Here is a 57,193-nt window from a genome sequence, read left to right as displayed (position 1 = left end):
CAGAGTCAGCGCCAGCCAGCCAGGCCTGAGGAGGAACTTGAAGCGCACAACTTCACGGTAGATGCGTGACCTGGACCTCGTGGAACTGGGTCACGAACCCCTCACCTTCCGGCGACGCGGCCATGACCCCGACCTTGGTCTCGATCTGCGGCGGGAAGTAGGCCTTCCGCAGCACGTTGACCGGCTCCTCGCCATCAACGCCGTACCGCACCCACACCGCGTCACCTTTGCGCTCGGCGACGACGGTGAACCGCTCGAACTCGTCGACAAGCGCCAGGTTCCAGTCCGAGAAACCCCTGGTCACGACCGTGCTGGCCTGCAACTTCCCGTCGAACACCTCGACCCCGGCCTTGATCCAGTTCTCGCCGTCGATCACCAGCCCGACCCCGGCGTGGTCGTACTGGGCCGCGTACTCGCCGCTGAACGTCGCGGTGATCGTGAAGTCACCGGCCAGCGTCACGCCGTAGAGGTGGCCGTTGTCCCGGATCACGCCGTTGCCGGTCAGGCGCCAGAAGTCCGACGACGGGTCGGCGTGCACGGTCAGGGGATCGGTCGACCACTTCCGCGGCTCGTTCAGCCACGTCCACCCAGTCAGGTCCATGACCTCATCCTCGCAAAACCGAGCGTGCCGCAGCCAAGGCTTCCAACCGGTATCCGCCACCGAACAGCACGGCGTGCACGAGCAGCGGGAACAGCTGGTGCAGCTTGACGCGCTCACGCCAGCCGTCGGCCAGCGGAGCCACCTCCTGGTAGGCGCCCAGCACGTGGTCGAGGAACGGGCAGCCGAAGAGCTGGAGCATCGCGAGGTCGCTCTCTCGGTGCCCGCCATGGGCCGCGGGGTCGATCAGCCACACCTGGCCGTCGGCGCCCCACAGCACGTTGCCGCTCCACACGTCGCCGTGCAGCCGTGCGGGAGGCTCCGGCGGACCGGCCAACGACGTGATGCGCGCGCAGACCTCGCTCATGTCGATGCCGGCCATCTCGGCATACGGCTGGATGCGTTGTGACGCGAACCACTCGGGCCACGACGGTGCGGGCTCGTTGACCATCGGGGCCATCCCGATCGTCGCGTCGCGCGGGCCGCCGGGTGGTGGGGCGCCGAACGCGGGGGCGCCGGCGAGGTGGAGGGTCGCCAGACGGCGTCCGAAGGTCACGGCTGCCTGAAGATTTGGCGAGCCGTGCGGGACCTCGTCGATCACCAGACGGCCGCCGTCGTGGGAGTGCACGAGCGGAACCGGCGGGCCGCCCTCGACGCGCAGCCACCGCAGGCCGGCCGCCTCGGCAGCGGTGACCTGCGGTGACTGGTGCTTCGTCCTCACAGCTGCTCGCGGACCCACGCGATCATCCCCGGCATGGCTGCCTCGATCATGACCAGCACTTCTTCGAACCCCGACCGATCCCCGTAGTACGGATCCGGCACGTCCACGCCGTCCGCGTCCGGGTCGAACGAGCGCAGCAGCCTGATCCGGTCCGGACCGGCCATCCGACGCAGCGCCCGCAGGTGACCGGTGTCGAGCGCGACCAGCAGGTCGGCGTCCAAGTGCAGGTCAGAGACCTGGGCGGCCACGTGGTCGGTCGGATATCCGTTGTCCGCCAACGTCTTCAACGCTCGGGGGTCGGCCGGGTCGCCGACGTGCCACCCACCGGTGCCCGCGCTGGACACGGTGACCAAAGACGACAATCCTTCGCGGGACAGCCATTCTCGGAAGACGAGCGCAGCCATGGGGGACCGGCAGATGTTGCCGGTGCAGACAAAGGCGACCTTCACCGCCACACGGTAACGCTCAACCGCTGTCGCAAGATGTACGGACAAACGACATGGAGGCCGCCCATGCAGACTGGTACCGACGTGCCCCCGCAACGGGAGATCATCGGGTGCACCGACGCCCTCGGGCGCCGTCGTGCGTTCGAGGTGTACCTCAACGAGAAGGGTCGCGTCTGCTTCCGCACCCCGCCCGGTGAGTCCGCGCAGCTCGACGCGTTCCAGCTGGACGAGCTGATCAGCCACCTCACCGAGCTCCGCCGCTACATGCAGTGACGCGGTCCTCTGAGCTGGTCGCCTAGAATTCCGGCGATGACCAGCCCGGACCTGCGCCACCACGGTGACGTCGACGCCGCACCTGGCCTCGCCGACTTCGCCGTCAACGTGCGGGTGCCGCACCCGCCCGCTTGGCTGCGCGAACGGCTGGCCGCGGCGCTCGGCGATCTCGGCCGTTATCCCTCGAAGCTCGCCGAGGAGCGCGCCCGTGCGGCCGTCGCACGCCGCCACGGGCGCTCTCCCGACGAGGTTCTGCTGCTCAACGGTGCCGCAGAGGGCTTCGCGCTGCTGCCGAAGCTCTCGCCGCGCCGGGTCGCGATCGTCCACCCCGGTTTCACCGAGCCCGAAGTGGCGTTCCGCGACGCCGGAATTCCGGTCGAGCACGTCTTGCTCGACGGCGACTTCACGCTGTCCCCGACGCGAGTGGACGTCGATCTGACCGTCATCGGCAATCCGACGAATCCCACGTCGGTGCTGCACTCGCGCGAAGACATTAAGGCCCTGCCCGGCAAGCTCGTCGTGGACGAGGCGTTCATGGACGCCGTGCCCGGCGAACCGGAGTCGCTCGCGCACGACCCGGACGTGCTGGTGCTGCGCAGCCTCACCAAGACCTGGGGCCTCGCCGGGCTGCGGGCCGGCTACTTCCTCGGCGACCCGGAGACGCTCGCGAAACTGGCCCACGGGCGCCCGCACTGGCCCGTCGGCAGCCTGACGCTCGAAGCGATCACCGCGTGCTGTGAGCCGGAGGCGCTGGAGGCCTCGCGCCGGTTCGCGCTGGAGGCCGCCGAGCACGCCGCGTACGCCTTGGAGCAGCTCCAAGACGTGGTCGTCGTGCCGCCGAAAGCGCCGTTCATGCTGATCAGGGTGCCGAGGGGCACGCGCGAGGCGTTGCGGGACAAGGGGATCGCGGCACGCCGTTGCGACACGTTCCCCGGTCTCGACGACACGTACCTGCGTGTGGCGATCCGGCCGCCGGAGGAGTTCGCGGTGTTCGTGGACGCGTTGCGGGTAGTGATGGAGGAACTGGCGTGAAGCTCGCCGACGTGATCGCGGTGCTGGAGTCCGCGTATCCGCCGAAGGCAGCCGAGAAGTGGGACGCGGTCGGGCTGGTGTGCGGTGATCCGGCCGAGGCGGTCACGCGCGTCCTGGTCTGCGTCGACCCGACCTCGTCCACTGTGGACGAGGCGGTCGAGCGCGGCGCGCAGCTCGTGCTGGCGCACCACCCGCTGCTTCTGCGCGGCGTCAACGGAGTTCCAGCCGACGACCCCAAGGGTGCGTTGGTGCACAAGCTGATCCGGAACCGCGCCGCCTTGTATTGCGCGCACACCAACGCGGACAGCGCTCTGCCCGGTGTCTCGGACGCGCTGGCGAAAGCCATCGGGCTCACGGTCGCCGGACCGCTCGAACCCGCTCCCGCCGACCTGCCGGAGGACACCGGTTCGGGTCGCATCGGCGAGCTGCCAGAGGCCGAGCCGCTGCGGGTCTTCGCCCAGCGCGTGGCCGACGCGCTGCCCGCCACGGTGCAGGGCGTGCGTGCCGCCGGCGACCCGGAACGCCTGATCAAGCGGGTCGCGGTGTGCGGAGGCGCGGGCGACAGCTTCCTGGGCACCGTGCAGCGTGCCGGTGTCGACGCCTACGTGACGGCCGACCTGCGCCACCACCCCGCGAGCGAGCACGTCGAGTCCGGCGGCCCCGCGTTGGTCGACGTCGCGCACTGGGCCAGCGAGTGGCCGTGGTGCGAGCAGGCGGCGGAGATCCTGAGAGAGGCGTTCGGCGGTAGGGTCGACGTACTCGTCTCCACCCGCCGGACCGATCCGTGGACAGTCGGTGCGACGAGATCAGCAGCAGGAGGACATGCGTGAAAGCCGATCCCGCAGTGCAGCGCAGGCTGCTCGACCTCGCCGAGGTCGATGCCGAACTGGCGCGTGTCACCCACCGTCGCCGCACGCTGCCGGAGATCGCGGAGATCGCCGACGCCGAGCAGCTGGTCCGCACGAAGCAGGACGCGCTGGTGGCCGTCGAGACGACGCTGGGCGACCTCGACCGCGACGTGAAGCGCCAGGAGACCGAGATCGACCAGGTGCGCGCCCGTGAGGAGCGCGACCGCAAGCTGATGCAGTCCGGCTCGGTCGGCGCGAAGCAGCTCACCGACCTGGAGCACGAGCTCGCCACCCTGCAGCGCCGTCAGGGCGTCCTCGAGGACGACCTGCTCGAGCTGATGGAACGCCGTGAGGCCGTCGAGGCGGACGTGTCCTTCGCCCGCGTGGAGCTCGACAAGGCCCGCGAGGCGCTGGAGGCCGCCACGAGCCGCCGCGACGCCGCCCTCGCCGACCTGGAGTCGACCGAGACCAGGCGCACCGCGGATCGCTCGGTGATGGCCAAGGGCTTCCCGGACGACCTGTTGAAGCTCTACGACCGCCAGCGTGAGCAGCGAGGCATCGGCGCGGCGCCGTTCCAGTCCCGCCGCTGCGGCGCGTGCCGGATCGAGCTCGACCGCAGCGCGCTCTCGAAGGTGAAGGAAGCGGCCGCAGACGAGGTCGTGCGCTGCGAGGAGTGCGGCGCGATCCTGGTCCGCGTCGGAGAGCCCCGCCAGTGACGTGCGGGGCCCGGCGCCGGTCGGGCCCTCCCGCGGCTTGATGTCGCTCATCATGCCCCTGACCTCGAGCGTCTTGCCCTGCGTCTTGCCCAGCGCCTCGACCAGCCGGTTGAAGATGCCGACCATGTGCGTCAGCGTCTTGTCGACGAGCGATCCCACGAGGTCGGCGACGTCGGAGACCGCGAACGCGCCACCTCCGCCCCCGGTTCGCCGCTGGTCATCGCCGTCGCCATGGCCGTGGAACTCCCCTCTTCGCGGCGGTCCGCGCGTGGTCGGCGTTCGGATCAGGCAGGGCAACGGCGTCCGGCCTCGGGCACCGTCACGTTGACGAGGTAGTCGTCGACGACCCGGTCGACGCACGGCGAGCGCAGGTAGGCGGTGTGCCCCTCGCCCTCCCAGGTGAGGAGCACGCCGGTGCCGAGAGCGGCGGTGAGGTCGACGGCACCCTGGTACGGCGTCGCCGGGTCGTGGAGGGTCCCGATCACCAGCACGGGCGGTGCGCCCGGCGCGTCCGGCCGCACCAGCGGATGCCGCGGCACGTCCCAGAACCGGCAGCCGTACAGGCCATGGGCCAGATATCCACCGAACAACGGGAACTCCCCAGACCACCGCACGGCCGTGCTCGCGACCTCGTCGTCGTTGCGCACCACAGCCCCGTCGTTGCAGCCGATCACGAACGACGCGTCGAAGGTGTTGGGGAACGTGCCGTCGCGCCGGCGTCCGGTCCCCGCGTCGGCCAGGTCGAAGAAGGTGGTGCCGTCTCCCTGCCTCGCCAGCCGCAGCGCGTCCTCGAGCGGGCGCCACCGCGCGTTGTCGTAGAGGGCGGACATGACGCCGAACATCATCGTTCCGCCGGACGTGCGGCGCCGGTCGTCCGGGTTCTCGTGGGTGAGAGGCCTGGTTTTAGCCTGCGCGATCAGGTCGGTGAGCAGGGCCCGCAGGTCACCGAGCTCGGCGCACGACGGCCGGGTCGCGCAGTCCCGCGCGAACTGGTCGAAGGCGTCCTCGAACCCGCGTAGCTGCCGCTCGGCCGTGGAGTTGTCGTCGACGAGCGGAAAAGACGGTGCATCGAGCACCAGCGCGCGCACCGTGCCGGGGAACAGGTGCGCGTACGTCGCGCCCAGCTTGGCGCCGTAGGAGAAGCCCGCGTAGGTCAGCTTCGCGTCGCCGACCGCGCTCCGGATGAGGTCCATGTCGCGCGCGGTGGCCTCGGTGTTGAAGAACTGGGCGGAGTCGCCCAGCCGCGCCTTGCACGACGCCGTCACCCGCCGCAACTCGTTCTCGATCACGGCACGGGTCGCGGGCGCGCGCATGTCCTCGTTGAAGTCGAGTGCGCGGTCGAGGTCCACGTCGTCGTTGCACCGGACGGGCGCTGACTCACCGACGCCACGAGGGTCGAAGCCGATGACGTCGAACCTCTTCAGCAGATCTTCGGAAGCCCTCGTCACGAAGCCGCCGGCGAACTCGACCCCGCTCGCTCCCGGTCCGCCGGGGTTGATCAGCAGCGACCCGATCCGGTCGGTCTGCTGCCGGTGACGGATGCGGATCAGCTTGAGCGAGATGGTTTTCCCCGCGGCGTTGTGGTCGAGCGGCACGGCCAGGGTGGTGCAGCCGACGTCGAACTTGTCGCCGCCGTCCGGGACCAGCTGGCCGCAGTCCGTCCACGCGAGGGCGGGAGGTGCCGACTCGCAACCGAGCAGCGGGAGCGCCACGACGAGCCCCGCGATCACCACGCGCCAGGAGCGGGTCCGGCACATGGAGCGAGGATGACAGATCCTCCCCCGGCTCACCTCAGGAGGCGTTGGCCTCCAGCCAGGGGACGATCGCGGCGACGAAGCCGTCGGGGCTGGTCATGGGCCGGCCGTTCATGGTGGCGACCAGGTGACCGACGCCGAACAGGGCGTCCCACGTGCGGGCACGGCGGTAGGTGTCGGCGGAGACGGCGCGACGGACGTTGTCCCAGCCGTGCCCAGGCCATCTGGGCGGCATCGATGGCGGAGTCGGCGGGCACGGCCATGTCCCAGTCGAGGATGCCGAGCAGCTTCCCGTCCGCCGACCAGTGCACGTCGGACCCGCCGAGATCGCCGTGCACCAGGGCATCCGGCACGGGCTCCAGCAAAACCCCACGAAGCTGATGTCTCCGTCAACCCCGTGGGGTGAATAACGCTGATGTCCGAGGCGCGCGTCAGGCAGGTTTGATGTTGATGTTGCGGTGGAAGACGTTGCCGGGGTCGTAGGCAGCCTTGAGCCGAGCCAGCCGGTCGTGCTTTGCCGGACCGTACGCGGCACGCACGCGGTCCTCCTCGTACTCGGCCATGAAGTTGACGTAGACGCCGGTGTCGCGCGCGCACGGAATCAGCGCGTCGTAGCACTGACGCACCCACGCCCGGTCCAGCTCCAGAAGGTCGGGTGTCGGTGCGACAGCGGCCACGTTGACGACGTACATCGGGTTACGACGGCCTCCGAACGCCGTGTCGTCCTCGCCGGGATCGCAGTACCCGCCGTTCAGGTGGAACATCGGCATGATCGACATCGGCGAGTTCTTCAGCGGAACCATCTCGGTGATCACCGAGATGACGTCGTCGGTGAGGTCGGGCACGTTCAGCGCCTTCTCGTAGGCGTTGATCCCCCACGGCGCACTGTCGTCGATCATGGACTGCAACGCCACGTACGGCATCGGCGTGACGAACTCGAACAGCGGCCCCGCGTCCCGCAGCGGCGCGACCAGCCGCGCGTGCTCCTCCGCACTGCCGAACCCCGCGATCATGCACGCGTAGCCGGGAGCGAAGTGGTGCTGCTCCGGCACGAACGGCGCGGGCGGCGCGTTCAGCGCGGCGACCAGCGAACCGGCCGAACGCGGCAACGAGGGCGCGATCTCCCGCACCAGCCGCAGCATGTCGCCGCCGTGGTCGAGGTCCCAGAAGAACATCCCGAGGTTGACCATCGGCCCCACCTCGTGCAGGCGGTACTCGAACGACGTCACGACTCCGAAGTTGCCGCCGCCACCACGAATCGCCCAGAACAGGTCCGGGTTCTCCTCCGCCGACGCACGCACCAGGCGCCCGTCGGCCAGCACCACGTCCGCGCCGACGAGGTTGTCCAGCGTGAGCCCGTGCCCGTTGGTCAGCCAGCCGAAGCCACCGCCGAGCGTGAGCCCGGCGATCCCGGTGTGGCTGACCGTCCCGCCGGGTACCGCGAGCCCGTGCTCCTGAGTGGCGGCGTCGACGTCGGCCAATGTGCAGCCAGGCCCGCAGACGGCCGTCTTCGCCACCGGGTCGACGGCGACCGAGTTCATCCGGCTGAGGTCGATCATCAGCCCGTTTTCGACACAGGACGCGCCGCTGAAACTGTGCCCACCGCCCCTGATCGCGAGCTCGAGGCCGCTGTCGATCCCAAAACGGACGGCCGCTGCGACGTCCGCCGCCGACTCGCAGCGGGCGATGAGCCGTGGGCGGAGATCGATCATGCCGTTCCACAGTGATCTTGCGTCGTCGTAGTCGTTGTCACCCGGTGTGCTGACGTTCCCCATGAACCCTGCACGCAGCGTGGCGAGATCGGTGTCGATGGTCATCTGGACCTCCCGGAAGGTGAGGAGAGGACCGGACCGTAGCCACCGTCCTCACCAGGGATGTAGGGCCCAGGGGCCCGAGTGTTAGCCCATCCGACCCATTTTGTTCCGTCTAAGGGACGTCTCGGCTTTGGGCTTACCGGCCGTGAGCACACCACCACTGGCCGGGGATCGGCGCGCGTGTCGCGTCTGTGGTGAGGCCGGCACGCGTACGCGACGGGCACCCAGCTCGAACGGAACTCGTGCGCAGACCCGCACTGTGCGGTCACGAAGGTCAGAAGCGGTAGCGCAGGACCCTGGTCTTGCGGATCGCCTTCTCGCTGCGCCGGCTCATCTTGATGACCGTGCGCATCATCAGGGGCAGCATGTCGACCTCGGGCGTGAGCATGGTGCTGGCCTCCTCGGCCAGCTTCAGCCGGGCGTCCCACCTTTCGGGCAGGTGCGGGTCGTCGAATCCGACGTAGGGCGTCTCGCGGAGTGCTGCCCGCATCATCGGCGGCCCGTAGTGCTCGCCGATCCACCGGTTGAGCCGCCCCTGCTGGCGGCCGTAGTCGTTGAAGGCGATCTCGCCGGCGTGGAAGTGCGCGACGAGCCGCTTGAGCAGGGCCTCGATCTCGCCGTTGGACAACCAGGCCACGAGGCCGTCGCCGACGATCATGGCCGGCCGTTCCGTCGGGATCCGGTCCAGCCAGCTCACGCCGCGCACGTCGGCGTCGACCGGATGCACCCGTGGGTGTTCGCCGAACACCTCGGTCCGCGCCTCGATGATCTCGGGAAAGTCCACGTCATACCAGTCCACAGTGGGCGGAGTCTCGACTCGGTGCTTCCGGTGGTCCAGGCCCACGCCCAGATCCACCACGATCGCGTCGGGATGCGCGGCCACGAATCGGCGTGTCATGTCGTCCACGATCTTGGCGCGCACGGCACCTGCCCAGACCAGTGAGTTGATCCTGACCGCGGTGAAGTCGTAGTCGATCTTGCCGATCACCTCGTCGGCCAACGTGTCGTGCAGCACCGACTTCGGCCGGCGGCTGTCCAGCGCTCTGGCGTACAGCGTCATGAGCGCCGTCCACTGCACCGGGCTGAACCCGTGAACATCAATTCCCATCGCCACTTCCCCCTTCGTTTCCTGCACCGGAAAGCTACTTTGCGTTTCTCGAACCAGCAAAGCTCGCGGGGTCGAACTCCGCTGAGAAATAAGGGTGATCAGCGTGATTGCAATGGGCCTGATTGGAAACGCAACCGGGGTCGACGTTGCAATGAACTGCGCGGCAACACACACTTGTGTATCCGTGACGCGGGAAAGGACCACGCATGCCCGGAGGCCGCCTGACCCAACGGGACCGCGAGGACATCGCCGAGGGGCTGGCCGAGGGACTCGGGTACACCGAGATCGCGCGGCGGCTCGGTCGGCCGACGTCGACGGTCAGCCGGGAAGTTGCCCGGAACGGCGGCCCCGAGCGCTACCGCGCGGATCGAGCCCAGCGGGCCACCGGCCAACGCGCCCGTCGCTGCCGGCCGACCCCACCGGCGCCGCGGCCCGGTGACCTCGACGACGGACGTGATGCACAGGTGGTACGCGCGCTCGAGGAGCGGTTCACCGAGCAGATGGTCCAGACCGGGTTTCCCCGCATGATGGCCCGCGTGTTGGTCAGCCTGTTCACCAGCGACACGAAGGGCCGAACCGCCGCAGAACTGGCACAGCGGCTGCAGGTCAGCCCCGGCTCGATATCCAAGGCGATCCAGCCGCTGGAGCACATCGGTCTGCTCAGGCGGGAACGCGCTGCGCGCGGCCGGCGCGACCGGTATCTGCTGGACCGGCACCTCGGCGTGCACGCGTGGACCACCAACGCGCAATCCATCCTGCTCTGGGCGCAGGAGGCCAGGCACGGTGCCGAGGTACTCGGAGTCGACACGCCGGCGGGCGCCCGGATGGCGGAGATGGCGCAGTTCCTCGACCTCGCTCATCGCGGCATGATGACCACCGTCGAGCACTGGCTGCGCCGTCACCCGCGGCGCTGAGCACAACCTGGATCTGAGGGTTCCCGAACTCTCGGCAGCAGTGAGCGTTGTCGGTGCGGGCAAGCCTCGGTTCGGCACTCGCCGCCGCGTGCTGTTCCTCCGCCCAAGTCCAAGCGCGGCTCGACGGGCTCGAGGATGTGACGACGATCATCACGGAAGGAAAGGCCGGAAAGGCTCGCGAGACTTTACGAGGATCTCGGAGTTGAACTCAGGCACGACATAGCAGAGAGGTCGTCTATTGGACGACCTCTCTGCGTGTGTTCAACGTACGTGTCCGAGGGGGGACTTGCTCGCTAAGCACACGCCTTACGCCGCGTTAAGGGTGCCAGTTCGATTCGTCCCCGCCGGCCCCGCGTCTGCACGTGTGCGGACGGCTCGGCAGGACGGTTTGGGCTGGACTGGCCTATACCGGCACTTTCACGTGCGGCTTGGGGCGCGACGAGTCATAAGCTGCACCGCCGTAGCCGCAGCAGTCGGCAACGGGACCTAGCTCTCAAGGTATGCACGGAGCTTCGCGGGTGCTTTCGCTCTGGCTTCTTCTTCGAAGCCCAACGAGACCAAAGACGCGATTGCTGCCTTCGCCACCGTGGGTGACTGGTCATCGAGGAGTATGAGGAGTGTCGATGCCGACTCGTCCCTGTCCTGGAGGAAGCGGATCTGGCGGGCTAGCTGGTAGCGGACCCAATCGTCCCAGGTTGTCGCCAGTCGCCGCACGAGGCGTCCGCGCCGTGCAGAGCTCACCGGGGCGCCGATGAGCAGGCGCATGAGAAAGCGGTCGTTCCAGGTGGTTTCGGCGTGGGCGTGCAGCGTTTCGCGTTGCTCGGCCGGTAGGTGGTGGCTCTCAGATATGACGTGAAGACGTGTCACTTCCCGTAGGTACGGATTCGGTCTATCCAACAGCCCGCTGAAGAACCTGGGGCCCCATGTCGTCAGCCAATAACGATCGCTGTAGTGCACAAAGCAGCGGAGCGCCGCTATCGCTACCGACTGTTCACTCGAACTCGCGGCACGAACGAGTAGCAGCCGTACCAACTCAAGCAGCTGCGGGTCGGCTCGGACTCGCTGGTCGAACGCTTCCTCGATCGACGGATGGCGTAGGGAAACGAAAGTGTGAGAAAAGGTATCCCTGACCTCGACGTAATCGGCCAGCTCAAGTACGGCACGATCCCACGACACCAGCTCGGGTCGGCCGAAGTCTCCCTCCGCCAGGGCGTCCTCGAAGAGCCTGCGAGTGATGTCGATGTTGACGTCGAAACTCGAGAAGAAGTACGATGTGCACAGAAATCCGTGCTGCCACAGCGGAAAATCGCGCAACGTCAGGGCGAATTGCTCCACGATGTCATGGTACGAAGGCAGCTCGGTGAGCGCCTCCTTGATCTTCTTGACATTCCTAGTGGCTGTGATGAACAGTGCGATGTTGTGTGGTGCGCGCAATTCTGCGGCCACGGCCGTCATTATGTCTGGTGTCGCCTGGTGGCGCCAGGCAACTCGGTACTCGCGAAGGTAGCGCTCAATCAACTCGAATAGATCTTCCTGATCATACGACTTGTCGAGCACCAGTTGCTGGCTCAATGTTACGACGTAGTCGGCTAGCAGATTGGGGATCGCCTGGTTGAACACGTGTGAGCGTGACGTGATCACCACGCGTACGTCGGAGTTCTTGACGATCCGGAAGAACGATTTGAGGTTGTCCACGAAGTCTCGCATATCGAGTGGGACGGTCGTGCCGAACGGGTCCTCGAGGTAGACTGCGCTTCCTTTTGGGAATAGTTGTTTGATCTGGGTCTCGAAGTTGCCTTCCGGTGACTGAAGCGCGGTGGCCAGCCGATTGGAGTTGATCCATCGAGGTGGGCGTCCTTCATCTCGATACAACTCCCACAACAGTCGCACCGCGCTGTAGGTCTTCCCCATGTGCGGATCGCCGAGGATCACCACGGCGTGCTGTTTCGCCAGCACCTGGCGGATGCGGTCGTACTGCTTGGGTGGAACGAATAGCCGGTCGATTGCCCGGTATGGGCTCAGCCCTGTGGAGTCGGAAGCGTCGAGGGCCAAGGCATCGGCGAAATCCTCCGGAGTTGCTCGTCCCGGCTGTGTTATGGCATCGGCCAGATCGATGAGTTCGGCTCGCAATTCCTCACCGGCAATGGCCGCTGTTCCGTGCAGCACCCGGATAATCGGCGGTCCGTCGATGGTATCCGCTGCGTACTCGCCGCAGCGGTGCACGAGATCGGCTATGAACTCGGAGGTCGAGCCCTGATAGCGCACTTCGTTCAAGAGGCCAGCAGGAAGCCCTGCATTCGTCAGCATCGCCCATCGCGCACCAGGCACGTGCATCTCGGGCACGCGTTTCAGTAGCTCGCTGGCTCGGCGGCGGTGGCTGGCCCTCAGCATGGTCGTGCTCAGCTTTCGGTGTCGGTGCCGCCAGCAATGCCTCGCGCGGCCAGCTCAGCTTGTCTCATCGCGATGTCAGCGACCCACTTCTGACCTTCGTTGCTGCGGGCCAGCGTCTCGGCCTTGACGAACCATGACCTGGCTTCGTCGAACGCGCCGCTGCGGCGATGCAGCTCACCTATGAGATAGATGATCGCAATGGTGTTGTCACCACACTCATCGTTGTCGATGGCGCGTTCGAAATGCTCAATGGCCTTGTTGCGGTAGTAGGTGCCCTGGTCGTCGCGGACTTCGCCGAAACTCTCTCGGCAGCACCAAGAGGCACGCAGGTAGTAGTCCGCCACGGCTCTGTCACCCTGCCTGCGCCATTCTGCGATCCATGCGGCGTACTCGTAGCGACGCGAAGCAGTGCTCCGTTCGTCGCGGACCAGCGGGGTGAGGCGTTCATTGATCAATCGAGCTGCTTCGCGGGATATCTCGCCGGAAAAGTGTGTGTCGTGACCGCTGAACCCGCAACTCGCGCAGGTGTGAATGAGGTATTCCAGGATGTCGGCGCCAGCCGTACGCGGTCGGAAGTCGGTGTCCGTACCCATTCTGGTGTAACTGGTGAGGGCGTCGACCGTAAAATTGTTTCCGCAGTTGGGGCACTGGAGTTTCAGGGGGTGATGCGTGGTCATCCGGGATTCTGCTCCAATCGGACGTCGGTATCGGGTAACGCAGCGCGCACGTGATCTGGAAGGTCGTGAAGAATTTCACTGATCAGGATTCCCTCGTTGCGAAAGAATCTACGCTGCGTGGTTGGCTCGATAATCATTCCGCCTGCGTGGTGTACAGCGCAAACCGTCCAATCATCCGTGAGCACGGGTGCTCCAGACGAACCCGGCAAAGTGGAAGTCACATACTGCACCACGCCGCCCCCGATGTACTCGACGAGGTTGTCCCGCATGGCGATTTGCTTTGGCTGCCCTCCCGGATGCTGGATGACGTTGACGCGATCACCCACCGCCACTTGACACGCCCGCAGGGGCAAGTACCCCCAATTGTCGCCAGGGCGTCCGTCGAGTTGAACGAGTGCATAGTCGAGGCTCTCGCTGGTGTGAAAAATTCCATCTGGCCGTGCCTGGAAGTCGTGATGAATCTCGGGCCTGCCGTCGACGTCGTCTTGGTAGTTGAAACGGTACGTGGTGCGTGCGGCACATTCGGCGTCCGGAAGGACGTGGTTGTTTGTGAGCAGCAGGTCTGGTCCGACCAGGAAGCCGGAGCCTGACCAGCTGAGCTTCGCGGTGTTGAGTTCCAGGTAGGCGACAGAGCGCGACACCGCCACCGCGGCCGAGAGGAACGCGATCGGCCGCAACGTGTTAGAGCGGATGATCTTCTCGGCGACGTCGGCGATGGATCCACGCCACGAGGCGATATCAGGCGACAGTGCAATCGGGGTCATCAGGTCGTAGCGGTCGAGCAAGTCGGCGAGGAAAACCTGGCCTTCCTGACCGGCGAATCCCTTGAGTAGATTCAGGAACAGGCCCAGCGCATGTGGGCCCCCAGGCAGGCGGCCGTAAGCCAGCAGGTGGTTGACGATGGTGTTGACAGCCTCGAACGGTGAACCGGACACGTCGATGTTGGGCGCTACATCGGAGAGGCCTGAGAGTTCGAGCATGTCTCGCCGGGACTGCTCAGTCGCCAGCACAGGCATTGAACGCAGCATCGATACCAGTTGCTGCCGATGGGCGAGTGCCAGTTCTGCCATACCATCCTCCCCGTCGGTACTACTTCATCGCGATGGCGGCACCCTGAGTTACAGGGGGTGACCGGTTCGTGCCACCGGCCCTTCCCGGGAAGGGGTGGCGATCTATCTGGCCACCTCGATCTGGTGACGCGGACGTCATACTGGTCGGTGCAGGCACGGCCGTGGTCGTGGTCGCATCCGGTCTGGCCTTATGTGGGCTCGGCAAGGTCGCCAGGCTGAAGTGCGCCTGGTAGCGGAGGCCGAGTTTCGGTCGGCAATCCGATGGGTTGTGGTTCGGCACCACACCGGTATTACGAGAACCAGGTTGAGCCGAGCGTGACGCTAGAGGTGTCGTTGGGCATCGGGGAGAACCTGACACTGATGTCGATCACGTCCGCAGTGTGCTCCATGGCCGTCCTGCTTGAGGTAGTCCAACAACGCCGAAGCGCGGACGCTGGAAGCGTCCGCCCTTCGGCGTTGTTGTCCGAGAGGGGACTTGCTCGCTAAGCACACGCCTCGACCTAGCCTGAGCCTGGTCGTTGCCTCCTCCCGGTCGTCCTACGGCCCAGCGGCTGGGACGGCCTCCAAGGACGGGTTGCATCGCACATCTACCTGTGCGGACACCTTGATCCACTGAGGTGGGACGGGGACGGCAAGCCTGTCCCACCCTCACGTGCATCGACCTGAAGCGGCCTATCCGTCGTAGTCTCGTTGGATAGGACGGGGCAAGGTTGGGCGCGGCTTGGCTGCCGCGACGGATGCGCGGTGACCACTCGCTCTAAGTCTCATTGCGGGCCGTCGGCGACGGAGGGGTGAGTCCTGCATTTCGCCGTTTCTGAATCAATGTGCGGCAGGCGCTGATAACGCCGGCGATCCCAGCAAGGGTGCCACCGGCAGCGGGCGAGTGAGTGATGAGAACGGCGAAGGCCAGGAGGATGACCGCAACTGGCCACAGCAGGGTGCGTGCGCGTCGAGTGCGCTCGTCATCGTCCAGCATGTATCCGATCAGCCCGGGCGGTGAGGGTTTCGAAGTGTTCACAGCGCGCGCTCCCCGGTTGCCTTGGTGGCCATGCGAAGTGGAATCGACCTCGTCAGTAGCCGAACCGCATGAACCGCCTGCCGCCAGCGCGAGATCCCATCGGCGGCGAGGTAGTACAACTCGCTGTTGAATTCTTCTTCGTACCTCGCGCGGGTGTCGTCCGGCAGCAACCTGGTGGCCCATCCCGTCATCTGACTTGCGACACGACCGATCGGCACCAGGTTGGTGCGCCGCACGGTTTCGCTCTCGAGTTTCGGGGCTTCCTCATCGGAAACCTCCTCTACAGTCTCGGGCTTGAGCTCCGTGTCCTCGGGTTCGGCCTTCGACGGATGTGGAACTGTTGAACGGCCTTGTTGGTTCTTGATGGCTGCAATCAGGTCGGCCTTGCGCATTCCTGCGACACCGGTGATGCCGAGTTTAGTGGCCAGCTCGCGAAGCTCTGCCAGTACCATGCCGGACAGTCCCGCACGGCGTCGCGGAGTATTGCTGCCGGCGTACGTGAGATCAGATCTCTTAGAGGCTGTAGCAGCGTTGATCCGGCTGGTGCGATCGATCGGAGTGGCGGGCTGACTTATGCGGCGCCGCCGAGTTCTCCGAGTGGTGCTGGCAGTCGGAGTGGCGTGGTGGCCATCGCCGCTGTTGGGGTCGTCGTCGTGGTCCATCTCACTCATCGCTGGCGGCTCTCCTCGCGTCTCAGGACAACGGCGAGACCGGCACGCCTAACCATGCTGCTGCGAGGCAACGGCTCGTCGATGCAGAGGCGAAGTTGCGGCGATTCCAGGACGCCATAGCGGCAGGTATCGACCCATCCGCACTCGTCGAGGCAATCAACGAAGCGCAGGAGAAGCGCGCGGCGGCTCAAGCCGAGCTGAGCGGGGTGCCGAAACGCGTTGGAAGAAGTGCCGCCGAGATCCACGCGATGATTGATTCGCTCGGTGACGTGAGGAAGGTAATCAGGCGGGCAGACCCCGACGAGCTGCAAAGACTGTATGAGGCGCTGAATGTAGAAATCGTCTACAACGCAACGGGCCGGATGCTCGATGCGAGCATCCGGCCCGTTGGTAGGGATAAAGCCAGTGTCCGAGGGGGGACTTGAACCCCCACCCCCTTGCGGGGACTAGCACCTCAAGCTAGCGCGTCTGCCATTCCGCCACCCAGACTTGCCGCTCAATCATAGATGACCCCCGAACGGCCCCTTGCACGGGGGTCCCGCAGCCGTGCCGGCACGACTCCACCGCTGACGAGATAGGTTGAGAACGCAGCAGAGGAGGCCGCCGGTGAAGGTGATCGTCGAGGCAGACGGCGGGTCGCGGGGCAATCCCGGGCCGGCCGGGTACGGGGCCGTCGTCCGCGACAAGCTCACCGGCGAGACGCTGGCCGAGCGCAAGGGGTTCCTCGGTGTCGCCACCAACAACGTGGCCGAGTACCAGGGGCTGATCGCGGGGCTGCGGGCGGCGCGGGAGCTGAACGCCGAGACCGTTGACGTGCGGATGGACTCCAAGCTGGTCGTCGAGCAGATGGCCGGGCGTTGGAAGATCAAGCACTCGTCCATGCAGCCCTTGGCGCGTGAGGCGCAGGAGCTCGCCAGGACGTTCCAGAAGATCACGTACGAGTGGATCCCGCGGGAGCGCAACCGGCAGGCCGACCGGCTGGCCAACGAGGCCATGGACGGCGAAACCAAGGTCGACGAGAGCAAGGAAGGCGACAAGCAGCCGCACTGGAGCGGTGCCACGGGCGATCCCACGAGGTTCATCCTGTTGCGGCACGGCCAGACCAAGCTGTCGGTAGAGCGGCGGTACTCGGGCCGCGGTGATCACCCGCTGACCGAGCTCGGGCTGGAGCAGGCGGCGAAGGCCGCGCAGCGTCTCTCCAAAGTGGACGACATCGCGGCGATCATCTCGTCGCCGCTGCGACGGACCGTGCAGACCGCGCAGAAGCTCGGTGAGGCCACGGGGCTCGATGTCGTCACCCACCAGGGGCTCATCGAGACCGACTTCGGCACGTGGGAAGGGCTGACGTTCGCGGAGGCGGCCAAGCAGGACCCGGAGGTCCACCGGCGGTGGCTCGGCGACACGAGCGTGCGGCCGCCGGAGGGGGAGAGCTTCGACGAGGTCAACGCCAGGGTGCGGAAGGCGCGCAGCGAGATCATCGCGAAGTTCGGCGGGCAGACGCTGGTGCTCGTCAGTCACGTCACGCCGATCAAAACGCTCCTGCGTCAGGCGCTCGACGTCGGGCCGCAATTCCTGTTCCGCATGCACCTCGACCTGACGGGTGTTTCCATCGCCGAGTTCTACCCGGACGGGCACGCGTCGGTGAAACTCGTCAACGACACCTCGCATCTGGGCTGAAAAAGCTTTGTGGGGAACGTGTAGGGCGCCTCGGCAGCTTCCTTTCCCGGCCGTGAACGCGGCCGGGAAAACCGGTGCCACAACGGGATTGGTGGCCCTGAACGCGGTGCTCCCGAACAGCTAGGACACCTTGCGCAGCCGCGGCGTCAGCGCCGTCACGAACCGGTCGGCCGCCGCGTCCAGAGCGGCGGCAGACTCCGGCGAACCGACCTTCTGGTCCAGCACGAACTCGCCGCGCACCACCTGGTCGGCGCCCTTCGCCGCGAGCAACGGGTGCAGGGCGTAGTCCATCGCGACGAGGAAGCCCTGGTTGCCGCCCGTCGCCAACGGCAGTACCGCGCGGCCGCGCAGCGCCTTCTTCGGCAGCAGGTCGAGCAGCGCCTTCACCAGGCCGCTGTAGGCCGCGCGGTACACCGGTGACGCGACCACGACGCCGTCCGCGGTCAGCACGGAGCTCACGGCGGCGGCGATCTCCGGGTCCCGCAGGTCCTCGGTGAGCAGCGACAACGTGGGCAACGAGCGCACGTTCAGCACCGACACGCGGTGTCCGGCGGACTCCAGCGCGGCGGACACGTGCGACACCACGACGCCGGTAGGCGCGTCGGGAGACGGAGCGCCGGAGATGATCAGCAGATCGGGCATGGCAAGCACTCCCTGAGGTCGCGGGTGAGAGAAAGCGCGCTCAGCGGAGGCAACACAGGCTTGCTGCCACGCGGCCGTAGTCGACGTGGCGACGTCGTGTCATACCTGGAAGTCAACCAACGTCCGGGCCAGTGAACAACCAGTCCCAGACGCTGGGATATCCTGGTGGGCGCGGATGAGTCGGCAGGGCGGCCGCGGCAGGAGACTGTCGAGGAAAGTCCGGACTCCACAGGGCAGGGTGGTTGTTAACGGCAACCAGGGGCGACCCTCGGGACAGTGCCACAGAAAGCAGACCGCCTCGGCGCGAGCCGGGGTAAGGGTGAAACGGTGGTGTAAGAGACCACCAGCGCCCCAGGTGACTGGGGCGGCTAGGTAAACCCCACCCGGAGCAAGGCCAAGAGGGCACGCGAGTGCCTGCGTGAGCGTTCGAGGGCGGCCCGTCCGATGCTCACGGGTAGGCCGCTAGAGCCTGTCGGCAACGGCAGGCCCAGATGGATGGCCGCCGAGTGGGACGCGAGTCCCATGAACAGGATCCGGCTTACATGCCGGCTCATCCGCCTGAAACGGTGCCAGGGCCGAAGCCCCGGCACCGGTCGAAGCGATCAGAACGAAGCGACGTTCAACAGCGGTTCGTGCGTGCTGTCGGGGTCGGTCGCGGAGTTCCAGTTGCTGGTCCCCGCAGCCCGCAGCGCGGACTTCACGGCCGCCGGCGACGCACTCGGGTGGGTCGCCTTGTACAGCGCGGCAGCACCCGCGACGTGCGGGCTCGCCATCGAGGTGCCCGAGATCGTGTTGTAGCCGCCGCCCTTCCAGGTCGACTGGATGCACACGCCCGGCGCGATGATGTCGACGTCAGCGCCGTAGTTGGAGAAGTCGGCGAAGGTGTCGTCGACGTCCGCGCGGCACGTCGAGGCGGCGCCGCCGCCCGGCTGGCCGTTGAAGTCGGCCAGCGCGCTGACCGTGATGACTTCCTCGTAGGTGGCCGGGACGAAGGTCGACGAGTCGGCGCTGCTGTTGCCCGCTGCGACGACATAGGTCACGCCCGCGGACACCGAGCGGCAGATCGCCTCGTGCATCGCGTCCTTGTTGGAACCGCAGGCGCTGTCGCTGCCGGATCCGCCGAGGCTCATGTTCGCGACTTCGATCTCGTTCGCGTGCGCGGTCACGTAGTCGATGCCGCAGATGATGGCCGAGAACGAGCCACTGCCCTGGTTGTTCAGCACGCGGACCGGCCAGATGCGGGCACCCGGTGCGACGCCCACGACGCCGATGCCGTTGTCGAGCGCGCCGATGGTGCCTGCCACGTGGGTGCCGTGACCGTTGCCGTCGTCAGCGCTGCGGCCGGTGGAGCAGTTCTTCGCCCCGGCGGTGTTGACGTTGAGGTCGGGGTGGTCGAGGTCCACGCCCGTGTCGATCACGGCGACGTCCACGTTCACGCGTTCGTCGGTGCCGTTGATGCGGGCGGTCGGGCTCTGCTCGGCGTCGATGCGGTCGATGCCGGTGGGCACGGTCTGCGCGGCGATCGACGCGATGCCGTCCGGCTGCACCAGCGCGACCCGCGGGTCTCGGGCGAGACGTGCGGCCGTCGCCGGGGTCATGTGCGCTGAGTAACCACGCACGGCGGACTGGTAGAGGTTCTCCACGGTGACGCCGGCCAGATTGGTCACGCTCGGCACACTCACTCCGTCCTTCAGCAGCACGATGTACCCACTGGTCTGGGTATCGGCGAAGGCGGGAGCTGCAGGCGTTGCCGCGGCGAGTAGGACAGCTGCGAACAGGGCTTCGGCGGTGAGTCGTCGCATGTCTCTCCTCAAAGGGGCTTGAGCAGGGACCACGATGCTCGCACCCGAACGGAGAGATTCGTTAGCCCATTCGGGTGTAATCCGGACGAGTGGATAGTCCTGTATTGATGAATACGTGCTCTCTCACCTGGACTGCGCCCGCTGCGGCCAGCGCCACGATGCCGACCAGCCGCAGAACCTCTGCCGGTCCTGCTCGTCGCCGCTGCTCGCCCGCTACGACCTCACGAAGGTCGGCAGGCCCACTCGGGACGACAGCCTCTGGCGCTACCGGGACGTCCTCCCGGTGCGGGATCCCGACCCCGCGTTCAGCCTCGGCGAGGGCATGACGCCGCTCGTGCCGCTGCCCGCGCTGAGCCGGGTACTCGACGTGAACGTCCTCATGAAGGACGAGTCGCTGATCCCGACCGGCTCGTTCAAGGCGCGCGGCGCGGCCGTCGGCGTGGCTAAGGCCAAGGAGCTCGGCATCAAGGGCATCAAGATGCCGACCAACGGCAACGCGGGCGCCGCCTGGGCCCTGTACGCGGCTCGCGCGGGCCTGCGCAGCGTCATCGCGATGCCAGAGGACGCCCCGCTGATCACCCGCGAGGAGGTCGAGGCGAGCGGCGCCGAGCTGCGGATCGTGCCGGGCACCATCGCCGACGCCGCCAAGGCCATCGCGGACGTCGACCTCTTCGACGCCTCGACGCTCAAGGAGCCCTATCGCATCGAGGGCAAGAAGACGATGGGTTACGAGATCGTCGAGCAGCTCGGCTGGCGCGTCCCCGACGTGATCGTCTACCCGACCGGTGGCGGCGTCGGCCTGATCGGGATTCACAAGGCGCTCAACGAAATGCGTGAGCTCGGCTGGATCGACGGGCGTCTGCCGCGGCTCGTCGCGGTCCAGTCCACCGGGTGCGCGCCGATCGTCAGGGCGTTCGACGAAGGTGCGGCCGAGTCGACGTTCTGGGACAACGCCTTCACGAACGCGTTCGGCATCAACGTGCCGAAACCGTTGGGGGACTTCCTGATCCTGCAGGCCATCAGGGAAACCAACGGCACCGCGATAGCTGTCGATGATGGGCAGATTCTCGAAGACCGCGCGGAGTGCGCGCGCCTCGAAGGCGTTTTCCTTTGCCCGGAAGGCGCTGCGACGGTCAGCGCGGTCCGGGCGTTGCGCGAAGACGGCTGGCTGCGGGCGGATGACGAGGTCGTCGTGCTGAACACCGGGGCAGGCATCAAGTACCCAGGTGTCCGCCTCTAGGTATCCCCTACCCGTAAGCGCGTTACAGAATTTCAGCCGTTCGAGTGGAGCCCGGCGGTGTCGGCCCTCTCCCGGTATCACGGTCGGCAGCGCCAGATCCTCCTGTCAGACGATCGGCCCCCGCGGTCGGTCGTCCCCAAGGGAGGGAAAACACATGCGACGCAAGGTGACCGTCGTGCTGGCACTGTCCAGCCTCATCACCGCGGGCGCGGCCGGAGTCGCGACCGCCGACGTGACGGAGCTCCCCGTCTACGGGGTGAAGAGCACGGGGCTCGACCAGGAGCAGGCCCAACGACTGCAGAGGGTCTTCGGCCTCAAGGACGTCCAGAGGTCCGAGTACGGCGCGGTGAGCTTCGCCGACGAGCAGCGCTACCAGTACCTGCCGACCGTCGACAAAGGACAGGGCAGGGAGGACGAGGACGGCAACGCGACCACGCAGACCGCGCTCGACACCGAGGCCATCAAGCGCATCAAGACGATCCCGACGGACGAGGCGACCAAACGCGCACAGGAAGGCCTGAGGGCAGCCGGTGTGTTGCCTGCGAACGCGACGCCCACCGCGCAGTACACGACGTTCGAACTGTCGGATCCCAACGGGCGCAACGCACTCACTGCCAACCTCGACACGAGCGTGTCGTACACGTTCCAGCTCGGCGGCATTCCGCTGGAGGGCGAGGGAGCGAACATCCGCGTCTCGTTCGACGCGCTGGGCGTGACGGCGGTCAGCCACGCCGCGCGCACCTACGGCCAAGCGGGCACCGTCGCGGTGAACGACCTCGCGTACGGCGCCAGGCTGTGCCAGAAATACCTGGGCGACGGGGTGAAGGCGGACGTCAGCTACGTCTACGTCGCCCCGCCGCTGGAGGAGAAGACCGACCGGCTCGAGCCGTCGTTCCGCTGCGCGGGCCGCACGCCCGACGGCAGCGCCCCGCAGGCCATCACCCTGCCCGCGGCTGTCGGTGCCGAACTGCCCCAGCCGCAACCGGCCCAGCCGCCGCGCGACGACCAGCAGTTCGGGGCCATGGCCGCCGGCACGCAGGTCGGCAGCGAGGGCACGGGACTGTGCTCCGGCCTGCCCAACACCGTGGCCAACATCGGCACCTTCAACTCCGAGGCCGGCACCCACGGCATCCCCGTCGCGTTCAGCTGGCTCAACGGCAACGCGTGGGAGAGCGACTTCAAGGACCCGATCTTCCCCGGCGGCCAGGACCACGTCTGGGCGGACAACGTCGACCTCACGTACTGGCAGGGCCACGGCTCCGGCACGGGCTTCTACTTCAGCGGCTGCTCCAGCCACAACGACACCAAGCTCTCGAACACCGAGGCGCGCTGGGGCAACCAGGACGTCGAGTGGATGAGCCTCTTCACCTGCCTGATCCTCGAGGACGTCACCGGCGGCCAGACGTGGGCGCAGCGCTGGGGCCAGGCGTTCCAGGGCCTGCACCAGATCAACAGCTTCACCACGGTCAGCTACAACTCGGCCAACCACGGCGGCAAGTTCGGTCACTACATGTGGCGCTCGCCGTTCCTGTGGTGGAACCAGCCGATGAAGGTCCGTGACGCGTGGGCGCAGGCCAGCATCGACACCCAGCCCGCCTCCGTCCGCTGGGCGACCATGGGCCCCGTCACCTCGTCGGGTGCGCTGGGCAACTTCAACGACTACTTCTGGGGCAAGGGTTCCGTCGGCCCCGACTACGGCTCGACCGGCTGGTTCTGGCGGATCTCCGGTGCCTCCTGACCGAGGTCCCGCACCCGAAGTCGTGCCACGCCAACTGAAGTGAGCAGTGCAGCCACCGCCGCGAGCCCGAGCAGGGGCGCGGCGGTGAGCTGTTGTCCGGTCAGGACGCGCGGCAGGAAGTGGAACGGCGACACCAGCTGCGTCCCGTGCATCCGCCACGGCAGCGCGACGTCCCCGCCGGCGGGTGCTCGCGGTTCCGCTCGTGGCCGCCGCGGCGTTGACCGCGCCCGCGTTCCGGTTGAACCTCGGCCGCGACTTCCGGTGCCGGTGTGGTTCCCGCGCGGCCGGAGCGTGACACAGATTTCACAAACTCGAGAAGACTACTGATGAAGGGAACCTCATCCACGTCAGGTGGATGAGGTTCCCTTCATCGTTTGGCTGGGCGGCCTGAAGGCATGCGGAGCACGGGGCGGAACGGCTCACCCGCGTTGTAGAGATCCTCCAACTCGGTGACGTAGGCCAGCACCGCGGGATTCACGATGTCGGCCAGCGACCGCACCCCCGCCTGAGGCTCGTAGGACGCCAGATAGGTGGCCGCCGCACGCGCCCGCTCGAGCACCGACCGGTCGAAGTTGATCGTCCGCTGGACCCGGCGCCGGGATTGCGGGGCCTCCCCGGTAGGCTCGTCCACGCCTGGAGCACTAGGGGAGGCTGTGATTCCGTCCACACTTCCGTCCGGCACGAGGTCAGGTTCGAGCATGGGCGAATCTCCTCGGAGTCGTCGCTCCGGGCCGCGCTCCTCAAGGGGCCGCGAACCGGCCGATCAGGGCATTCACATGGATGTACACGTGCGCATGTTTAGGACGCACGCACTGTGGGTGACCAGGGCGTTCGCAGTCGGGTGAACATTGCCAGCGACGGAGAGAATCTTGGTCCGGGTGTTCCCCACTGACGTCTCCTCGGTGATGATGTGTCGGCCAGATTAGACGTAATTCCTCCCAGGGGGAACGGCCAGATGATCTACAGCCCGCTCCATCAGCTTCACACGACGTGACGAACTCGTGTTCTACTCGTAGCGCAAGCCCGAGCGCACTCTGGAGTACTTAATGACCGCCATGGACCTGGTGACACTCGCTCAGCAGCAGCCGACGGTGCCGGGCACAGGCAATGTCCGCGGCTGGATCCTGGACAACATCGTTCCGCTGCTCCTGCTCACCGTCGCGCTCCTCCTGCTCTGGCTGGGAGGTGGCAAAGGTGACAACGCGGGTGTCATGCGCCGCCTCGGTGGTGTGATCGTCGCGCTGGCCATCATCGGCCTCGCGGTCACGACCGACGCGGGGTCGAACATCGGCAAGTGGCTCGCCGGCTTGTTCGTCGGAGGCTGACACGTGCGGGTCCGCACTGACGACGAGGTCTACCGGGTCGACGCCGTCTGGCTCGGCCCGCCCAAAGCGACTTTTCCCTGGCGCGCGCGGTACGTCGCGTGGGGCGTCGGGATCGTCGTTTTCCTCGTCGTACTCACGATCGAGCGGCAGATGGGCGTCGGGTTCGGGTTCTTCTCGACGGCCTGGGCGCTCGTGGCCACGATCCTCCTTACTCGTTTCATCACCGCGCGGATCAGCCATGAACGGCCGCTCACGGCCGTCATGTCGATGTGGGTCCGCGAGCTCACCGCACCTCGAGAGCGCACGGCAAGCACCGGCGGAGCGGCCAGCGCCGCCCGGATCCGGGTCAGTCCGCAGCGGCCTCGTCCCAAGTTGAGCAGGAAACAAAGGGCGAGACAGCAGGCCCAGCCCCGCCGGACGTCAGCCAGCCGTAAGAAGGAGGTTCGCGGTGTTCGGACGCCGGCGAGACCGTGACCGTCGCGCAGCGCAGCACATCGCCCAGCACGCGGCGGCCGACCCCCGTGAGCGCGCGCAGGTGTATTCGAAGCGCGGCCGTCGCCTGCCCGGCGAGCAGGCCGTGCCGAGCTACACCCCGTCGATCGCCGCCCGCAGCATCGACGGCCACCTGTTGCGCACCGGTCAGGAGGTCTACGCCTGGTACCGGCTCGCGCCGCAGCGCTGGTCGTTCCGCAGCGACTCGCAGCGCCAGGACCTGATCGCCGCGATCGCGGGCCAGTACGCCGAGCTGCAGGGCCGCTGGATGCACCTGCGGGTCACCACGCGGCCGTACCCGATCCGCATGTGGGCAGAGGCGCACGTGCACAACGCCGTGAAGCGCCTGCCGGACACGCCCGGCACGCTGTCGTTCGACGACTACATGGTCGGCGAGCAGCAGCAGCTCATGGGCCGCTCGATGGCGGAGAAAGAGGTCTACCTGGGCGTCCAGGTGCAGACCCGCAACATGATGGACCGCGCCGTCGAACGCGCCGCCCCCGTGCTGCGCAGGGTCTTCCCGGACGCCGTCGACGCCGAACTCGTCGCGCTCGACTCCGAGGTCGAGCACCTCGACCAGGTCATCGGCTCGGCGGGTCTCGAAGGCCGTCCCGCGACGGCCGAGGAGATGTCCTGGCTGATGCACCGGTCGTGCTCGCTGGGGCTGCCCGCGCCGCGCAACCTGCCCGCCGTGCCGGGTGCCGCGTGGGAACCGGAGGACCTCGCGTCCTTCACCGACGCCGCGGACTTCCACCAGGAGCCGTACTCGCCGACGGTGACCGTGAGGGGCCGCACCGGCTCGAACGCGGGCATCAAGCGGCACGTCGCCGTGCTCACCGTCGGGCTGATGCACGGTCTGCAGATCCCCGAGGTCGACGACCCGTGGGTGCAGCGCGCCGACCGGCTCCCGGCGAGTGTCGAGTGGTCCGCCCGCATCTACGTGCGCAAGCCCGAAGAGGTCTCGGGTGAGCTGTCGCGGCAGATGAGCAAGGTGCGCTCGCAGGTCCGCCACTACACCGACGAGCACGAGCTGGAGCCCCCGCAGTCGCTGGCCCGCCAGGCCGGTCGCGTGCTGGAGATCGACGACGAGATGACGTCGGGCTTCACCGCGCTGGGCACCAGGGTGCGCAGCTGGTGGCGGCTCGCGGTCAGTGGCCCGACCGAGCGCGAGGCGCTGCGGCTCGCCCAGTCGTTGCTGGAGCTGTACAAGCCGAAGATCGCGATCGAGCACCCCGAGGCGCAGTACGCGATCGCCCGCGAGTTCATCCCCGGCGAACCGCTGTCCAACGGCGCTTACCTGCGCCGCGGCTCGGTGTTGTGGGCCGCCTCGGCGGTTCCCACGGCGACGGCCGAGGTCGGCGACCGCCGCGGCATCCTCCTGGGTGAGACGGTCACGGCCACCCGCCGCCCGGTCGCGTGGGACCCGTGGATGGCGCAGGAGCTGCGTGACGCCTCGGGTCTGACGGCGATGGTCGCGGGTCTGGGTGCAGGTAAGTCGTTCCTCGGCGGCGGCATCGTCTACAAGACGCTGCGGGCCGGCGCGCACTGGACGTTGCTCGACCCGTCCGGCCCGCTGGCGGCGCTGTGCGACCTGCCGGAGCTGCGCCCGTACGCGCGGCCGATCAACCTGCTCAACGCCCAGCCCGGCATCCTCAACCCGTACCGGGTGGTCGCCGAGCCGATGATCGAGCACTTCCTCGACGAGGACGACCCGGAACGCGCATGGCGTCGCGAGAAGGCATTGGCGGCGGCAACTCGTCGTCGTCTGGTGCTGGACGTGCTCACGGGCCTGCTGCCGTTCGAGGTCGCGCGCCTGCCGCAGACGCGCATCGTGCTGCTGCGTGCCGTCCGCACGGTCGGTGGCCGCTTCGACGCCCACCCCGGTCTCGTCTTCGAGGCGCTGCGCCGCGACGCGTCCGAGCACCACGAGCACGCCGTCGTCGTCGCGGACTTCCTCGACGAGATGCGCGAACGCATGTCGTTGCTGATCCCCGAGGCGGACGCCGACCCGTACAACGAGGCACGCGACGACCGGCTGACCGTGCTCACGATGGCCGGCCTGAACCTGCCGAAGGACGGTGTCGGCCGCGAGCACTGGACGGACGCGGAGGCCCTCGGCGTCGAGATGCTGAACCTCGCCGCCTGGCTCACCCAGCGCTCGATCTACGACCGGCCGAAGGACCTCCGCAAGGGCGTCTGGATCGACGAGGCGTTCTTCCTCTCCGAGGTCCCGACCGGTCGCGTGCTGATGAACCGCTTCGCGCGTGACTCGCGAAAGTGGAACGTCCGCGTGCTGCTGTCGTCGCAGATCCCCGCCGACTTCCTGAGGATCCAGGGCTTCGTCGCACTGCTCGACTCGGTCTTCGTCGGCCGGCTCGACGACGACCAGGCGCAGGCGGACGCGTTGCGGCTGCTCAAGGTTCCGGTCGGCGCCGGGTACGAGCAGGTCGTCGCGTCGCTCGGCCGTCGTCCCGGAGGCGAGCGCACCGCGACCGAACGCGACCGCGCGCCGCGTCAGTTCATCTTCGGCGACGGTGCCGGTGGCGTCGAGCGGATCCGCATCGACTTCAGCGGTCCGCACCTCGAGCACCTGCGCAACGCGCTCGACACGACGCCCGATGCCAAGCGCGACAACGGTTCGGGCGAGCTCGTGCCGACCGACGACCACGCGGCCCCTCAGCCACCCGCCTACGTGCCCGACGAGATCGACGACGAACTGGCGGCGGACATGGAGCTCGGACTGACGGAGGACGAGGCTCACCTGAGCCAAAATGATCTTGTCAGTCACGGTGACGGCTCCAACCGCCACCGGGACGGCGCCGCATGACGGCGCTGACGATCGTTCTCGCGATCGCCGCCTTGCTCTGGGCGAGGCGGCGGTTCGCGCTGCGTACGTCAGCGAAATCCCGTTCGGTCATCGCGGTGGCCGTGATCCTGGCGCTGCAGGTCGTGATCGGTGCCCCGGCACACGCACAGGCCTGTGGCGACCCGCCCAACCCCGAGCGCCCCGGCGCGGGCATGGTCGGCGCGCTCGACCCGCCCGTCGGCAACGGCCTGCCCGGCTCGCCGTACCTCGACTACGGCTACGCGGGCATGGTCTGGCACTACTACCAGTCCAGCTGCACCATCCCGAACGCCAACGCCACGATCGACACGTGGGCGGGCAACGAGCTCTTCAGCGTCGGCAAGAACATCGTCGGTGCCACGAACGCGTTGCACTACACGGTGATGGGCCGCGGTCTGCTGGTCCCGCTGGACGACGCCGTGAAGAACGGCGTGCAGAAGGTCTACGACAACGTCTACCTGCGCTGGTTCGGCCTGGTGGCGTTGATCCTCGCGATCCTGATGTTCCGGCAGATCTGGACGGGCGACTTCGCCGCGATCTCCAAACGCGGGCTCTGGGCGTTGGCGGCCATGTGGCTGGCAACGTCCACATTGGCCTTGCCGCAGTTCTACAACCTCCTCGACAACACGCTGGTCTCGAAGACTTCCGAGATCCAGGCGGGCTTCATCGAGGCACCGGAAGAGCAAGGCACACTGCACGTCCTGCCGACGAAGCTGCACGACGCGGTCGTCTACCAGAGCTGGCTGCGCGGCGCGTTCGGCACGCCGGAGGCACCGCAGGCCACCGAGTTCGGCCCGCGCATCCTCAAGGCCCAGGCGTGGACCACCGCCGAGATCGCCGAGCACAAGGACGCCGACCAGGCCGCGCTGAGCGCCAAGAAGGCCGAGTGGAAAGCCCTCGAAGGCCAGCTCGGCACCGCGAAGGGCTACTTCGACGGCACCGACGGCAGCCGCACCGGCGCCGGGTTCCTGGCGCTGCTGCAGGCCATCGCCTTCTCGCTGTTCCAGCTGTTCGCGAAGGCCGCCGTGCTGCTGGCCCAGCTGCTGCTGCGCATTCTGACCTTGGCCGGGCCGCTCATCGGTCTCGTCGCGCTGATCCACCACGACCTGCTGCGCAAGGTCGGCCGTGCGGCTGCCGTGACGGTGTTCAACGTGCTGGTGCTCGCGGTGCTCGCGGGCGTGCACGCGTTGCTGCTGCAGGCGATCTTCAACGCGACCGGGCTCTCGTTGCTGACCCGCACGCTGCTCGGCCTGATGCTGACGCTGGTGTGCTTCGTCATCGGCAAACCGTTGCGCCGCATGTGGCAGATGGTCGAGATGTCGGTCGGCTCCGCCGGCAACGTCCTGCCGATGAGCGGTGGCGTCTGGTCGAAGATGCTGGGCCGCAAGAAGCCCACGGGTCCGACGCCGCAGGACGAGTTCTGGGAGTCCGTGCGCGAGAGCGACGCCGACGGCGACGAGGTGCCGCAGCGCGGTCGCGGACGCGTCCGCCCGGAGGCCTCCAGCCCGGTCATGGCGACGGCGCAACGGCTCGACCGCGACGCCCAGCCCGGTCAGATCATGAGCGGCGGCGACGGCTACGGCGTGCGCGCCGGCGCCCTGCCCGCGGGATCGGGCCCGGCGGCGTTGCCGGTCGGCCGGTCACGCGTGGTGGACAGCCCGCCGGTCACCGACCGGCAGTGGGACCGGGTCGACGACGCGGTGCTCGTGCCGTCGAGGTCGAACGGCTACTCCGGCCCGGCACAGGAACCCCGCAGGGCCGAGACAGAAGTGGTGGCAGGGCGTCAGGTGCACGTGATCTACCGACCGTCGCGCGGTTTCGAAGTCAGGGACAACTGAAGGGGGGCGTAGGTGCCGATCCGAACCAACCGCGGCCGTGCCGCGGTGTATCGCAGGCTCTGGGGCTGGCCGCTGCGTTCCCCGCGTCACCTGGCCGCGTCGATCATCATCTTCGTGGTGGTGGTCATCGCGCTCGGTGTGATCATTCCGAGGGTCCTCGACCGCAAGCCGGTCACGCCGCCGGTCGTCGGCCAGTCGACGTCGCCGCAGGGGACCCAGGTGGGCCAGCTGCCCTCCAGCGGTGTCTCGCTGCCGACCAAGCAGCCGCAGCCGTCGATCTCCGCGTCCGCCGCGCCGCCCCAGGCCGATGCCCAGCTGATCGCCGAGCTGTGGGCGGAGAACTGGATCAAGCCGCCGCCGGACAACGACGTCAACAAGTGGCTCGCGCAGCTCCGTCCGTACACGACGGAGGAGTTCCTCGCGCAGATGGCGACGATCGATCCCAGGAACGTGCCGAACAAGATCACTCAGAAGGTCACGCCGAAGAAGTCCTACACGTCGTCGGCTGACTTCGAGGTGGGCACGAACGTGGGCAAGGTCGTCATCACGCTGGTCAAGACGCCGAGCAACGAATGGCGTGTGAACAGCTACACGAAGGCGGACTGACCCATGCGCCTCATGTTGCTGGTCGGGGCTCTCGTCGCGGTCATCGTGATCGCGGTGACGACGTCCGGCGTGACCCAGGTCATCAGCAACTCCACGAACCCGGCGGCCAACGGCGGGTTCAAGCTGATGAGTTGCAACGCGGCCATCGGCCCGTGGGACGCGGGCGGTGGCGACAAGGGCCGGAAGGACGCGTCGCGCCTCAACGACGAGCAGCGCAACATCGTCGCGCGCATCATCTCCATCGGCCAGGAGCGCAAGCTGCCGCCGCTGGCGTGGCAGGTCGCGATCCAGGCGGGCATGACCGAGTCGGGTCTGCGCCCGCTGGACTACGGCGACCGCGACTCGCTCGGCATCTTCCAGATGCGTCCGTCGATGGGCTGGGGCTCACCCGCCGAGGTGACCGACCCGACGTACGCGATCAACAAGTTCTACGACGTGCTGCTGAAGGTGCCGGACTGGGAGAACAAGCGTCCCGGTGACTCGGCGCAGGCGGTGGAGCGGTCGGCGTTCCCAGACCGGTACCACAACTGGGAGTCCATGGCGGCGTTCCTGCTCGGCGAGCTGGGCCAGATCACCGACCCGGCCGGCTGCGGCGCGGGCGCGGGCCAGTTCCTGCTGGCGTCGAACGCGGCGGGCGTGGCGATCCAGTTCACCAGGGAGCAGCTGGGCGAGCCGTACCTGTGGGGCGGCAACGGCCCGGACGCGTGGGACTGCTCCGGCATTCTGGTGAAGGCGTTCGCCGCGGCGGGCGTGAAGATCCCACGCGTGGCGAACGACCAGTACGAACAGGGCGGCGCCCACCTCCCGGTGCGCGACGCCCAGCCAGGCGACCTGATCTTCTGGGCGACCGACACGTCGAACCCGCGAACTGTGCACCACGTGGCCATGTACCTCGGCAACGACGAGTACATCCACGCGCCACAGACGGGTGATGTGGTGAAGATCAGCAAGATCAACTGGGATTATCACGAGTTGATGCCGCTGGCCGTCCGGCCGGGCGTGTAGATCGCGGGGAGGCGCTGCATGTTCAACCACGACCCCATTCCGAGGCCTTCCGGACCGCCCGCGTCGAGCACACCGGTGCGTGACTACATGGCGGCCGGTGCTCCGGGGGTGTCGCCCGACTACGTGGTCATCCCACGTGCCCTGGCCGAGGCGATGCCCCTGCCGTGGCAACAGCACATGACCCACCTGCTGGCGGAGTTCCACCGCACCTACGGCCACCTGAACTGGCCGATCTACCGCGTGGTCCCGTCGCGCTACGAAAAGCTCGCGGACCTCGACGAGGACCAGCTGGCCGAGGTGGGCGCCATCATGGAGATCGACTCCGACGGAAGTCTGGTCTACCGCGACCGCGCCGGACGTAAGATCGAGAACGCCGAGGGCCGCACGGTACTGGTCTCGTGTTTGGACCCGATCCCATCGGAGTACGCCAACGCCAACCAGTCAACGCCGCCGCGGGGATTCCCGGCGCCTTTGGGAGGCGAACGCCGATGAGCGACACAAGCGGTTGGTACTACTGCCTGACCCACCAGACGGTGGAACACGGCAAGGGCTGCAAGGGCCCGGACCGCATGGGCCCCTACCCGGACGAGGCCACCGCGGCCCGCGCCCTGGAAATCGCCCGCGAACGCACCCGCGCGGCCGACGAGGCCGACAAGAAGTGGCGCGGTGACGACGAGGACTGAGGCCCTGGTAGAGCGTCGCGGCTTGGTTGTGCTCCGTTGAGTCGGGCTGGGGGCGGTCTGGTGCTCGTCTCCGAAAGCCCGGATGGTCGCGTTCTCATGCACGTCGCTGCCGAGATGGCGGTAGGGAAATGCTGACGCAAACGTTTGCTGATCATCCCAACTGCCGCCAACCGTGCAGTTGGCAGCCATGAGAGCGCAATCTTCATGATCGAAGCGCGGCTGCCCGCCGGCATCACTCTCACTGTCACATCGCATGAGACAGCTGCGACACGCTACTAGGGTGTGCGGGTGGCTTCACTGGTGATCCGCACGGGCCGTGCTGACCTGGCCTTCGACGACATCCGCACGGAGTTCGGGCTGCCCTCGTCGTTCCCCGCACCCGTTCTGGCCGAGGCAGAGGCGGCGGTCTCCCGTTCCGCGGGGGACCGCCCGGACCTCACCTCGATCCCGCTGGTGACGATCGACCCACCCGGCGCGAAAGACCTGGACCAGGCGCTGTGCGTGCTGCGCTCCGGCGACGGCTTCGTCGTGCACTACGCGATCGCCGACCTGGGCGCCTTCGTAACCCCTGGCGGCGCCCTCGACACCGAGGTACGCGGCCGCGGCCAGACCATCTACCTCCCCGACGGCAACGTGCCGCTGCACCCGACCGCCCTCTCCGAGGGTGCGGCCTCGCTCCTGCCGGGCGTCGTCCGCCCGGCGGTGCTCTGGACGTTCACCTGTTCCGCCGAAGGCGTGCCGTCCACCGTCGAGGTCCGACGAGCCCTGGTGCGCTCGCAGGCCCAGTTCGACTACGCCTCCGTGCAGGAATCGTTAGACGCGGGCACCCCACACCCGTCCGTGGCGGCCCTGGCCGAGTTCGGCCCGCTGCGCCGGGCTCTGGCGCGTTCACGTGGCGCCATCGAACTCCAACTGCCCGAACAGGAAATCGAGCCCAACGGCTCCGGCTGGAAACTGGTGACCAGGCCGCGAGCCCAGGTGGACGCCTGGAACGCCGAAATCTCGCTGATGACCGGCATGGCGGCCGCCTCGATCATGCTGGAGGCCCGCGTAGGAATCCTGCGCACGCTTCCGAACCCCGACGCCGCAGCCGTGTCTGCCCTGCGGAAGTCCGCGGCAGCCCTGCGGGTGCCGTGGCCTTCCGACCTTTCGCCAGGCGCGTTCCTGGCAGGCCTGGACGCCTCCCAGCCCGAGGCTCTCGCGCTGTTCACGGACGCCACCCGGTTGCTGCGCGGCGCGGGCTACTCCGCCTTCGCCGGCCAGGTCCCCGAGGTAGTGACCCACGCAGGCGTCGCGGCTCCGTACACCCACGTCACCGCACCACTTCGCCGCCTGGTCGACCGCTTCGCCACCGAGGTCTGCCTGGCGGTGACGGCCAGCCAGGAACTGCCGTCCTGGGTGGCCGAAGCGTTACCGCAGCTGCCGTCGCTGATGGGAGCCTCCGACTCACTGGCCGCCAAGGTGGAACGGGCCGCCCTGGACCAGGTCGAGGCCTGGGTGCTTTCCGGTCGCGTAGGCCAGGAGTTCGACGCCGTGGTCCTGCGCGCGGGCGACCAGGAAGCCGAGGTGTTCGTATCGGCACCGCCCGTGCTGGCCAAGTGCTCCGGCAAGCAGCTCCCCGAGGGCGAGCGCATCCGAGTGCGCCTGGCCGAGGCGGATCCGGTCGAGCGCCGCGTGAGGTTCGAACGCGCCTGAATGCACGCCAACCCACGCCCCCCGAGCGCAAGGTCACGTTGCACAGCCCTCACCCCCACCTCCGTGTGAAGATGCAGGGGTGACTGACATTCGTGACCTCACCGTCGGCGTCCTGGGCGGCACCGGAGCCCAAGGCAAGGGTCTGGCGATCCGCTGGGCCAAAGCGGGCCTCAAGGTGATCATCGGCTCCCGCAGCGCCGAACGAGCCGAACTCGCGGCCAAGGAGATCACCGAGGTCGCCGGCGGACACGTCGAGGGCAAGGACAACTCCGACTGCGCCGCCGACTCGGACATCGTGCTGGTGGCCGTTCCGTGGGACGGTCACGGTGACCTTCTCCAGAGCCTCCGCGACCAGCTGGCCGGCAAGATCGTCATCGACTGCGTGAACCCGCTCGGCTTCGACAAGCAGGGCCCGTTCGCGCTCCCGGTCACCGAGGGCAGTGCGGCCCAGCAGGCCGAGCTGCTGCTGCCGGAGTCCAGGGTCACCGCAGCGTTCCACCACGTGTCCGCCGTGCTGCTCGCCGACCTCAGCGTGTCCGAAGTGGAGATGGACGTCCTGGTCCTCGGTGACGACCGCGAGGCCACCGACACGGTGCGCGAGCTGGCAGAGCTGGTACCGGGCTTCCGCGGCGTCTACGGTGGCCGGCTGCGCAACGCCCACCAGGTCGAGGCGTTCACCGCGAACCTCATCGCGATCAACCGCCGCTACAAGACCCACGCCGGTCTGAAGATCACGGGAGTCTGATGCTGCCCGTCGACGACCTCGGTGAGCCGGTGGTGCTCGACCAGCCGGCCCGTGTGGTCAGCCTGGTCCCCTCCATCACCGAGGCCGTCGCGGTCAGCGTCCCGAACGCTCTGATCGGCGCAACGGACTACTGCACCCATCCGTCCGATTTGGACGTCCGCCGGATCGGTGGCTCGAAGTACCCGGACATCGACAAGATCCTAGCGGCCACCCCCGACCTCGTCATCGCGAACTCCGAGGAGAACCGCGCCGAGGACGTCGACCGGTTGCGCGCCAACGGCATCCAGGTCTGGGTCACCGAAGCTCCGAAAACCGTCCCCATGGCGCTGAAGTCCCTGCGACGACTCTTCGCCACGGCCTGGGACCTCGAACCGGACTGGCTGACACAGGCGGAAGACCTGTGGCGCGAGACGAAACCGGCGAAGCTCACCGCGCTGATCCCGGTCTGGCGCCGCCCATGGGTCGTGGTCGGCCGCGATACTTTCGCCACCGATGTGTTGCGGCGCCTGGGAATCGAGAACGTCTACGCCCACGACGCCGAGCGCTACCCGAGGCCGAGCCTGGAAGAGCTCAACGCGAAGCGCCCCGACCTGGTCATCCTCCCCGACGAGCCCTACCTGTTCACCCACGAGGACGGCCCGGAGAGCTTCCCCGGCCTGCCGTACGTGCTGGTCAACGGCCGTCACCTGACCTGGTACGGCCCGTCCCTGGTGGAAGCACGGCCAAGCCTCGAACGGGCCCTGAACTACGGCCAGGGTTGACAACCACAGGTGGATTCGCCGGGCTGATCACGCTGCCAGGATCTCGGCATGGGGAAACTAGCCGCGATCATCGCGACCGCCGCCGCCGTCACGACCTTCACCGCCATCCCGGCCCAGGCGGAGCCGGTGTTCGTCTACCAGCTCGCCGGCACCAGCCGCTGCCTCGCCGACTCCGGCACCGACATTGTGCTCAGGGCCTGCAACGAGCTCGCCGCCGACCAGCAGTGGATCGTGCCGGTCAGCGACGCCGACGTGCCGCACAACGTGGCCACGCGCAAGTGCCTGACGGCCGGCAGCACCGGCAACGTGTCGAGCCAGGTCTGCGGCGCGAGCACTCAGCGCTGGCGCCGCAACCCGTCGACGGGAACGTCCTTCCAGTTCCGCAACATCGCCACCGGCAAGTGCCTGACCGCCCAGGTCACGGTGGCCACGTGCACGACGTCGACCGCGAAGTGGGTCGGCCTGCGCTAGTCGCGGAACCTGTCCGTGGCTTCAAGCAGAGCAGCGAGGATGCCGGGCTCGTCGTAGGCGTGCCCGGCGTCCGGCACCAGCACCAGTTCCGACCCCGGCCACGCCTTGTGCAGGTCCCAGGCCGACACCGCCGGCGTCGCGACGTCGTAGCGCCCCTGCACGATCACACCCGGAATGTCCTTGAGCCGCACGGCATCCCGGATGAGTTGCCCCTCCTCGAACCACCCGTTGTTCACGAAGTAGTGGTTCTCGATCCGCGCGAACGCCAGCGCGTACGACGGCACGGCGAACTCCGCCACCAGCTCCGGCCTGGGCAGCAACGTCACGGTCGCGCCCTCCCAGGTGCTCCACGCGACGGCAGCAGGTCCGTGCACAGAGGGATCAGGCGAGGACAGCAACTTCGCGTACAGCTCAACGGGATCACCGTCGAGACCGGCGATCGGCTCCATGAACTTCTCCCACAGGTCGGGGAAGAGGTTCGCCGCCCCACCGCGGTAGTACCAGTCCACTTCGGACGATCGCAGCGTGAAGATCCCGCGCAGCACCAGCTCCGAGACGCGCGAAGGATGCTTCTCGGCGTACGCCAACGCCAACGTCGACCCCCACGACCCGCCGAACACCTGCCACCGCGAGATCCCGAGCGACTCCCGCAGCAGTTCCATGTCGGAAACCAGGTGCCAGGTCGTGTTCGACGACAGATCACCCGACGCAGAGGCGTGCGGCAGCGAACGCCCGCACCCGCGCTGGTCGAACAGGACAATCCGGTAGGCGGCCGGGTCGAACAGGCGCCGGTGCGACGGCGAACACCCGCCACCGGGTCCGCCGTGCAGGAAGACGACGGGTTTGCCGGCCGGGTTTCCGCACTCCTCCCAGTACACGAGGTTGCCGTCACCGGTGTCCAGGTGACCTGACGCGTGGGGCTCGATCTCCGGGTACATGGGCCTATCGTCGACGACATGGCGCAGTTCACGAAGGAGACCTCGACCACTGGTGCGTTCGTCCGGCAGCCCAACCGCTTCACCGCACGGCCGGAGCCAGAACCCGGCCGCTACCGGCTCGTCGTCAGCCTCGCCTGCCCGTGGGCGCATCGAACGATCATCGTCCGCAAGCTCCTGAATCTCGAAGACGCCATCTCGCTCGCGATCGTCGACCCGATCAGGGACGAACGCGGCTGGCGTTTCCCCGAGACCGACCCGGTCCTCGGTATCGACTTCCTCAAAGAGGCCTACGACAAGGCCGACGAGAACTACGACGGCCGAGTCACCGTCCCGGCCATCATCGACACGACCACAGGCGAGGTCGTCACGAACGACTACCCGCAGATCACGCTGGACTTCAGCCTCCGCTGGCGCCCGGAGAGCACGCTCTACCCGGAGCACCTGCGCGAGGAGATCGACGCCTGGATCGAGCCGATCTTCCACAACGTCAACAACGGCGTCTACAAGGCCGGTTTCGCCACGTCACAGGAGGCCTACGAGGAGGCGTACGCGAAGCTGTTCGCCGAGCTCGACCGCATCGAGGAGCACCTGGAAACCCGCGGCCACCTGGTCGGCGACCAGCTCACCGAGGCCGACATCAGGCTCTGGACCACGCTCGTCCGGTTCGACGCCGTCTACCACGGACACTTCAAGTGCAACCGGAACAAGCTGACCGAGATGCCGAACCTGTGGGCCTACGCGAAACGCCTCTACGCCCAGTTCGGGGACACGGTCGACTGGGACCACATCAAGCGCCACTACTACGTGACGCACCACCAGATCAATCCGACCGGGATTGTGCCGGCGGGCCCAGACCCGGAGGTCTGGACCCGCTAGCCCTGCTTTGCCGCACGCGGGGCCCTTTCGTCCGCTCAGAGAGTACGAAAGCTCCCCGCGTACTTCCGCTCAGTGGAAGGTGTGCTCGGGGCCGGGGAACTGGTGCCCGCGGACCTCGTTGGCGAACTCGGTCGCCGCGCCCAGCATGATGTTGCCGATGTCGGCGTAGCGCTTGACGAACCGGGGCGCCTTGCCGCGGTTCAGGCCCATCATGTCCTGCCAGACGAGCACCTGGGCGTCGGTGTCCGGACCGGCGCCGATGCCGACGGTCGGGATGACCAGGTCGTGCGTGATCTGCTTCGCGACCTCGGCGGTCACCATCTCCAGCACGACCGCGAACGCGCCGGCCTCCTGCACCGCGAGCGCGTCGCGGACCACGGTGTCGTGGTTCTCGTGACGGCCCTGCACGCGGTAGCCGCCGAGCTGGTGCTCGGACTGCGGGGTGAAGCCGATGTGGGCCATGACCGGGATGCCCGCGGCCGTGATCGCGCGGATGTGCGGCGCGAAGTAGGCGCCACCCTCCAGCTTGACCGCGTGCGCCTGGCCTTCCTTCATGAACCGCACGGCGGTCGCCACGGCCTGCTCGACCGACACCTGGTAGGAGCCGAACGGCAGGTCAGCCACCACGAGAGAGCGCTTGACCGAGCGCGTCACCGCGCGTACCAGCGGAATCAGCTCGTCGACCGTGACCGGCAGCGAGGTGTCGTTCCCGTAGACGGTGTTCGACGCGGAGTCGCCGACCAGCAGGACGGGGATGCCGGCCTCGTCGAAGATCGAGGCCGTGAACGTGTCGTAGGCGGTGAGCATGGGCCACGGCTCGCCGCGTTCCTTCATCTCACGCAGGTGGTGGACGCGAACCCTCTTGGCGGGGGCCTTCTGGCCTGATCCGTTGCCGTAGGGCGCGGAAACTTCGGCAGTGGTCATCGTCGACCGTTCCTTTCCTCGAGGCCCACGTGCGTGGGTCCCCGGGCGCGTTGTGCACGGTTGCCGAACACAAGAGTGACACCGTCAGGAGCAAACCGGCCCCCTGATGCGGCTACCGTCACACCTCCGGCAGACCCCTGAGGACCTCCCGGACGGCCATGACCACGGCGTCCGGTCGGTCCATCTGAATCATGTGCCCACTGCCGGGCACTGGCACGTTGCGTCCCCACGGCACGAGGGCGGCCAACGACTCGTGCTCCGGCCAGATTCGCCGCCCTGCCGTGAGCACGAGAAACGGCACTTTGGGCAGCGCACGACGCTTGCGCAGGCGTTCCAGCGTCGCCACCTGACCGGGGTACGACGCGAGCTCGGCCAGCACCGCCCGTCCCACGCCTGGCCGCCGGTAGACCATCTCCACGAGATCAGCCGGTGCGGGATCGGTCACTCCCTGCGTCGAGGCCGCCGTCAGCAGGTTCCGGAACGAGTGCCCGAACCGCCGGGTGAGGCGTGCGCCGAGCCACCGGCTGCCGAACGCCCTGAGCGCCTGCGCGACCACCGCCGACACGTCGAACGGTGCCCCCGCGCCCGGCGTCTCGGTGTCCGGGTCGAGCAGGACGAGCCCGGCGACCCGGTGCGGCCGCAGCCGCGTGTAGGCCTCGACGTGCATCGATGCCATCGAATGCCCGACCAGGACCGCCCGCGGGATCCCGCGCATCACCGCGTCGAGCACCGCCACCTCGCGGGCCAGCGACGGCCCGCGCCGAGGCGGACCGCTCAGGCCCAGGCCAGGCCGGTCGAACACGATCACCCGAGCGTGCGGCTCCAGCAGCCGCACCGTCCGGTGCCAGTCGAACCACGCTCCGCCGAGGCCGGAACTGAGCACGACGACCGGCTGACCGGCATGTCCGGAGGAGGCGACATGCACCCGTCCGGCGGAAGACGGGATCATGGCGGTCATCAGCCGACCTCGGGAGATGACGTGACACCGGCGTGGAAGTGGAAGACCGCAGGCGCGATCGCGACGGTCGTGCAGCTGGCCGGGGTGTTGTCACTGCTCCGGCTGATCATTCCGGAGGACAGCTGGTTCACCGACGTCGCGGACGGCATCGGGTACGTCACCGGCCTGCCGATCGACGGCAACCTCTTCATCGCCATGGTGTTCTTCGTGCTGGGCGCCGCGTTGCGCAGGCACAAGCAGGCAGCGCTGTGGGCGCTGCTGCTCTTCCAGATCGTCGGCCTGGTGCTCGTCGGCTTCATCATGGTCATCTTGGCCATCGCACCTGAAGAAGTCCTGGAGGTGGGCGAGGAAGCGCAGTGGGTGTCCCTGGGCATCGGCGTCGCGAGCTCGGTGCTGTTCGTCGCGCTGCTGTGGATAGTGCGCGAGGCGTTCCCCGCCCGGCTGGCCCGTGGCGCGTGGCGGCGGGCGCTCACGTCGTTCGTGCTGGGCATGGTCGCGCTGGTACTCCTCGGCTGGGGCCTCACCGAGATCTTCCCCGGCAAACTGGTCGAACAGCTCGACAAGCTGGCGTGGGCGGCGAACCAGGCGACGGGTGAGCTCGTCCGGCTGGGACGCCTCGACATCCCCGAGGGCCCGCAGTGGCTGAGCGTGCTCCTCGGTGTGGGCGGCACGCTCGTCGCGATCCGCGGCCTCTACGTCTTCTTCCGCGGGGTCCGCACCCAGAACATGATCACGCCGGACGAGGAGCTCGCCGTGCGCCGGCTGCTCGCCGCCGACGGTGAGCCGGACTCGCTGGGCTACTTCGCGACGCGGCGCGACAAGAGCGTCGTGTTCGCGGCTTCCGGACGGGCCGCGTTGACGTACCGGGTGATCGGCGGCGTGACGCTGGCCTCCGCCGACCCGATCGGTGACGAGGAAGCCTGGCCCGAGGCCGTGCTGGCGTGGTTGTCGGAGGCGCGCACCTACGGCTGGATGCCCGGTGTTCTCGGCGCTTCCGAACGGGGTGCGCAGGTGTACTCCGACGCCGGGCTCAAGGCGCTGGAGATCGGCGACGAGGCGATCCTGGACGTCCGCGAGTTCAACCTCGCCGGACCGGAACGCCGTGGCCTGCGGCAGGCGGTGTCGCGGGTCGAACGGGCCGGGTACACCACGCGAGTGCGCAGGCACAGCGAGATCGCGCCGGACGAGATGGCGTCCATTTTGGACCGCGCGGAGGCGTGGCGCGGTGCGGAGACCGAGCGTGGGTTCTCGATGGCGTTGGGGCGCCTGGGAGATCCGAGCGACGGCCGGTGCGTGATGGTCGAGGCCTACGACGCCTCTGGTGCGTTGCGCGGGCTGCTGTCGTTCGTGCCGTGGGGCCGTCGTGGCGTGTCGCTGGACCTGATGCGGCGCGACAGGTCGGCGGAGAACGGCCTGAACGAGTACATGGTCGCCCAGCTCGCGGCCGCCGCCGGACACCTCGGCGTGCAGCGGATCTCGTTGAACTTCGCGATGTTCCGCGCGGTGTTCGAGGAGGGCGAGAAGATCGGCGCGGGCCCGGTGCTGCGGGCGTGGCGGCGGGTGCTGTCGCTGGCGTCGCGGTTCTTCCAGCTGGAGTCGCTCTACCGGTCGAACGCCAAGTACCTGCCCGACTGGGAGCCGCGGTTCCTCTGCTACCAGCGCTCCCGGTCGTTGCCGCGGGTCAGCATCGCCGCCGGCATCGCTGAGGGGTTCGTGCCGTCGCTGCGGTCGTTGCGCAAGCGGGCCCTGCAGAAGACGGACGTGAGCTCCGACTTCGCCGCGCAGGTCGCCGAGATCGACGCGATCAAGGTCGAGCCGAAACCGGTGCGCAGGCCGGAGCAGGTCAGGGTGCGGATCGCGAAGGTCGAACGGCTGGTGGCGGCGGGCGTCGACCCGTATCCGGTCGGCTACGAACGCACCGATCTCCTCGCCGCCGCACGGGAACGCTTCGGCGAGGTGGTCTCGGTCACCGGACGCGTGGTGGCGCTGCGGGAGATGGGCAAGCTGTGCTTCGCGCGGCTGCGGGACTTCAGCGGTGAGATCCAGCTGATGCTGACCGTCGACTCGCTCGGCGACGCGCTGGCGTCCTGGAAGTCCGATGTGGACCTGGGCGACCACGTCGGCGTGACCGGCGAGGTGATCAAGTCCGACCACGGCGAGATCTCCGTGCTCGCCACGTCGTGGACGATGACAGCGAAGTGCCTGCACCCGTTGCCGGACAAGCGGAAGGGCTTCACCGACCCGGAGGCACGCGTCCGCCAGCGCTACCTCGACCTAGTGGTGAACCAGGACTCGGCGGCGTTGCTGAAGCTGCGCAGCGACGTCATCCGCAGCGTGCGCGAGTTCCTGCACTCGCACTCGTACCTGGAGGTCGAGACGCCGATGCTGCAGGCGGTGCACGGCGGCGCCAACGCCAGGCCGTTCGTCACCCACATCAACGCCTACGACATGCGCATGTACCTGCGGATCGCGCCGGAGCTGTACCTGAAACGGCTGTGCGTCGCCGGCGTGGACCGGGTGTTCGAGCTGAACCGCAACTTCCGCAACGAGGGCGCGGACGCCACCCACAACCCCGAGTTCACGATGCTCGAGGCCTACCAGTCCTATGCGGACTACCGCGTCATGCTCGACCTGGTGCGCACGCTGATCCAGCACGCGGCCCGCGAGGCGTTCGGCGCGGAGGTGGCCCAGCGTCCGGACGGTACGTTCGACCTGTCGGGGGAGTGGCCGGTGATTCCGGTCTACACGGCGGTTTCCTCGGCCCTGGACGCCGTCGTCACCCCGGACACGTCGGTCTCCGAGCTGCGGTCACTGCTCGGCGCCCGCGACGTCGAGGTCAACGAGGACTGGGACCACGGCCAGCTCGTACAGGAGGCCTACGACTCGTTCGTGGAACCGGTGACCGTCGGCCCGACCTTCTACATCGACTTCCCGACCTCGGTGTCCCCGCTGACCCGCCAGCACCGCGTCGACCCGCGCCTGGCCGAACGCTGGGACCTCGTCGCGTTCGGCGCGGAGATCGGCACCGCCTACTCGGAGCTGACCGACCCGCTGGAGCAGCGGCGGCGGCTGGAGGCGCAGTCGCTGAAGGCCGCGTCCGGCGACGTCGAGGCCATGGAGCTGGACGAGGACTTCCTGCGGGCGCTGGAGCACGGCATGCCGCCGACGGGCGGTCTCGGCATGGGCGTCGACCGGTTGCTGATGATGCTGACCGGCACGTCGATCCGGCAGACCGTGTTGTTCCCGTTCGTCCGCCCCACATAGGTCAGCGAGCTGCTCGACGGCATCGCCGTCACTGACGACCAGAAGGCCACCAGAGTGGCTCGCGCCAATGGCCTGAACGTGCACGGCACGATCTGGCCGCTGGCTCAGCTGTGCCGCGACGGCAAGATCGCCGAAGCTGGTGCGGGCAATCTCGTCGACATGCTGCGCGACAGCGGCATGAGGCTGCCCCGCACGGGCGCACAGTTCGGATCCTTCGCAAGGAAATACGGCTTGCTCTGATGTTCCTGAAGCCTCAGTGATCCAAGTACGCGAGCACGGCCTGAACCCGACGGTCACCCGCACCGTCCTCGGTGTTCAGGCCGAGCTTCAGGAACACGTTGCCGATGTGCTTGTGCACGGCTCCCGCGCTGATGACGAGCCGTTCGCCGATGGCCGCATTCGACAATCCCTGCGCCATCAACCCGAGGACCTCGCGCTCTCGCGGTGACAACACACTGAGCGCGTCATCAGCCTTGCGCCGCACCAACAACTGCGACACGACCTCGGGGTCGAGCGCCGTCCCACCGTTCGCCACCCGGTGCAACGAGTCGAGGAAGTCCGCGACCTTGCCGACGCGTTCCTTCAACAGATAGCCGACGCCACCACCAGTCCCAGCCAACAGCTCGTGCGCGTAGCTCTGCTCGACCCACGCCGACAGCACCAGCACGGCCAGCTTCGGGTGCCGCCGTCGCGCCTCCACGGCCGCCTTGAGCCCCTCGTCCGTGAACGTAGGTGGCATCCGTACGTCGACAACCGCGATGTCCGGCTCATGGGCAGCCACGGCGTCGAGGAAATCGTCGGGGTTGTCGGTCGCCGCGGCGACGTCGAGCCCTTCGTTGCGCAACAACAACGTCAGCCCCTCGCGGAGCAACGCGTCGTCTTCGGCGATCACGATGCGCATGGTCACTTCCCAATCGGTAGCACGACGGTGAGCACGGTCGGCCCGCCCTCGGGACTGCTCACGCTCGCGCTGCCGTCCAACGCCTCCACCCGGCCGCGAATGCCTTCCAACCCCGTCCCCCGCTTCTCGTCCGCGCCACCCTTGCCGTCGTCGTGCACGAGAACGGTGAGCTGCGAGCCGTCGATGCCGAGACTGACCCACGCGTGCTCGGCCCCGCTGTGCCTGGCCACGTTCGTGAGCGCCTCGGCCACCGCGAAGTAGGCGGCTGCCTCCACCGCCGCGGGCAACCGCCCCAGGTGCTCGGCCTGCAGCACGCACGGCACGGGGCACCGCGCCGCGAGCGCCTGGATCGCCCCGTCCAGCCCCAGATCCTCCAGCACCGGCGGATGGATGCTCCGCACGACGTTGCGGAGCTCTTCCAGCGCCTCGCCCGCCGCGTCCTGCGCCCGCCGCAACGCCTGCAGCGCGCCGTCCGGGTTCTGCTGGAGCGTCCGTTCGGCGATGCCGAGCATCATCACCACGCCGACCAGCTTGTTCTGCGTCCCGTCGTGCAGGTTCCGCTCGATGCGCCGCAGCTCCGCGCCATGTGCCTGCAGCGCGGCGGCCCTCGTGGCGACGACCTCGGCCAGCCGCTTCTCCAACGAGGCCCGCGGCGGCGCCAGCAACGCCCGAGCCCACCGCGCGTCCAGATCGGCCAGCCGCGGCAGCTGGGTCAGGATCAGCGCGAGCACGGCGGAGGCGGGCACGCTCAGCAACGCCTTCGCCCACGAGTCGACGTGGACGCCGAACGAGTTCTCGACCCCTCCGGGCACCGCCCACCAGATCAGCGACGCGAACGGCTGCTGCACGAGCGACCCCGGCACCCCGATGGCGATCGCCCCGAACAACGTGCCGAACAGGGCGTGCGTGACCAGCCACAACCCCTCGCGGCGGCTGGCCGGATCCGCCAGCACCCGTTGCGCCCGGTGCAGCCACGGCCCGTCGAGGGGCGGCGGTGACGGCACCTCGACACCGGCGTAGCGCGCGAGGCGCTGCCGGTCGACGTCCACGATCCGGCGGATGACCGGCGCGGTGATGGGCAGCAACGGCAGGATGACGACGGACAGCAGCAGTACACCGAGGGCGAGCCACGACGCGATGGCCGTCAGCAGCCCCGTCGCCAGGTAGGCGACCGCCGCCCAGATTCGCTTCACACCGCAAACCTAGCCATCTGACCTGGCCGCCCGCGGTAGAGCAGGCTCCACTTCAAGGAGTACGCGGGGAGCTTTCGTACTCTCCTGGCGCACGCGGGGTCCCCGCGTGCCGTCCGGAAGAGCGGCTTCAGCCCTCGCGCCACCCGTTGGTGATCGGCAGCCGCCGGTCCCGCCCGAACGCCTTGTTCGAGATCTTCGTGCCCGGCGGGTACTGCCGCCGCTTGTACTCGGCCTTGTCGACCATCCGCAGCACGCGGTCGACCAGCTCGGGCGCGAACCCGGCCGCGATCAGGTCGTCGTACCCGCGGTCGCCGTCGACGTACTGGGTGAGCAGCGTGTCCAGCAGTTCGTAGTCCGGCAGCGAGTCCGTGTCGACCTGGCCGGGCCGCAGCTCGGCCGAGGGAGGCTTGATGATCGAGTTCTCCGGGATCGGCGGCACCTCGCCGCGCTTCTCCGCCTCGTCGTTGCGCCACCGCGCCAAGCCCCAGACCAGGGTCTTGAACACGTCCTTGATCGGCGCGTAGCCGCCGACCGCGTCGCCGTAGATCGTCGAGTAACCGACCGCGAGCTCCGACTTGTTGCCCGTCGCCAGCACCAGGTGTCCGTGCTGGTTGGACAACGCCATCAGCAGCATGCCGCGGCAGCGCGCCTGGATGTTCTCCTCGGCCAGACCGGTCAGCTTGAGCTGGTCCACGTACGTCGACACCATCTCGCCGATCGGCTCGGTGGTGAAGTGCAACCCGGTCCGCGCGGCCAGGTTGGAAGCGTCCGACTTGGAGTGCTCGGACGAGTACGACGAAGGCATCGAGACGCAGTACACCGAATCGGGACCAAGAGCGTCCACGGCCAGTGCCGCGACAACGGCGGAGTCGATGCCACCGGACAGACCGAGCACAACGGACCTGAACCCGTTCTTGTGCACGTAGTCGCGCAGGCCCGTGACCAGCGCGTGCCACACCTCTGCCTCATCGGACAACGGCTCGAACACGCGCGGCGCGGGCAACGGCTCGTAAGCGGGCACGGCGTCCGACACGAACACCCGGCGCACGGAGAAGTCGCCGATCTGGCCCTGCGCGTACTCCAAGCCGCCGGGAAGGTCGAAGTCCACCAGCATCAGGTGCTCGACGAACTGCGGAGCACGGCCGATGAGCTGGCCGTCGGTGGAAACCACCAGCGAGTCGCCGTCGAACACCAGCTCGTCCTGGCCGCCGACCAGGTTGCAGTACGCGAGCGGGGCTCCGGCCTCGGCGGCGCGGCGGACCACGAGCGGCAGCCGCAGGTCGTCCTTGTTGCGCTCGTACGGCGAGGCGTTCGGGGAAACGACCAGGTCGACGCCGGCGTCACCGAGCGCGGTGATCGGGCCGCCGTCCTGCCACAGGTCCTCGCAGATCACCATGCCGACCTCGACACCGTTGATCCGCACGATGTCCAGGGACGACCCCGGCTTGAAGTACCGCCGCTCGTCGAACACGCCGTAGTTGGGCAGGTGGTGCTTGCTCTGCCGGGCCACGACACGCCCGCCGTACAACACGGCCGCGGCGTTGCGCGGACCCACGGAGTCGTGCTCCAGGTAGCCGACGAACGCGGCGATGCCACCCAAACCAGAAGCATCCAACGTGGCAGCCAACGCCTCCAGCGCTTCCGAGGACGCGCGCGCGAACGACGTGCGGATCGCCAGGTCCTCGACCGGGTAGCCGGTCAGCACCATCTCGGGAAAGACCACGAGGTGCGCGCCGCCTTCACGGGCCTTGCGCGTCCACTCCACGACCAACGACGCGTTGCCGGAAAGGTCGCCAACAGTGGCGTTGACCTGGGCGAGCGCGATGCGAAGCTGCGGCATGCCCTCATCATCTCCCATACCATCGGCCCGTGGTCCGTCTCTTGAGCGTGTTGCTCGTCATTCCCCTTCTCGCCTCCTGCACGTCGATCGTCGACGGCACGGCCAAGCCAGGCGTGTCCTTCGAGAAACCGGGTCCTGCCGGGACTGTCCCCACGGGCTTGGAGAAGTACTACGGCCAGCAGCTCGCCTGGCAGGACTGCGCGCCGTTCGCCACCACCGGGTCGAGCAGGCAGGCCTACGGGAACAAGCGCGACGTCGAGTGCACCCGGCTGGAGGTCCCGCTCGACTACTCCAAACCGGACGGCGACACGATCACGATCGGCGTCCTGCGCTACAAGGCCGCCGGCCAGAAGATCGGGTCGCTGCTGATCAACCCCGGTGGGCCCGGTGCGTCGGGCATGGCGTCGGCGGCCGGCTTGATCTCGGACTACCGCAAGACCGATCTGGCGAAACGCTTCGACCTGATCGGGTTCGACCCGAGGGGGATCGGCGCGAGCGAACCGGCGGTCAAGTGCCTCACCGGACCGGAGCGCGATGCCGACCGTTTGGACCTCGACGTTGATACGAGTGCGGCGGGAATCACCCAAACGGAGCAAGAGAACAAGGCGTATGCCGAGAAGTGTGCCGCCGGGACAAAATTCGGGGCGGCAATGCTCGCCAACTTGGGCACGCGGGACGTAGTTAAGGACATGGATGTCCTCCGCTCTGCGCTCGGCGACGCGAAGCTGAGCTATCTCGGCTACTCGTACGGCACCCGCATAGGCACCGAGTACGCCGAGACCTTCCCCCAGAACGTGCGTGCACTCGTCCTCGACGGCGCCGTCGACCCGACCCAGGACCAGCTCGCGTCGCTGGTAGCCCAGGCCGCCGGCTTCCAGAGGGCGTTCAACGAGTTCGTGAAGTGGTGTCGCGCGAAGAAGGACTGCCCTCTGGGCGACGATGCGAACGCGAGCTTCCGCCAGCTCACGACACCGTTGATCCAGAAGCCGGTCAATGTCGGCAACCGCAAGCTGTCCTACAACGACGCGATCACCGCCACGATCCAGGCGCTGTACTCGGAGCAGCTCTGGCCGCTGCTGCTGGACGGCCTCGACGAGCTGAAGAACGGCAAGGGCGCCACGCTGCTGCGTCTCGCCGACGCCTACCTTGACCGCGATGACCAGGGCAACTACTCGACGATCACGGACGCGTTCAACGCCGTGCACTGCGTCGACGACCCACGGCTGACGGACAAGAACGCGCTGTTGGAGTCCGCGAAGAAGTACAAGGAGGCGGCGCCGTTCCTCGACGACGGCAACCCGCCCGGCGCGGCGCTCGACTCGTGCGCGTTCTGGCCTGCCCCCGTGTCCGGCCGCACCGACCCACCCAAGGCGGACGGCATCCCGCCGCTGCTGGTGATCTCCACGACCGGCGACCCGGCCACGCCGTACGAGGCCGGCGTGAACCTCGCCAAGGCGCTCAACTCGCGGCTGCTCACGTACGAAGGCGTTCAGCACACGGTCTTCCTCCAGGGCAACCAGTGTGTGGACGACGCCGCCGTGAAGTACCTGATCGACCAGACGTTGCCCGCCGACGGAACCCGGTGCGCCTAATGACGAAGAGGCGATCCCGAGTCACCGCGGCCTTGTTCGCCTTGATCGTCCTGCTCGGCACGTCCACGTCCTACGCGCACATCGACGGCTCGCCCGTTGCCGCGCGCAAGGGCTTAGCGCGCTTCTACGAGCAGGCGTTGTCGTGGGGCGCGTGCCAGTCCTTCGCGACCGATGCCAAGAGCAAGGGCCTGTTCGAGCGCGAGGGCATCCAGTGCGCGCGCCTGCAGGTCCCGCTCGACTACGAGAGGCCGGACATGGGGACGATCACCGTCGGCCTGCTGCGCCGACCCGCCACCGAACAGGGGCGACGCGTCGGCTCCCTGGTGGTGAACCCAGGCGGTCCCGGTGGTTCGGGCATGGCGCACGTCGCGAACATGCAGCCGAACAACCCGGTCGGCAAGCGGTTCGACGTGGTGGGCTTCGACCCGCGCGGCGTCGGCGCGAGCCAGCCACGCGTGCAGTGCCTGACCGACGCGGAACGGGACGCGCAACGCCTGCGCCCCAAGGGCGACACCGCGAACGCCGTGGAGACCGAGAACCGGTACTTCGTCGAGAAGTGCGCCGAACGCAGCGGCATCGACCTGCTGCGCAACGTCGGCACCCGTGACGTCGTGCGGGACGTCGACGTGCTGCGCGCGGCGTTGGGGGACAAGAAGCTGAGCTACCTCGGCTACTCCTACGGCACGCGCATCGGCACGTTGTACGCCGAGATGTACCCGCGCAACGTGCGCGCGATGGTGCTCGACGGCGCGGTGGCCGTCGAGGGCGACAAGGTGGACGCGGCGGCACGGCAGGCACAGGGCTTCGAGCAGGCGTTCCAGCGGTTCGCCGGCTGGTGCGCCCAGCGCGACTGTCCTATCGGGACGGACAAGAACGCTGCGGAGTCCAGGTTCCGGCAGATGATCGAACCGCTCAAGAAGGCCCCGCTGCAGGTGGGCGAGCGCAAGCTGTCCCACTCGGACGCGAACACGGCGATCATCCAGGCGATGTACTCGGACCGCCTGTGGGAAACCGCGCTGAAGGGCCTGCAGGAGCTCAAGCAGAACAAGGGCAACACCCTGCTGCAGCTCGCCGACCAGTACCTCGGCCGCGCCCCGGACGGCACCTACTCCCGCATCCAGGACGCGTTCGTGGCCATCCGCTGCGTCGACGAACCACCGGTCAAGGACCGCGCCACGCTGGAGTCCAACCGTCGGAGGCTGTTGGAAATCCTGGGCAACGACACGATCCCCACCGACGAGACCGCGCTCGGTCCGTGCGCGTTCTGGCCGGCCCCGCACACGTCGGAACCGCATCCGCCGAACGTGACCGGGCTGCCGCAGGTGCTGGTGGTCTCGACGACCGGTGACCCGGCGACGCCGTACCAGTCCGGTGTGGACCTCGCGACCGCGCTGGGCGCCCGTTTGCTGACCTACAACGGAAACCAGCACACGGCGTTCCTGGCAGGCATCGGCTGCGTGGACGGCGTGGGCACGAACTACCTGGTGGACTTGAGACTGCCGGAGACCGACCCGGTCTGCTGACGACGTTTCGAGGGGAGGAGGACCGATCCCAGCGCTCCGAGCGCGCAGATCACCGCCGTGATCAGGAAGATCTCGTGGTACTCGGTGAGCAGCGCCTCGGTGAGCCCGCGCTGGTAGGCGGCCACCTGCCGTTCGAACTCGGCTTTCTCGACCCCGAACGGCAGCGGGGTGTTCAGGCCTGCCGTGAGCTCGCGGAACCGGTGGAGACCCCACGCGGACAACGCCGCCACGCCCACGAGCATGCCCGTCATGCGCGCGACGACGACGAACGCCGACACCACGCCGTGCCTGATGGGCGGCACCACACGCAGCACAGCACCGGACAACGGCGCGATGACCAGTCCAAGGCCAAAACCGGCGATGGCCAGGTCACGCGTCAGCACGAGCCCGCCGACGTCGGCGGGCCACTGCGCGATGAACACGTACGACACCGCCGCGATCGCCAAGCCTCCGAACGACACCCAGCGGTCGCCGAGCCGTGACGCCAGCAGTCCACCGAGGACAGCGCCGACCGGCAACGCGACCAGGAACCGCGTCAGCAGCGCCGCGGCGGCCGCGGAATCCCGGCGCACCACCGTCTGCGCGAACAACTCCACGTCGACGAGCGTGACCATCAACGCCGCGCCGGCCGCGAGCGAAACCCCGAGCACGGCCCAGAACGGCCGCCACTGCACACCATCGGGGTCGATGAGCCGCACAGCAGCACGCCGTTCCCACAGGAAGAAGCCGACCAGGACGAGCAGCGCCGCCCCCAGCACCGGCCAGCCCCACGACGGCAGCACCGACTCGGCGGGCTTCGGGTTGTAGAGCGCCACCACCAGCAACGACAGCGCCAGCGCCAGCAACATCCCGCCCACGACGTCGATGCGCACCTCACGCCGTGTGTTCGGCACAGCCCGTTGCACGATCACCATCGCACTGACCGCCAACGGGACGTTCACCCAGAACACCCACCGCCAGCTCTGCGGCTCCCACGCCTCGAACAACGGCAACAGGTTGAACAGCGACGCGACACCGATGCCGTACAGCGTGCCGAGGACGGACCCCAGCTCCTGTGCGGCACCGACCGTCCCGAGAGCCGTCGACCGCCGGTGCTCCTCCCACAGGTCGGCGACCAGCGCCATCGTGACCGGCAGCAACGCGCCACCGGCCAGCCCCTGCACCACACGTCCGGTGACGAGCACCGACACGTCACCGGCCAGAGCCGTGATCACCGACCCGACCAGGAAGCCGAGCAGCGACACCTGCAGCACGAACCGCCGCCCCAGCCGGTCCGACAGCTGCCCGAGCAACGGCATGCCGGCCACGTACCCGAGCAGGTAGCCCGTGACGATCGGGGTGGCCTGCTCGAGCTCGTTCACCGCGATGCCGAGGTCCCGGACCATGTCCGTGAGCACACCGACGACGACGTACGCGTCGAGCGCACCCAGCAGGACGGCCGCGCCGGCCGCGGCGAGGGCGACCCTTCGCATTACGCGGGCGCCGTCACTGTGACGGGCTTGTCGAAGTCGGTCAGTCCGATGTCGACCTTCTGACCGCCGGGCAGCTCGAACAGCGCGTTCTTCAGCTTGTTGTCGCTGCCGAGCGAGAACGTCGACTTCACGTCCGCGGAGATGCCGGGCACGAGACCGGCGGCGACGTCCTTCGGCACCGTCGCCTCCACCACCGACACGTCACCGGACGACTTCGTCTTGGCGTCCTTCGCGCTGGCCAGGACCTTCGCCACGCCCTTGTCGGGGTTGAGGATCGCGGACGGGTCGTACACCTGGCCCGCGAACGCGGCCGGCAGCTTCGTGTACCCGCCGGTCGGGCCCTTGAAGTGCAGGTTCCCACCGGTCAGCACGTACTCGATGGACAGCAGCTGCCCGGCGAAGTTGACCTTCGCCGTGCCCTTCGAGTCGCCGCCGGACGTGAGGTCGCCGTCGGCGTCCTTCACCGGGACGTCCGGCAGCTCACCGTCCACCTTGATGGTGAAGTGGACGGTCTTGACCGAGCGCATCGACTCGGCCGAACGGGAGAGCAACGTCGCACCATCGGGGAGATCTCCACCGGACGTGCAGCTCGTGAGCAGGGCGAGTGCGCAAACCAACAACCAACGGGCGGACATGCGTTGATCGTAGAGAGTCCGGAGCCCTTAAGCTGCGCCCTATGGACCGCCAGCAGGAGTTCGTGCTCCGCACGCTCGAGGAACGCGACATCCGGTTCGTCCGGCTCTGGTTCACGGACGTCCTGGGCTTCTTGAAGTCCGTCGCGGTCGCACCGGCCGAGCTCGAAGGTGCCTTCAGCGAGGGCATCGGGTTCGACGGCTCCGCGATCGAGGGCTTCGCCCGCGTCTACGAATCGGACATGGTCGCGAAGCCGGACCCCTCCACGTTCCAGGTGCTGCCGTGGCAGACGCCGGAGGGCACCAACTACTCCGCGCGCATGTTCTGCGACATCACGATGCCGGACGGCTCCCCGTCGTGGGCCGACCCGCGGCACGTGCTGCGCAGGACCCTGTCGAAGGCGAGCGAGGCCGGGTTCACCTGCTACGTGCACCCGGAGATCGAGTTCTTCCTGCTCAAGGACCTGCCGGCGGACGGCCGCGAGCCCGAGCCCGCGGACAACGGCGGCTTCTTCGACCAGACCTCTCACGAGACCGCGACGCACTTCCGCCGCCACGCCATCGAGGCGCTGGAGGCGATGGGCATCTCCGTCGAGTTCAGCCACCACGAGGGTGCTCCCGGCCAGCAGGAGATCGACCTGCGCTACGCCGACGCGCTGACCATGGCGGACAACGTCATGACGTTCCGCTACGTGGTGAAGGAGGTCGCGATCACGCAGGCCGTGCGCGCCTCGTTCATGCCGAAGCCCTTCTCGGACCAGCCGGGGTCGGGCATGCACACGCACTTCTCGTTGTTCGAGGGCGACCGCAACGCGTTCCACGACGAGGAAGACCCGTACCAGCTGAGCGAGATCGGCAAGATGTTCGTCGCCGGTGTCCTGAAGCACGCTCGCGAGATCTCCGGCGTCACGAACCAGTGGGTCAACTCGTACAAGAGGCTGATCGTCGGCGGTGAGGCGCCCACGGCCGTGTGCTGGGGTCACGCGAACCGCTCCGCGCTGGTCCGTGTGCCGATGTACTCGCCGGGCAAGGCGTCGTCGCGCCGCGTCGAGATCCGCTCGCTGGACTCCGCGTGCAACCCGTACCTGGCCTACTCGGTGATCCTCGCCGCCGGTCTCAAGGGCATCGAGAAGGGCTACGAGCTGCCGCCGCCCGCCGAGGACGACGTGTGGTCGCTGACCGACCGCGAACGTCGTGCCGCGGGCTACGCGAACCTGCCGCAGAACCTCGGCGAGGCCCTCACCGAGATGGAGAACTCGGAGCTGCTCCCCGAGGCGTTGGGCGAGCACGTCTACGACTTCTTCCTGCGCAACAAGAGGACGGAGTGGGACGCGTACCGTCGAAGCGTCACCCCGTACGAGTTGCGCACTCTTCTTCCCGTGCTGTGAGGCCGATACGTTGCTCTCCGTGACAGAGGTACCCGAGTTCCAGCCTGCGATCTGCGCGTGCACGGTCGCCACGGCGGCGGAACTTCCCGCGGTCAAGGTCCTGTCCAGCTCGTTCCTCGCGGAGCACCCCGAGGGCCGGTTCGTGGCGCTGATCGTGGACGCGCAGCCGGAGCACGCCGGGCCGGGGTTGATCACGCCGCTCGAGATCGGCGTGGCCGAGATCGAGCTGCACGTGCTCGCCACCTCGCTCGACGCCGGCGGGCTGAAGGCCGCGATGGTGCCTCGCCTGTTGGAGGCGTTGCTGTCGCAGGGCATGCCCGTGCTGTACCTCGACCCGTGGGTCCAGGTGTTCGGGTCGCTCACGAAGCTCGTGCTGGAGGCGTTGCGCAACGCCCCGGTCGTGTTGCTGCCGCGCACGTTGCGGCCGCTGCCGTCGGACGGTCTGCAGCCGGGGCCGGCCGAGCTGCACGAGCTCGGGGCGTTCGACCCAGGGTTCGTCGCGGTCGGTGAAGGCGCGGAGCCCTACCTCGCGTCGCTGGACATGCCGGCGATCGTGCCGCATCACGTCGTGCGCGACGCACGGGTCGGGTTGTCGGTGTGGAACCTGGCGGACAGGCCGTTGCACCGCACCGAGTCGGGCTCTCTGGCCGTGGTCGGGCAGGACCTGCTGACGGTGCATTTCCGCGGGTTCGACCCGCGGCGGCCGTGGCTGCTGTCCGCCGACTTCGCGGAACGTCCCCGTGTGTTGCTCTCCGAGCACCAGGAGGTCGCGGAGCTGTGCACGGCCTACCGTGCCGAGCTGGTGCGATGTGGCTGGACCGCGGCGCCGGTGCCGTACCGGTTCGACTCGCTGGTCGACGGGACGGTGATCCCGTCCGAGCTCCGCGCCGACTACCGGGCCGCTTCACCGACGCCGTTGCCCGCGTTCGGTGAAGACGGTGGTGGTGGGTTCCTCATCTGGGCGTGCGAGCCGACCGAGAACGGTGGCACGCGGTGGGCAGACGCGGTGTGGCGGGCGGACCCGGCGCTGCAGCAGCAGTTCCCGGCGCCGTTCGGTGCGGACGCCGATGCCTGGCGCGAGTGGTGTGCGGGCGTGGGCGTGGCTTCCGGACGTTTGCCCGTGCCCGCCGTTCCGAAGCCTCGTTCGGAAGGTCCGGCGTTGCTGGACCAGCTCGGGGTGTCCGTCATCGGTTCCGGGCCCTTGTCGGAGCTGATGCTCGCGGCGGCGCGTGCGTCCGGGCTGCCGGTGTCGGCGACCGCCGGATATCCCGTCGTGGTGCGCACTTCTCCCGACGACGAGGTGCCGTCCGGGCGGTTCGTCGTCGAGGTCGCGTTGGACGTCGCTGCCGCGGACGACCGCACGGGCGTGAACGAGCTCTGGCTGTCGTCGGACGCGTCGCGTGCCGCTGCCGAACGCATCGGCGGGCCGATCGTGCGTGTGGTGCCCGTGCCGGTGCGCGACGTCGGCGCGCGTGAGCACACGTCTGGCGATGTGGTGGTGTTCGCGGCGATCGCGGACCACTCTCTCGACAGGCCTGGCAACGTGCTGGGCGCGGTGTCGGCGTTCCTGAGCGCGTTCCCCGATCGCGCCGACGTCGAACTGCGGATCGCGGTGTCCGGGGCGTTCGAGCACCCGGAGGCGGCCGAGCGGTTGCGCCTGGCCACCGCCTCCGACCCGCGGATTTCGCTGGTCGAGGACGACGACGTGTGTCTGACCGCCGACGCGGTCGTGTCGTTGCACCGCGGAGGCGCGGACGACCGGATCGCGCTGCGGCTGGCTGAGCTGGCTGTGCGGGGCGTTCCGATCGTGGCGTCCGGCCACGGCGCCGTTGCCGAGCTGTTCGGCAAGACGGCGGTTCTCGTGCCGTGTCACCAGGGTTCCGAACCCGATGTGCAGGCAGCCTCGCGGTTGCTGCGCTCGTTGGCCGATGACCTGCCGACGGCGGAAGCGCTGGGAGCTGCCGCGCGTGAGCAGGTCCTCGCGGTGCGATCGGTCTCACGGGTGGCAGAGCTGCTGCGCGAACGCGTCGAGCACTCGTACCGGGGCTGGCGGGCGCGGCGGCCGAAGCCGAAGCCCGAGGTCGACCCGATGCTCGCGTTGCAGTCGGCCAAGCACGCGTTACTGCGGGAACCCAACATCGACACGGCTCACCGCACGCCGATGGCACCCGCGTTGCGCAAGATCGTGTTGCGCGCGTTGGACCACTACGACAACCACATGCGCCAGGTGCTGCACACCCTGATCGACGGGGTCGAGCGCACGGTGTCCGAGCTGGTCGACCGGCAGGACGCGCTGAAGGCCGGCGTCGGCGCGGGCGAGCTGGAGCTGCTGCGCGCCGAGGTCGAGCAGGTCGCGGAACGGCAGTCGCACTTCGGAGACCAGCTGGTCGGCGTCGACGACGGTGTCGTGCGCGTCCGTGCGGACATGGCAGGTCAGGGGCGTCGGCTCCGGGACATCGAGGACGCGGTCGTGGCAGAGGCGGCCAAGAGGGCTACTTCCGACGACGTGCTGGCCGAGCGGATCGACAAGCTGACCGTGGCGTTGGACCGCACGCTGGACCGGATCGACACGCTGGAGTCGAAGGTCGTCGAGGTGTTCCGCGAGCGCGACTCGCGGCTGGACTCGGCGATCCGTGCCGCCAACCAGGCGCAGCAGACCGCGGACGCGTTGCGTCGCGTGGTGGTTCGTCAGCATGAGGCCGCGGGCGATGCGCCTGAACTGCGTTCGTCGCTGGTGTTGTGCGACGCGGGCATGATGCGGCTGCCCTCCGACGACGCGTTCATGCTTCCGCTGTTGTCGTCCAACGGCGTGTGGGAGCCGGACCTCGCCGAGCTGCTCGACTCGGTGCTCGAGCCCGACGGGATCTTCCTCGATGTCGGTGCGTACGTCGGGTATCACTCGATCAGGGTGTTGTCGCGGCTGGGCCTGATGGGTGCCGTCGTCGCCGTCGAGCCCGATGCCTCGGCCGCGGCGCTGCTTCGCCACAACGTCTCCGCGAACCTGCCTGCCGCGGTCGCGTCCCGGCTGACCGTGATCGAGGGCGCGGCGTGGGAGAGCCCCGGTGAGCTGGCCGTGTCGCCGACGCTGACCGGTGGTGTCTCGGTGTCGCCGCCGGCAGAGGACGCGTCCGCCGATGTCGCGCGCGTGCGGGCGGTGCGCCTGGACAAGGAGCTCGAGGAGATCTCCCTGGTGCGGGGCATGAAGCTCTCGGTCGTGCGGGTGGACACGCCTGGACGAGGTCACCGTGCGCTGGCCGGCCTGGTCCGGCTGCTGCGTCGCGATCGGCCGCACGTGTTCCTGGAGTTCTCGGCCTCGTCGACCGCGGAGTTCGGTGACGATCCGGTGACGGTCCTCAAGGAGTTCGGCATCTGGGGCTACGACCTGGTGCCGCTGGCCACCCGTCAGGCGGCCTCGCCGGACCAGATCGTGAGGGCGATGGAGGGTCTGCGCTCCATCACCCTGTGGCTCCGGCCGCGTCCGGTTGGCGCCAAGCCGGCTGCTCCGACCCCGTCCGTGCCGATCAAGCAGCCCGCTGACCAGGCGATTTGACTTTGATCCTCCCGATGAGTAACTTTCTTCGAGTCGCAAGCGAGACCCCCGGAACGAGCGGTTGACACCGCGGATCGGGCCGGGTAAGGTATCGCGGCGTCAAACCCCCAGAAGTGAATGAACGGCCTAACGTGCTGTCCGGGATCCGAAAAGACCCCGATTTGACACCGGAAAAGCCACTCAGATAACTTCTGAACCAAGCGAAAAACTGAATGCGAAGCGAGTTTGCGCCGAGCGAAGAAGCCCGAAACGGCCGATTTGACAAGCGAAAAACGAACGAGCTAAGCTTTCAACACAAGCCCCGAGAGAAACTCTCCGGAAACGGAGAATGGAACCGGTGAGCGCGTGTTCTTTGAGAACTCAACAGCGTGCCGAAACACAGCCAGTAATATGAATACTCCTCGTCAGGGGTATTCCTTTGAGTAAGTTAGACCAGATTGCCAGACATATTCCGTCTGGAGCGATCACAACGATCCTTATTGGAGAGTTTGATCCTGGCTCAGGACGAACGCTGGCGGCGTGCTTA

General features: G+C 68.1%; 52 protein-coding genes, 1 tRNA gene, 1 other RNA gene and 1 pseudogene (1 of these 55 cut by a window edge). 29 read left to right on the top strand and 26 right to left on the bottom strand.

The annotated features are described in order from the left end of the window. The 4 genes in view from JOD27_RS26790 to JOD27_RS26775 are tightly spaced (at most 4 nt apart) and all read right to left on the bottom strand, a layout consistent with a single transcriptional unit that may run on beyond the window. Positions 1–48, bottom strand: partial view of an SURF1 family cytochrome oxidase biogenesis protein gene (locus JOD27_RS26790; protein ID WP_204765048.1) — the 5' end (the start) only. The gene continues 771 nt to the left of window position 1, outside the view; only the first 48 of its 819 coding nucleotides appear in the window; the start codon lies at positions 46–48; its stop codon lies off the left edge, out of view. A gap of 4 nt (positions 49–52) precedes the next feature. Further along, on the bottom strand, positions 53–601 hold the full coding sequence (locus JOD27_RS26785; protein WP_204765047.1) for a DUF1349 domain-containing protein: 549 nt from the start codon (positions 599–601) through the stop codon (positions 53–55). Positions 602–605: 4 nt separating this feature from the next. Beyond that, a complete protein-coding gene (locus JOD27_RS26780; protein ID WP_307830335.1) occupies positions 606–1,319 on the bottom strand; it encodes a fructosamine kinase family protein in 714 nt (237 codons plus the stop codon). Beyond that, positions 1,316–1,768 carry a low molecular weight protein-tyrosine-phosphatase gene (locus JOD27_RS26775; RefSeq protein ID WP_204765045.1) on the bottom strand — a complete coding sequence of 151 codons (453 nt, stop codon included), beginning with the start codon at positions 1,766–1,768 and terminating at the stop codon, positions 1,316–1,318. The genes JOD27_RS26780 and JOD27_RS26775 overlap by 4 nt, the downstream gene beginning before the upstream one ends. A 63-nt stretch (positions 1,769–1,831) precedes the next feature. Between JOD27_RS26775 and JOD27_RS26770 the strand changes: the two genes are divergently transcribed. Genes JOD27_RS26770 through JOD27_RS26755 form a run of 4 tightly spaced genes read left to right on the top strand, consistent with a single transcriptional unit; the run spans position 1,832 to position 4,634 of the window. After that, entirely contained in the window at positions 1,832–2,038 is a 207-nt protein-coding gene (locus JOD27_RS26770; RefSeq protein WP_030472678.1) for a hypothetical protein, read from the top strand. Between the two features lie 36 nt (positions 2,039–2,074). Next, on the top strand, positions 2,075–3,070 hold the full coding sequence (gene cobC / locus JOD27_RS26765; RefSeq protein WP_204765044.1) for an Rv2231c family histidinol phosphate aminotransferase CobC: 996 nt from the start codon (positions 2,075–2,077) through the stop codon (positions 3,068–3,070). Further along, a complete protein-coding gene (locus JOD27_RS26760) occupies positions 3,067–3,900 on the top strand; it encodes a Nif3-like dinuclear metal center hexameric protein (protein ID WP_307830334.1) in 834 nt (277 codons plus the stop codon). The genes cobC and JOD27_RS26760 overlap by 4 nt, the downstream gene beginning before the upstream one ends. Further along, positions 3,897–4,634: a zinc ribbon domain-containing protein gene (locus JOD27_RS26755; RefSeq protein ID WP_204765043.1), complete on the top strand. Its 738-nt coding sequence runs from the start codon at positions 3,897–3,899 to the stop codon at positions 4,632–4,634. Before JOD27_RS26760 ends, JOD27_RS26755 begins: the two co-directional genes overlap by 4 nt. Before the next feature lie 284 nt (positions 4,635–4,918). Here JOD27_RS26755 and JOD27_RS26750 read toward each other — a convergent pair whose 3' ends face one another. The 5 genes and pseudogenes from JOD27_RS26750 to JOD27_RS26735 all read right to left on the bottom strand — a co-directional run bounded on the left by JOD27_RS26750 (position 4,919) and on the right by JOD27_RS26735 (position 9,310). After that, positions 4,919–6,391: an alpha/beta hydrolase gene (locus JOD27_RS26750; protein WP_204765042.1), complete on the bottom strand. Its 1,473-nt coding sequence runs from the start codon at positions 6,389–6,391 to the stop codon at positions 4,919–4,921. A gap of 34 nt (positions 6,392–6,425) precedes the next feature. Continuing rightward, entirely contained in the window at positions 6,426–6,623 is a 198-nt protein-coding gene (locus tag JOD27_RS45255; RefSeq protein ID WP_239569038.1) for a hypothetical protein, read from the bottom strand. 4 nt (positions 6,624–6,627) lie between these two features. After that, positions 6,628–6,699 (bottom strand): annotated as a pseudogene (locus JOD27_RS47235) (hypothetical protein); the annotation flags it as partial. Positions 6,700–6,819: 120 nt separating this feature from the next. Then, positions 6,820–8,205, bottom strand: coding sequence for an FAD-binding oxidoreductase (locus JOD27_RS26740; RefSeq protein WP_204765040.1), 1,386 nt, complete (start codon positions 8,203–8,205; stop codon positions 6,820–6,822). Positions 8,206–8,476: 271 nt separating this feature from the next. Further along, positions 8,477–9,310 (bottom strand): class I SAM-dependent methyltransferase, encoded by an 834-nt coding sequence (locus JOD27_RS26735; protein WP_204765039.1) that lies wholly within the window; start codon positions 9,308–9,310, stop codon positions 8,477–8,479. 206 nt (positions 9,311–9,516) lie between these two features. Between JOD27_RS26735 and JOD27_RS47230 the strand changes: the two genes are divergently transcribed. Continuing rightward, a complete protein-coding gene (locus tag JOD27_RS47230; protein WP_372441744.1) occupies positions 9,517–10,224 on the top strand; it encodes a helix-turn-helix domain-containing protein in 708 nt (235 codons plus the stop codon). Between the two features lie 486 nt (positions 10,225–10,710). Here JOD27_RS47230 and JOD27_RS26725 read toward each other — a convergent pair whose 3' ends face one another. From JOD27_RS26725 to JOD27_RS47225, 4 genes are all read right to left on the bottom strand, one after another. Continuing rightward, positions 10,711–12,615, bottom strand: a complete 1,905-nt coding sequence (locus JOD27_RS26725) for an nSTAND3 domain-containing NTPase (RefSeq protein WP_275591802.1) — start codon at positions 12,613–12,615, stop codon at positions 10,711–10,713. Between the two features lie 8 nt (positions 12,616–12,623). Further along, positions 12,624–13,292 carry a DUF2225 domain-containing protein gene (locus tag JOD27_RS26720; protein WP_204765037.1) on the bottom strand — a complete coding sequence of 223 codons (669 nt, stop codon included), beginning with the start codon at positions 13,290–13,292 and terminating at the stop codon, positions 12,624–12,626. Further along, positions 13,289–14,362, bottom strand: a complete 1,074-nt coding sequence (locus JOD27_RS26715; RefSeq protein WP_204765036.1) for a trypsin-like peptidase domain-containing protein — start codon at positions 14,360–14,362, stop codon at positions 13,289–13,291. The genes JOD27_RS26720 and JOD27_RS26715 overlap by 4 nt, the downstream gene beginning before the upstream one ends. Positions 14,363–15,376: 1,014 nt before the next feature. After that, complete coding sequence (locus JOD27_RS47225; protein WP_372441743.1) at positions 15,377–15,832, bottom strand: Rho termination factor N-terminal domain-containing protein; 456 nt, start codon at positions 15,830–15,832, stop codon at positions 15,377–15,379. Between the two features lie 314 nt (positions 15,833–16,146). Here JOD27_RS47225 and JOD27_RS26705 point away from each other — a divergent pair, with 314 nt between their 5' ends. After that, on the top strand, positions 16,147–16,476 hold the full coding sequence (locus tag JOD27_RS26705; protein WP_204765035.1) for a hypothetical protein: 330 nt from the start codon (positions 16,147–16,149) through the stop codon (positions 16,474–16,476). Here the strand turns inward: JOD27_RS26705 and JOD27_RS26700 are convergent. Further along, a tRNA-Leu gene (locus JOD27_RS26700) sits at positions 16,458–16,540 on the bottom strand. The two genes, JOD27_RS26705 and JOD27_RS26700, sit on opposite strands and share 19 nt — an antisense overlap. Positions 16,541–16,663: 123 nt before the next feature. On the opposite strand from JOD27_RS26700, the gene JOD27_RS26695 reads away from it, so the two are divergent. After that, positions 16,664–17,728: a bifunctional RNase H/acid phosphatase gene (locus tag JOD27_RS26695; protein WP_204765320.1), complete on the top strand. Its 1,065-nt coding sequence runs from the start codon at positions 16,664–16,666 to the stop codon at positions 17,726–17,728. Between the two features lie 120 nt (positions 17,729–17,848). Here JOD27_RS26695 and JOD27_RS26690 read toward each other — a convergent pair whose 3' ends face one another. After that, complete coding sequence (locus tag JOD27_RS26690) at positions 17,849–18,370, bottom strand: NAD(P)H-dependent oxidoreductase (RefSeq protein ID WP_204765034.1); 522 nt, start codon at positions 18,368–18,370, stop codon at positions 17,849–17,851. 176 nt (positions 18,371–18,546) lie between these two features. Between JOD27_RS26690 and rnpB the strand changes: the two genes are divergently transcribed. Continuing rightward, positions 18,547–18,927: RNase P RNA component class A (gene rnpB / locus JOD27_RS26685), an RNA gene on the top strand. A 45-nt stretch (positions 18,928–18,972) separates the two neighbouring features. Here the strand turns inward: rnpB and JOD27_RS26680 are convergent. After that, positions 18,973–20,172, bottom strand: coding sequence for a S8 family peptidase (locus tag JOD27_RS26680; protein WP_204765033.1), 1,200 nt, complete (start codon positions 20,170–20,172; stop codon positions 18,973–18,975). Between the two features lie 115 nt (positions 20,173–20,287). On the opposite strand from JOD27_RS26680, the gene JOD27_RS26675 reads away from it, so the two are divergent. Further along, on the top strand, positions 20,288–21,412 hold the full coding sequence (locus JOD27_RS26675) for a threonine synthase (protein WP_307830333.1): 1,125 nt from the start codon (positions 20,288–20,290) through the stop codon (positions 21,410–21,412). 154 nt (positions 21,413–21,566) lie between these two features. Beyond that, on the top strand, positions 21,567–23,150 hold the full coding sequence (locus tag JOD27_RS26670; protein ID WP_204765032.1) for a DUF6345 domain-containing protein: 1,584 nt from the start codon (positions 21,567–21,569) through the stop codon (positions 23,148–23,150). On the opposite strand, the gene JOD27_RS26665 is transcribed toward JOD27_RS26670, so the two are convergent. Together JOD27_RS26665 and JOD27_RS26660 are read right to left on the bottom strand one after the other, a co-directional pair. After that, positions 23,105–23,302, bottom strand: coding sequence for a hypothetical protein (locus tag JOD27_RS26665; protein WP_204765031.1), 198 nt, complete (start codon positions 23,300–23,302; stop codon positions 23,105–23,107). The genes JOD27_RS26670 and JOD27_RS26665 overlap by 46 nt on opposite strands. Positions 23,303–23,517: 215 nt before the next feature. Next, the gene (locus JOD27_RS26660; protein ID WP_307830332.1) at positions 23,518–23,781 is read right to left on the bottom strand and encodes a ParB family protein; all 264 of its coding nucleotides are present in this window, start codon (positions 23,779–23,781) and stop codon (positions 23,518–23,520) included. Between the two features lie 415 nt (positions 23,782–24,196). Between JOD27_RS26660 and JOD27_RS26655 the strand changes: the two genes are divergently transcribed. The 12 genes from JOD27_RS26655 (at position 24,197) to JOD27_RS26600 (ending at position 35,616) form a co-directional block, all read left to right on the top strand. After that, on the top strand, positions 24,197–24,475 hold the full coding sequence (locus JOD27_RS26655) for a hypothetical protein (protein WP_030472642.1): 279 nt from the start codon (positions 24,197–24,199) through the stop codon (positions 24,473–24,475). A 3-nt stretch (positions 24,476–24,478) separates the two neighbouring features. Beyond that, on the top strand, positions 24,479–24,949 hold the full coding sequence (locus JOD27_RS26650; protein ID WP_204765030.1) for a hypothetical protein: 471 nt from the start codon (positions 24,479–24,481) through the stop codon (positions 24,947–24,949). Beyond that, complete coding sequence (locus JOD27_RS26645; RefSeq protein WP_204765029.1) at positions 24,924–27,794, top strand: ATP-binding protein; 2,871 nt, start codon at positions 24,924–24,926, stop codon at positions 27,792–27,794. Before JOD27_RS26650 ends, JOD27_RS26645 begins: the two co-directional genes overlap by 26 nt. After that, a complete protein-coding gene (locus JOD27_RS26640) occupies positions 27,791–29,650 on the top strand; it encodes a hypothetical protein (RefSeq protein ID WP_204765028.1) in 1,860 nt (619 codons plus the stop codon). Before JOD27_RS26645 ends, JOD27_RS26640 begins: the two co-directional genes overlap by 4 nt. A 12-nt stretch (positions 29,651–29,662) precedes the next feature. Next, a complete protein-coding gene (locus JOD27_RS26635; protein ID WP_204765027.1) occupies positions 29,663–30,256 on the top strand; it encodes a hypothetical protein in 594 nt (197 codons plus the stop codon). A 3-nt stretch (positions 30,257–30,259) separates the two neighbouring features. Beyond that, positions 30,260–31,261: a C40 family peptidase gene (locus JOD27_RS26630; protein ID WP_204765026.1), complete on the top strand. Its 1,002-nt coding sequence runs from the start codon at positions 30,260–30,262 to the stop codon at positions 31,259–31,261. A gap of 18 nt (positions 31,262–31,279) precedes the next feature. Further along, a complete protein-coding gene (locus tag JOD27_RS26625) occupies positions 31,280–31,753 on the top strand; it encodes a hypothetical protein (protein ID WP_204765025.1) in 474 nt (157 codons plus the stop codon). Next, positions 31,750–31,944 (top strand): hypothetical protein, encoded by a 195-nt coding sequence (locus JOD27_RS26620; protein WP_189259328.1) that lies wholly within the window; start codon positions 31,750–31,752, stop codon positions 31,942–31,944. The genes JOD27_RS26625 and JOD27_RS26620 overlap by 4 nt, the downstream gene beginning before the upstream one ends. 288 nt (positions 31,945–32,232) lie before the next feature. Beyond that, the gene (locus JOD27_RS26615) at positions 32,233–33,639 is read left to right on the top strand and encodes an RNB domain-containing ribonuclease (protein WP_204765024.1); all 1,407 of its coding nucleotides are present in this window, start codon (positions 32,233–32,235) and stop codon (positions 33,637–33,639) included. 79 nt (positions 33,640–33,718) lie between these two features. Beyond that, on the top strand, positions 33,719–34,384 hold the full coding sequence (gene npdG, locus JOD27_RS26610) for an NADPH-dependent F420 reductase (RefSeq protein WP_204765023.1): 666 nt from the start codon (positions 33,719–33,721) through the stop codon (positions 34,382–34,384). Then, the gene (locus tag JOD27_RS26605) at positions 34,384–35,145 is read left to right on the top strand and encodes a helical backbone metal receptor (RefSeq protein WP_204765022.1); all 762 of its coding nucleotides are present in this window, start codon (positions 34,384–34,386) and stop codon (positions 35,143–35,145) included. The genes npdG and JOD27_RS26605 overlap by 1 nt, the downstream gene beginning before the upstream one ends. Positions 35,146–35,193: 48 nt before the next feature. Next, entirely contained in the window at positions 35,194–35,616 is a 423-nt protein-coding gene (locus JOD27_RS26600) for an RICIN domain-containing protein (protein WP_204765021.1), read from the top strand. Here the strand turns inward: JOD27_RS26600 and pip are convergent. Beyond that, positions 35,613–36,554, bottom strand: a complete 942-nt coding sequence (pip, locus tag JOD27_RS26595) for a prolyl aminopeptidase (protein ID WP_204765020.1) — start codon at positions 36,552–36,554, stop codon at positions 35,613–35,615. The genes JOD27_RS26600 and pip overlap by 4 nt on opposite strands. 18 nt (positions 36,555–36,572) lie before the next feature. Here pip and JOD27_RS26590 point away from each other — a divergent pair, with 18 nt between their 5' ends. After that, on the top strand, positions 36,573–37,430 hold the full coding sequence (locus JOD27_RS26590; protein WP_204765019.1) for a glutathione S-transferase family protein: 858 nt from the start codon (positions 36,573–36,575) through the stop codon (positions 37,428–37,430). A gap of 69 nt (positions 37,431–37,499) precedes the next feature. Here the strand turns inward: JOD27_RS26590 and panB are convergent, their stop codons facing one another. Both panB and JOD27_RS26580 read right to left on the bottom strand, forming a co-directional pair. Beyond that, positions 37,500–38,354 (bottom strand): 3-methyl-2-oxobutanoate hydroxymethyltransferase, encoded by an 855-nt coding sequence (gene panB / locus JOD27_RS26585; RefSeq protein WP_204765018.1) that lies wholly within the window; start codon positions 38,352–38,354, stop codon positions 37,500–37,502. Positions 38,355–38,472: 118 nt separating this feature from the next. Next, a complete protein-coding gene (locus tag JOD27_RS26580; RefSeq protein WP_204765017.1) occupies positions 38,473–39,312 on the bottom strand; it encodes an alpha/beta fold hydrolase in 840 nt (279 codons plus the stop codon). On the opposite strand from JOD27_RS26580, the gene lysX reads away from it, so the two are divergent. After that, positions 39,274–42,576: a bifunctional lysylphosphatidylglycerol synthetase/lysine--tRNA ligase LysX gene (gene lysX / locus JOD27_RS26575; protein ID WP_204765016.1), complete on the top strand. Its 3,303-nt coding sequence runs from the start codon at positions 39,274–39,276 to the stop codon at positions 42,574–42,576. The two genes, JOD27_RS26580 and lysX, sit on opposite strands and share 39 nt — an antisense overlap. 9 nt (positions 42,577–42,585) lie before the next feature. Then, a complete protein-coding gene (locus tag JOD27_RS26570) occupies positions 42,586–42,816 on the top strand; it encodes a PIN domain-containing protein (RefSeq protein WP_504739946.1) in 231 nt (76 codons plus the stop codon). A 13-nt stretch (positions 42,817–42,829) separates the two neighbouring features. On the opposite strand, the gene JOD27_RS26565 is transcribed toward JOD27_RS26570, so the two are convergent. The 3 genes from JOD27_RS26565 to JOD27_RS26555 all read right to left on the bottom strand — a co-directional run bounded on the left by JOD27_RS26565 (position 42,830) and on the right by JOD27_RS26555 (position 46,510). Further along, positions 42,830–43,477, bottom strand: a complete 648-nt coding sequence (locus tag JOD27_RS26565) for a response regulator (protein WP_204765318.1) — start codon at positions 43,475–43,477, stop codon at positions 42,830–42,832. A 2-nt stretch (positions 43,478–43,479) separates the two neighbouring features. Further along, the gene (locus JOD27_RS26560) at positions 43,480–44,670 is read right to left on the bottom strand and encodes a sensor histidine kinase (protein WP_204765014.1); all 1,191 of its coding nucleotides are present in this window, start codon (positions 44,668–44,670) and stop codon (positions 43,480–43,482) included. 127 nt (positions 44,671–44,797) lie between these two features. Next, positions 44,798–46,510: an NAD+ synthase gene (locus tag JOD27_RS26555; protein WP_204765013.1), complete on the bottom strand. Its 1,713-nt coding sequence runs from the start codon at positions 46,508–46,510 to the stop codon at positions 44,798–44,800. Between the two features lie 29 nt (positions 46,511–46,539). Here JOD27_RS26555 and JOD27_RS26550 point away from each other — a divergent pair, with 29 nt between their 5' ends. Together JOD27_RS26550 and JOD27_RS26545 are read left to right on the top strand one after the other, a co-directional pair. Beyond that, a complete protein-coding gene (locus JOD27_RS26550) occupies positions 46,540–48,102 on the top strand; it encodes an alpha/beta hydrolase (protein ID WP_204765012.1) in 1,563 nt (520 codons plus the stop codon). Continuing rightward, entirely contained in the window at positions 48,102–49,625 is a 1,524-nt protein-coding gene (locus JOD27_RS26545; protein ID WP_204765011.1) for an alpha/beta hydrolase, read from the top strand. Before JOD27_RS26550 ends, JOD27_RS26545 begins: the two co-directional genes overlap by 1 nt. On the opposite strand, the gene JOD27_RS26540 is transcribed toward JOD27_RS26545, so the two are convergent. Further along, positions 49,580–51,097 (bottom strand): MFS transporter, encoded by a 1,518-nt coding sequence (locus JOD27_RS26540; RefSeq protein ID WP_204765010.1) that lies wholly within the window; start codon positions 51,095–51,097, stop codon positions 49,580–49,582. The two genes, JOD27_RS26545 and JOD27_RS26540, sit on opposite strands and share 46 nt — an antisense overlap. Then, the gene (locus tag JOD27_RS26535) at positions 51,097–51,732 is read right to left on the bottom strand and encodes an LppX_LprAFG lipoprotein (RefSeq protein WP_204765009.1); all 636 of its coding nucleotides are present in this window, start codon (positions 51,730–51,732) and stop codon (positions 51,097–51,099) included. The genes JOD27_RS26540 and JOD27_RS26535 overlap by 1 nt, the downstream gene beginning before the upstream one ends. Before the next feature lie 41 nt (positions 51,733–51,773). Here JOD27_RS26535 and JOD27_RS26530 point away from each other — a divergent pair, with 41 nt between their 5' ends. After that, entirely contained in the window at positions 51,774–53,117 is a 1,344-nt protein-coding gene (locus JOD27_RS26530; RefSeq protein ID WP_204765008.1) for a glutamine synthetase family protein, read from the top strand. Between the two features lie 19 nt (positions 53,118–53,136). Beyond that, positions 53,137–56,667: an FkbM family methyltransferase gene (locus JOD27_RS46795; protein WP_204765007.1), complete on the top strand. Its 3,531-nt coding sequence runs from the start codon at positions 53,137–53,139 to the stop codon at positions 56,665–56,667. The last annotated feature ends 526 nt before the right edge of the window (positions 56,668–57,193 follow it).

Origin of the sequence: Lentzea nigeriaca (genome assembly GCF_016907955.1) — a bacterium.
Classification (GTDB): domain Bacteria; phylum Actinomycetota; class Actinomycetes; order Mycobacteriales; family Pseudonocardiaceae; genus Lentzea; species Lentzea nigeriaca.
This window is presented reverse-complemented; position numbering and strand designations above follow the sequence as displayed.

Bases quoted from the DNA above. Each gene is read 5' to 3' on its own strand.
- JOD27_RS26785 (WP_204765047.1), bottom strand. From the start codon at position 601: ATGGACCTGACTGGGTGGACGTGGCTGAACGAGCCGCGGAAGTGGTCG.
- JOD27_RS26770 (WP_030472678.1), top strand. From the start codon at position 1,832: ATGCAGACTGGTACCGACGTGCCCCCGCAACGGGAGATCATCGGGTGC.
- cobC (WP_204765044.1), top strand. From the start codon at position 2,075: ATGACCAGCCCGGACCTGCGCCACCACGGTGACGTCGACGCCGCACCT.
- JOD27_RS26750 (WP_204765042.1), bottom strand. From the start codon at position 6,391: ATGTGCCGGACCCGCTCCTGGCGCGTGGTGATCGCGGGGCTCGTCGTG.
- JOD27_RS45255 (WP_239569038.1), bottom strand. From the start codon at position 6,623: ATGCCGCCCAGATGGCCTGGGCACGGCTGGGACAACGTCCGTCGCGCC.
- JOD27_RS26740 (WP_204765040.1), bottom strand. From the start codon at position 8,205: ATGACCATCGACACCGATCTCGCCACGCTGCGTGCAGGGTTCATGGGG.
- JOD27_RS26735 (WP_204765039.1), bottom strand. From the start codon at position 9,310: ATGGGAATTGATGTTCACGGGTTCAGCCCGGTGCAGTGGACGGCGCTC.
- JOD27_RS47230 (WP_372441744.1), top strand. From the start codon at position 9,517: ATGCCCGGAGGCCGCCTGACCCAACGGGACCGCGAGGACATCGCCGAG.
- JOD27_RS26725 (WP_275591802.1), bottom strand. From the start codon at position 12,615: ATGCTGAGGGCCAGCCACCGCCGCCGAGCCAGCGAGCTACTGAAACGC.
- JOD27_RS26720 (WP_204765037.1), bottom strand. From the start codon at position 13,292: ATGACCACGCATCACCCCCTGAAACTCCAGTGCCCCAACTGCGGAAAC.
- JOD27_RS26715 (WP_204765036.1), bottom strand. From the start codon at position 14,362: ATGGCAGAACTGGCACTCGCCCATCGGCAGCAACTGGTATCGATGCTG.
- JOD27_RS47225 (WP_372441743.1), bottom strand. From the start codon at position 15,832: ATGGTACTGGCAGAGCTTCGCGAGCTGGCCACTAAACTCGGCATCACC.
- JOD27_RS26690 (WP_204765034.1), bottom strand. From the start codon at position 18,370: ATGCCCGATCTGCTGATCATCTCCGGCGCTCCGTCTCCCGACGCGCCT.
- JOD27_RS26680 (WP_204765033.1), bottom strand. From the start codon at position 20,172: ATGCGACGACTCACCGCCGAAGCCCTGTTCGCAGCTGTCCTACTCGCC.
- JOD27_RS26670 (WP_204765032.1), top strand. From the start codon at position 21,567: ATGCGACGCAAGGTGACCGTCGTGCTGGCACTGTCCAGCCTCATCACC.
- JOD27_RS26665 (WP_204765031.1), bottom strand. From the start codon at position 23,302: ATGCACGGGACGCAGCTGGTGTCGCCGTTCCACTTCCTGCCGCGCGTC.
- JOD27_RS26655 (WP_030472642.1), top strand. From the start codon at position 24,197: ATGACCGCCATGGACCTGGTGACACTCGCTCAGCAGCAGCCGACGGTG.
- JOD27_RS26640 (WP_204765028.1), top strand. From the start codon at position 27,791: ATGACGGCGCTGACGATCGTTCTCGCGATCGCCGCCTTGCTCTGGGCG.
- JOD27_RS26630 (WP_204765026.1), top strand. From the start codon at position 30,260: ATGCGCCTCATGTTGCTGGTCGGGGCTCTCGTCGCGGTCATCGTGATC.
- JOD27_RS26625 (WP_204765025.1), top strand. From the start codon at position 31,280: ATGTTCAACCACGACCCCATTCCGAGGCCTTCCGGACCGCCCGCGTCG.
- JOD27_RS26620 (WP_189259328.1), top strand. From the start codon at position 31,750: ATGAGCGACACAAGCGGTTGGTACTACTGCCTGACCCACCAGACGGTG.
- JOD27_RS26605 (WP_204765022.1), top strand. From the start codon at position 34,384: ATGCTGCCCGTCGACGACCTCGGTGAGCCGGTGGTGCTCGACCAGCCG.
- JOD27_RS26600 (WP_204765021.1), top strand. From the start codon at position 35,194: ATGGGGAAACTAGCCGCGATCATCGCGACCGCCGCCGCCGTCACGACC.
- pip (WP_204765020.1), bottom strand. From the start codon at position 36,554: ATGTACCCGGAGATCGAGCCCCACGCGTCAGGTCACCTGGACACCGGT.
- JOD27_RS26590 (WP_204765019.1), top strand. From the start codon at position 36,573: ATGGCGCAGTTCACGAAGGAGACCTCGACCACTGGTGCGTTCGTCCGG.
- panB (WP_204765018.1), bottom strand. From the start codon at position 38,354: ATGACCACTGCCGAAGTTTCCGCGCCCTACGGCAACGGATCAGGCCAG.
- lysX (WP_204765016.1), top strand. From the start codon at position 39,274: ATGCACCCGTCCGGCGGAAGACGGGATCATGGCGGTCATCAGCCGACC.
- JOD27_RS26580 (WP_204765017.1), bottom strand. From the start codon at position 39,312: ATGACCGCCATGATCCCGTCTTCCGCCGGACGGGTGCATGTCGCCTCC.
- JOD27_RS26565 (WP_204765318.1), bottom strand. From the start codon at position 43,477: ATGCGCATCGTGATCGCCGAAGACGACGCGTTGCTCCGCGAGGGGCTG.
- JOD27_RS26555 (WP_204765013.1), bottom strand. From the start codon at position 46,510: ATGCCGCAGCTTCGCATCGCGCTCGCCCAGGTCAACGCCACTGTTGGC.
- JOD27_RS26545 (WP_204765011.1), top strand. From the start codon at position 48,102: ATGACGAAGAGGCGATCCCGAGTCACCGCGGCCTTGTTCGCCTTGATC.
- JOD27_RS26540 (WP_204765010.1), bottom strand. From the start codon at position 51,097: ATGCGAAGGGTCGCCCTCGCCGCGGCCGGCGCGGCCGTCCTGCTGGGT.
- JOD27_RS26535 (WP_204765009.1), bottom strand. From the start codon at position 51,732: ATGTCCGCCCGTTGGTTGTTGGTTTGCGCACTCGCCCTGCTCACGAGC.
- JOD27_RS26530 (WP_204765008.1), top strand. From the start codon at position 51,774: ATGGACCGCCAGCAGGAGTTCGTGCTCCGCACGCTCGAGGAACGCGAC.